The sequence below is a fragment of the Mycobacterium asiaticum genome (assembly GCF_001673315.1).
In the GTDB taxonomy this organism is placed as follows: Bacteria; Actinomycetota; Actinomycetes; order Mycobacteriales; family Mycobacteriaceae; genus Mycobacterium; species Mycobacterium asiaticum_B.
In genome coordinates, this window is record NZ_LZLQ01000015.1 from 288,358 (window position 1) to 346,028 (window position 57,671).

Annotated in this window: 45 protein-coding genes and 2 tRNA genes (2 of these 47 only partly in view); 13 read left to right on the top strand and 34 right to left on the bottom strand. The window is 64.5% G+C overall.

The genetic code is table 11. The annotated features are described in order from the left end of the window. Positions 1 to 1,393: the 5' portion of a type I polyketide synthase gene (locus A5636_RS02590; protein WP_065157110.1), read on the bottom strand. Its footprint begins 9,686 nt before the window's first position; only the first 1,393 of its 11,079 coding nucleotides appear in the window; its start codon is at positions 1,391 to 1,393; the stop codon falls past the left edge of the window. 386 nt (positions 1,394 to 1,779) lie between these two features. Here A5636_RS02590 and A5636_RS02595 point away from each other — a divergent pair, with 386 nt between their 5' ends. From A5636_RS02595 to A5636_RS27525, 7 genes are all read left to right on the top strand, one after another. Further along, positions 1,780 to 3,201: a condensation domain-containing protein gene (locus A5636_RS02595; RefSeq protein ID WP_065157111.1), complete on the top strand. Its 1,422-nt coding sequence runs from the start codon at positions 1,780 to 1,782 to the stop codon at positions 3,199 to 3,201. Positions 3,202 to 3,277: 76 nt separating this feature from the next. Beyond that, entirely contained in the window at positions 3,278 to 6,259 is a 2,982-nt protein-coding gene (locus A5636_RS02600) for an RND family transporter (RefSeq protein ID WP_301336668.1), read from the top strand. 31 nt (positions 6,260 to 6,290) lie between these two features. Then, the gene (gene pe, locus A5636_RS02605; protein WP_065157112.1) at positions 6,291 to 7,394 is read left to right on the top strand and encodes an acyltransferase PE; all 1,104 of its coding nucleotides are present in this window, start codon (positions 6,291 to 6,293) and stop codon (positions 7,392 to 7,394) included. 54 nt (positions 7,395 to 7,448) lie between these two features. Further along, positions 7,449 to 8,507, top strand: coding sequence for an NAD(P)H-dependent amine dehydrogenase family protein (locus A5636_RS02610; protein WP_065157113.1), 1,059 nt, complete (start codon positions 7,449 to 7,451; stop codon positions 8,505 to 8,507). 156 nt (positions 8,508 to 8,663) lie between these two features. Then, positions 8,664 to 9,119, top strand: coding sequence for an MmpS family transport accessory protein (locus tag A5636_RS02615; RefSeq protein ID WP_065157193.1), 456 nt, complete (start codon positions 8,664 to 8,666; stop codon positions 9,117 to 9,119). Then, on the top strand, positions 9,116 to 12,010 hold the full coding sequence (locus A5636_RS02620) for an RND family transporter (protein ID WP_065157114.1): 2,895 nt from the start codon (positions 9,116 to 9,118) through the stop codon (positions 12,008 to 12,010). The genes A5636_RS02615 and A5636_RS02620 overlap by 4 nt, the downstream gene beginning before the upstream one ends. Positions 12,011 to 12,210: 200 nt before the next feature. Then, a complete protein-coding gene (locus A5636_RS27525; protein ID WP_065157115.1) occupies positions 12,211 to 13,737 on the top strand; it encodes a PecA family PE domain-processing aspartic protease in 1,527 nt (508 codons plus the stop codon). 9 nt (positions 13,738 to 13,746) lie between these two features. Here the strand turns inward: A5636_RS27525 and A5636_RS02630 are convergent, their stop codons facing one another. Genes A5636_RS02630 through nadD form a run of 5 tightly spaced genes read right to left on the bottom strand, consistent with a single transcriptional unit; the run spans position 13,747 to position 17,041 of the window. Then, positions 13,747 to 14,577, bottom strand: coding sequence for a DegV family protein (locus A5636_RS02630; protein WP_065157116.1), 831 nt, complete (start codon positions 14,575 to 14,577; stop codon positions 13,747 to 13,749). Continuing rightward, positions 14,574 to 15,341, bottom strand: a complete 768-nt coding sequence (octT, locus tag A5636_RS02635) for a diglucosylglycerate octanoyltransferase (protein WP_065157117.1) — start codon at positions 15,339 to 15,341, stop codon at positions 14,574 to 14,576. The genes A5636_RS02630 and octT overlap by 4 nt, the downstream gene beginning before the upstream one ends. Continuing rightward, a complete protein-coding gene (gpgP, locus tag A5636_RS02640; RefSeq protein ID WP_065157118.1) occupies positions 15,331 to 16,002 on the bottom strand; it encodes a glucosyl-3-phosphoglycerate phosphatase in 672 nt (223 codons plus the stop codon). The genes octT and gpgP overlap by 11 nt, the downstream gene beginning before the upstream one ends. Beyond that, positions 15,999 to 16,382, bottom strand: a complete 384-nt coding sequence (rsfS, locus tag A5636_RS02645; RefSeq protein WP_065157119.1) for a ribosome silencing factor — start codon at positions 16,380 to 16,382, stop codon at positions 15,999 to 16,001. The genes gpgP and rsfS overlap by 4 nt, the downstream gene beginning before the upstream one ends. Beyond that, positions 16,379 to 17,041 (bottom strand): nicotinate-nucleotide adenylyltransferase, encoded by a 663-nt coding sequence (nadD, locus tag A5636_RS02650; RefSeq protein WP_081287548.1) that lies wholly within the window; start codon positions 17,039 to 17,041, stop codon positions 16,379 to 16,381. Before nadD ends, rsfS begins: the two co-directional genes overlap by 4 nt. A gap of 177 nt (positions 17,042 to 17,218) precedes the next feature. On the opposite strand from nadD, the gene A5636_RS02655 reads away from it, so the two are divergent. Then, positions 17,219 to 18,211 carry a class I SAM-dependent methyltransferase gene (locus A5636_RS02655; RefSeq protein ID WP_155763510.1) on the top strand — a complete coding sequence of 331 codons (993 nt, stop codon included), beginning with the start codon at positions 17,219 to 17,221 and terminating at the stop codon, positions 18,209 to 18,211. On the opposite strand, the gene A5636_RS02660 is transcribed toward A5636_RS02655, so the two are convergent. The 5 genes from A5636_RS02660 to A5636_RS02680 all read right to left on the bottom strand — a co-directional run bounded on the left by A5636_RS02660 (position 18,212) and on the right by A5636_RS02680 (position 25,485). After that, positions 18,212 to 19,654 (bottom strand): vWA domain-containing protein, encoded by a 1,443-nt coding sequence (locus A5636_RS02660; RefSeq protein WP_065157122.1) that lies wholly within the window; start codon positions 19,652 to 19,654, stop codon positions 18,212 to 18,214. Further along, positions 19,654 to 20,529: an AAA family ATPase gene (locus A5636_RS02665; RefSeq protein ID WP_065157123.1), complete on the bottom strand. Its 876-nt coding sequence runs from the start codon at positions 20,527 to 20,529 to the stop codon at positions 19,654 to 19,656. The genes A5636_RS02660 and A5636_RS02665 overlap by 1 nt, the downstream gene beginning before the upstream one ends. Positions 20,530 to 20,544: 15 nt before the next feature. Continuing rightward, positions 20,545 to 21,801 (bottom strand): glutamate-5-semialdehyde dehydrogenase, encoded by a 1,257-nt coding sequence (locus A5636_RS02670; protein WP_065157124.1) that lies wholly within the window; start codon positions 21,799 to 21,801, stop codon positions 20,545 to 20,547. An 88-nt stretch (positions 21,802 to 21,889) separates the two neighbouring features. After that, on the bottom strand, positions 21,890 to 23,305 hold the full coding sequence (locus A5636_RS02675) for a mechanosensitive ion channel domain-containing protein (RefSeq protein ID WP_065157125.1): 1,416 nt from the start codon (positions 23,303 to 23,305) through the stop codon (positions 21,890 to 21,892). Then, positions 23,305 to 25,485, bottom strand: a complete 2,181-nt coding sequence (locus A5636_RS02680) for an adenylate/guanylate cyclase domain-containing protein (protein WP_065157126.1) — start codon at positions 25,483 to 25,485, stop codon at positions 23,305 to 23,307. Before A5636_RS02680 ends, A5636_RS02675 begins: the two co-directional genes overlap by 1 nt. A gap of 163 nt (positions 25,486 to 25,648) precedes the next feature. Between A5636_RS02680 and A5636_RS02685 the strand changes: the two genes are divergently transcribed. Further along, on the top strand, positions 25,649 to 26,527 hold the full coding sequence (locus A5636_RS02685; protein WP_155763511.1) for a ribokinase: 879 nt from the start codon (positions 25,649 to 25,651) through the stop codon (positions 26,525 to 26,527). A gap of 203 nt (positions 26,528 to 26,730) precedes the next feature. Here the strand turns inward: A5636_RS02685 and A5636_RS02690 are convergent, their stop codons facing one another. Beyond that, on the bottom strand, positions 26,731 to 28,779 hold the full coding sequence (locus A5636_RS02690; protein ID WP_065157128.1) for an NAD(+) synthase: 2,049 nt from the start codon (positions 28,777 to 28,779) through the stop codon (positions 26,731 to 26,733). Positions 28,780 to 28,863: 84 nt separating this feature from the next. Here A5636_RS02690 and A5636_RS02695 point away from each other — a divergent pair, with 84 nt between their 5' ends. After that, entirely contained in the window at positions 28,864 to 29,703 is an 840-nt protein-coding gene (locus tag A5636_RS02695; RefSeq protein WP_065157129.1) for an SIR2 family NAD-dependent protein deacylase, read from the top strand. Between the two features lie 361 nt (positions 29,704 to 30,064). Here the strand turns inward: A5636_RS02695 and A5636_RS02705 are convergent, their stop codons facing one another. Then, a complete protein-coding gene (locus A5636_RS02705; RefSeq protein WP_065157131.1) occupies positions 30,065 to 31,324 on the bottom strand; it encodes a cytochrome P450 in 1,260 nt (419 codons plus the stop codon). A 122-nt stretch (positions 31,325 to 31,446) separates the two neighbouring features. Here A5636_RS02705 and A5636_RS02710 point away from each other — a divergent pair, with 122 nt between their 5' ends. After that, positions 31,447 to 32,091, top strand: a complete 645-nt coding sequence (locus tag A5636_RS02710; RefSeq protein ID WP_065157132.1) for a TetR/AcrR family transcriptional regulator — start codon at positions 31,447 to 31,449, stop codon at positions 32,089 to 32,091. Here A5636_RS02710 and proB read toward each other — a convergent pair. From proB to A5636_RS02815, 21 genes are all read right to left on the bottom strand, one after another. Continuing rightward, positions 32,075 to 33,193 carry a glutamate 5-kinase gene (gene proB / locus A5636_RS02715; protein ID WP_065157133.1) on the bottom strand — a complete coding sequence of 373 codons (1,119 nt, stop codon included), beginning with the start codon at positions 33,191 to 33,193 and terminating at the stop codon, positions 32,075 to 32,077. The genes A5636_RS02710 and proB overlap by 17 nt on opposite strands. Beyond that, positions 33,193 to 34,632, bottom strand: a complete 1,440-nt coding sequence (gene obgE / locus A5636_RS02720) for a GTPase ObgE (RefSeq protein ID WP_065157134.1) — start codon at positions 34,630 to 34,632, stop codon at positions 33,193 to 33,195. Before obgE ends, proB begins: the two co-directional genes overlap by 1 nt. Before the next feature lie 57 nt (positions 34,633 to 34,689). Continuing rightward, positions 34,690 to 34,956 (bottom strand): 50S ribosomal protein L27, encoded by a 267-nt coding sequence (gene rpmA, locus A5636_RS02725; RefSeq protein WP_065157135.1) that lies wholly within the window; start codon positions 34,954 to 34,956, stop codon positions 34,690 to 34,692. A gap of 14 nt (positions 34,957 to 34,970) precedes the next feature. Next, positions 34,971 to 35,282, bottom strand: a complete 312-nt coding sequence (gene rplU, locus A5636_RS02730; RefSeq protein WP_065157136.1) for a 50S ribosomal protein L21 — start codon at positions 35,280 to 35,282, stop codon at positions 34,971 to 34,973. Positions 35,283 to 35,500: 218 nt separating this feature from the next. Continuing rightward, positions 35,501 to 38,470 carry an Rne/Rng family ribonuclease gene (locus A5636_RS02735; protein ID WP_081287550.1) on the bottom strand — a complete coding sequence of 990 codons (2,970 nt, stop codon included), beginning with the start codon at positions 38,468 to 38,470 and terminating at the stop codon, positions 35,501 to 35,503. A 318-nt stretch (positions 38,471 to 38,788) separates the two neighbouring features. Beyond that, entirely contained in the window at positions 38,789 to 39,199 is a 411-nt protein-coding gene (gene ndk, locus A5636_RS02740; RefSeq protein ID WP_065157137.1) for a nucleoside-diphosphate kinase, read from the bottom strand. A 365-nt stretch (positions 39,200 to 39,564) separates the two neighbouring features. Further along, on the bottom strand, positions 39,565 to 39,927 hold the full coding sequence (locus A5636_RS02745; protein ID WP_065157138.1) for a DUF4233 domain-containing protein: 363 nt from the start codon (positions 39,925 to 39,927) through the stop codon (positions 39,565 to 39,567). Then, on the bottom strand, positions 39,924 to 41,366 hold the full coding sequence (folC, locus tag A5636_RS02750) for a bifunctional tetrahydrofolate synthase/dihydrofolate synthase (protein ID WP_065157139.1): 1,443 nt from the start codon (positions 41,364 to 41,366) through the stop codon (positions 39,924 to 39,926). Before folC ends, A5636_RS02745 begins: the two co-directional genes overlap by 4 nt. After that, positions 41,363 to 44,014 carry a valine--tRNA ligase gene (locus A5636_RS02755; RefSeq protein WP_065157140.1) on the bottom strand — a complete coding sequence of 884 codons (2,652 nt, stop codon included), beginning with the start codon at positions 44,012 to 44,014 and terminating at the stop codon, positions 41,363 to 41,365. Before A5636_RS02755 ends, folC begins: the two co-directional genes overlap by 4 nt. A 58-nt stretch (positions 44,015 to 44,072) precedes the next feature. Continuing rightward, the gene (locus A5636_RS02760; protein ID WP_065157141.1) at positions 44,073 to 44,726 is read right to left on the bottom strand and encodes a LysM peptidoglycan-binding domain-containing protein; all 654 of its coding nucleotides are present in this window, start codon (positions 44,724 to 44,726) and stop codon (positions 44,073 to 44,075) included. A gap of 109 nt (positions 44,727 to 44,835) precedes the next feature. After that, positions 44,836 to 45,426, bottom strand: coding sequence for a DUF937 domain-containing protein (locus A5636_RS02765; RefSeq protein ID WP_065157142.1), 591 nt, complete (start codon positions 45,424 to 45,426; stop codon positions 44,836 to 44,838). A gap of 106 nt (positions 45,427 to 45,532) precedes the next feature. Beyond that, a complete protein-coding gene (locus tag A5636_RS02770) occupies positions 45,533 to 46,789 on the bottom strand; it encodes a saccharopine dehydrogenase family protein (protein ID WP_065157143.1) in 1,257 nt (418 codons plus the stop codon). Positions 46,790 to 46,870: 81 nt separating this feature from the next. Beyond that, complete coding sequence (locus A5636_RS02775; RefSeq protein ID WP_065157144.1) at positions 46,871 to 47,422, bottom strand: transglycosylase family protein; 552 nt, start codon at positions 47,420 to 47,422, stop codon at positions 46,871 to 46,873. A gap of 729 nt (positions 47,423 to 48,151) precedes the next feature. Further along, positions 48,152 to 48,769, bottom strand: coding sequence for a molybdenum cofactor guanylyltransferase (gene mobA, locus A5636_RS02780; protein ID WP_172827136.1), 618 nt, complete (start codon positions 48,767 to 48,769; stop codon positions 48,152 to 48,154). 1 nt (position 48,770) lies between these two features. Next, positions 48,771 to 49,859, bottom strand: a complete 1,089-nt coding sequence (locus tag A5636_RS02785; RefSeq protein WP_065157145.1) for a 2-oxoacid:ferredoxin oxidoreductase subunit beta — start codon at positions 49,857 to 49,859, stop codon at positions 48,771 to 48,773. Between the two features lie 5 nt (positions 49,860 to 49,864). Next, a complete protein-coding gene (locus tag A5636_RS02790) occupies positions 49,865 to 51,805 on the bottom strand; it encodes a 2-oxoacid:acceptor oxidoreductase subunit alpha (protein ID WP_155763534.1) in 1,941 nt (646 codons plus the stop codon). A 292-nt stretch (positions 51,806 to 52,097) separates the two neighbouring features. Continuing rightward, positions 52,098 to 53,378: an ATP-dependent Clp protease ATP-binding subunit ClpX gene (clpX, locus tag A5636_RS02795; RefSeq protein ID WP_065157147.1), complete on the bottom strand. Its 1,281-nt coding sequence runs from the start codon at positions 53,376 to 53,378 to the stop codon at positions 52,098 to 52,100. 365 nt (positions 53,379 to 53,743) lie between these two features. Next, positions 53,744 to 54,388 (bottom strand): ATP-dependent CLP protease proteolytic subunit ClpP2, encoded by a 645-nt coding sequence (clpP2, locus tag A5636_RS02800; RefSeq protein ID WP_155763513.1) that lies wholly within the window; start codon positions 54,386 to 54,388, stop codon positions 53,744 to 53,746. Then, a complete protein-coding gene (locus tag A5636_RS02805; RefSeq protein WP_155763514.1) occupies positions 54,385 to 54,993 on the bottom strand; it encodes an ATP-dependent Clp protease proteolytic subunit in 609 nt (202 codons plus the stop codon). Before A5636_RS02805 ends, clpP2 begins: the two co-directional genes overlap by 4 nt. Before the next feature lie 96 nt (positions 54,994 to 55,089). Further along, on the bottom strand, positions 55,090 to 56,562 hold the full coding sequence (gene tig / locus A5636_RS02810; RefSeq protein ID WP_065157150.1) for a trigger factor: 1,473 nt from the start codon (positions 56,560 to 56,562) through the stop codon (positions 55,090 to 55,092). A gap of 54 nt (positions 56,563 to 56,616) precedes the next feature. Then, positions 56,617 to 56,693 (bottom strand) — tRNA-Pro (locus tag A5636_RS02815). A gap of 146 nt (positions 56,694 to 56,839) precedes the next feature. Between A5636_RS02815 and A5636_RS02820 the strand changes: the two genes are divergently transcribed. Beyond that, a tRNA-Gly gene (locus A5636_RS02820) sits at positions 56,840 to 56,910 on the top strand. Positions 56,911 to 56,943: 33 nt separating this feature from the next. Then, a protein-coding gene (locus A5636_RS02825; RefSeq protein WP_065157151.1) for a serine hydrolase domain-containing protein crosses the window boundary here: on the top strand, positions 56,944 to 57,671 show its 5' portion. It continues 472 nt past the right edge of the window; only the first 728 of its 1,200 coding nucleotides appear in the window; its start codon is at positions 56,944 to 56,946; its stop codon lies off the right edge, out of view.

Consider the following 57,671-nt stretch of genomic DNA (forward strand, 5'->3'; position numbering starts at 1 on the left):
CGGGGGTACGCGCAGACAGGGGAAGCACGCTGAACCCGTCCGCCGGCTGCTCGGTGGGTTCGGCGACCGCGAGGTTCGGCGCCTCCTCGAGAATGACGTGCGCGTTTGTTCCAGAGAATCCGAACGAACTGACGCCGGCGATGCGGGGCTGGCCGTTACGTTCCCAGGAAGTGGGTTCTTGCACGACCCGCAGCGCCAGCTTGTCCCAAGGAATGTGCGGCGACGGGTTCCGGAAGTTCAGGTGCTTCGGCAGCATCTCGTGTTCGAGCGACAGGATCACCTTGATCACACCGGCGATCCCGGCCGCCGCTTCCAGGTGACCGATGTTCGTCTTGACCGAACCGATCAGCAGCGGTTGGCCCGACTCACGACCGTCGCCGTACACCGCACCCGCGGCCTGGACTTCGATCGGATCGCCTAACGATGTACCGGTCCCGTGCGCCTCGAGGTATCCCACTTCGCGGGCGGCGACTCCGGCGCGTTCCAGCGCCTCAGTGAGGACCCGTTGCTGGGCGACACCGTTGGGCACCGTCAGCCCACCCGACGCTCCGTCCTGGTTGACGGCGCTGCCCCGGACGACGGCCCGAATCCGGTCCCCGTCGCGAATCGCGTCCTCGAGCCGCTTGACGACGACGACGCCACAGCCCTCACCGCGCACATACCCGTCCGCGGCGGCATCGAACGTCTTGCACCGACCGTCCGGTGCCAGCATGTGCGCGTGCGAGAAAGTGATCATGGTCGCCGGGCTGAGCAGGACGTTGGCACCGCCGGCCAACGCGAGGTCGCATTCGCCTAGCCGCAGCGCCTGGCAGGCTTGGTGGATTGCCACCAAAGACGAGCTGCACGCGGTGTCGACGGTAACCGCCGGACCTTGCAGGCCCAGTCGGTAGCTGATCCGGCCGGCGCCGGCCGCGGCCGCCGTGCCGATCGCCATGTAGGCCTCGATCTCGTCGTACGTCAGCTCGTCGGAGGCCATCCCCAGGTAGTCGTGCGTCGACAGACCGATGAAAACACCCGTGTTGGTGTTCGCCAAAGCCGTTGGCGCGGTTCCGGAGTGCTCAACCGCGCGCCACGCCGTCTCCAGTAGCAACCGATGCTGGGGGTCCATCAATCTGACTTCGCGCGCCGAGAGACCGAAGAACGGCGCGTCGAACCCGATCACGTCGTCGATGAAGCCCGCCCGGCGTGTTGCGACCTTTCCGGGCGCGTCGGGGTCCGGGTCGAAGAATTCTTCGACGTCCCACCGGTCCGGGGGCACCTCGGAGATTGCGTCGTGTCCCCGCAGTAGCACGTCCCAGAATTCGTCCGCGTCGGCCGCCCCCGGCATACGCAGTGCGTAGCCCACGATCGCAAAACCCGATGCCCGCTCCATCGAGTCTTCGACGGTTGCCATGCATTTGTCCTCTCTGCCTGCGATGCGCAGTTCGATTGTCGGTGCCTGGGCCGCGAGCGCTGGGCCCGTAGCAGCTCCGAACCAGGTCCTAAGCCGTTCACTGCTGTCCCTGCCAGCCTGGCTGGGCAGCAGATCACCGTTGACGGCAAGTATTGCAAGTATGAAGGCTCCACTGGGGCGGCGTCAGGAAAACATCGCTACCTCAAATCGCCGACCGCGTTCGTCGCTGCGTTCGCACCCCCCGGGACACCACCCTAACCGCACGCTCGCCGTCCCTCGGCTGGCGCGGGTGTGACCCCGCATGTCGCCGCCGGCGTTCCAGCAAGGGTTATCTTGATGTCGCTACCGGGGGCCATACGGCGGCGGCCCAGATCGAGGAGAAGTCATTGCAAATCGGCAAGATCACGATCGGTTCAATCAACGATTGGACGGTGCGCCCCGGCGTGGTCACCACTTGGCATCCGACCCCAGAGGCTCGGGAGAAGGCCCGTCGCGCCCCGGTCAGTTCCGTGCCGGTCAGCTACATGCAGAGCCAGCATCTACGCGGTTGTCACGAGCGGGCAAAAGCGGGACTCGGTTATTCGCGACAGATCATCGCGTCATGTGAAGCGCCCGGGCAGTGCGACCTCGAAGTCATGGATAAGGCGCTCAACTCATATTTGCGTCGTCATGACACATACCGCAGCTGGTTCGACTACACGCCGGACGGTGAAATCGTCCGGCACACGATCAGCGATGCAGAGGATATCGAATTCGCGCCGGTCGACCACGGCAAAATGAACGTCGAGGAAATCCACGATCATGTCGTGGATACGCCGGACGCTTTCGAGTGGGGTTGCTTTACGTTCGGGATCATCCAGAGCGAGGAGCACTTTACGTTCTACGCCTGCATCGACCACGTTCACGGCGACGCGACGCTGATCGGCATCACCATGTTCGAGTCGCACGGCATGTACACCGCCCTGACAGCCGGCGGCGAATCCTTCGCGCTGCCGGAAGCTGGCAGCTATGCCGACTTCTGCGTCCGAGAACGGGAATACACCTCGACGTTGACCCTCGATTCGCCGCAAATCCAAACTTGGGTTGACTTCGCCGAGAACAATGCCGGCAGTCTCCCGGATTTCCCGCTGCCGCTTGGTGATCCGATGGCTCCAGGCCGGAGTGCCATGATCACCGAGACTTTGATGGACCCGGACCAGACGCTGCGATTCGACTCGGCCTGCTCCGCTGCCGGCGCCCGCTTCGTCGGCGGCCTGTTTGCCTGCATCGCCCTAGTCGAGCACGAGTTCACCGGGGCTCCCACCTACTACGGACTCACCCCCCGGGATTCCCGAACCGGCGCGGACAACTTCATGACCCAGGGCTGGTTCACCGGCCTGGTGCCGGTCACCATCCCGATTGCCGCGACATCCTTCGCCGAAGCGGCATGGACGGCACAGGCGTCTTTCGATTCGGGCCTGGACATGGCCCGGGTGCCGTATTACCGCGCGCTGGAATTGGCGCCGTGGTTGAGCTGGCCTCGCCCCAACTTCCCCGTGACGAATTTCCTGCACGGCGATGCGGCTCCGCTCAATGCCGTGCTAGCCGCGGCGGACATGGGTTATGCAGACAATATCGGTATTCATTCCGACGGCAGATATTCCTACCAGCTGACGATTTACATTTTCCGGTACGGCGAGGGCACCGTGATGGCGGTCATGTATCCAGACAATCCAGTGGCCCGCAATTCGATTACCCGCTATATGGCCGCAATGAAATCAGTCTGCGGGGGCGTCGCCGACACCGGGCACTGGGGGCGCGTTGCGTAATGTGGAGTGATTCGACATCCGGCGCCTCGCCGCGACTTGCAATTCGCGGCGGGGCGCGACCGGGGGTGGGGGAAGTTTGCGACGGCTAGCCGATGCTGTGGTGCGGTGGCCATGGCTGGTGATCGGTCTGTGGGTGGCGATTGCGATCGCCATGCCGCTGACGTTCCCGTCGCTGAATCAGATGGCCCAGAAGCACCCGCTCGACATCCTGCCCAGCGATGCGCCCTCGGCCGTCACCGCCCGGCAAATGACCGATGCTTTTCACGAATCAGGGTCAGAAAACCTGCTGCTGGTGGTGCTGACCAACAACAGCGGACTCAAACCGGCCGACGAAACCGCCTACCGCAAGCTCGTCAGTGCGCTGCGCGAGGACAAGCGCGACGTGATGATGTTGCAGGACTTCGTCAGCACACCGCCCCTACGTACCGCATTGACCAGCAAGGACCGCACCACCTGGGTGCTCCCGGTCGGTCTTGCGGGTGAGCTGGGCACGCCGAAGTCCTACGACTCCTTCCTGCGGGTCACCGACATCGTCAAACACTCCGTGGCGGGGTCGCAGCTGACCGCACACCTCACCGGGCCCGCGGCCACCGTCGCCGACCTCACCGCCGCGGGAAACAAGGACCGACTACCTATCGAAATCGCCATCGCGGTTCTGGTACTGCTGGTCCTGCTGTTGGTCTATCGAAACCCTGTGACCATGCTGCTGCCGCTACTGGCGATCGGCATATCGATGGTCATCGCCCAGGCCGTGGTCGCGGCCGCTTCGGAAGTAGCCGGCCTGGGCGTCTCGAATCAGTCGATAGTGTTCCTTAGCGCCATCATCGCGGGCGCAGGGACGGACTACGCGGTCTTCCTGATCAGCCGCTATCACGACTATCTGCGGCAGGGTGACGATTTCGATCAAGCGGTACGGCGGGCCCTGATGTCGATCGGAAAGGTGATCACCGCGTCGGCGGCCACCGTGGGTATCACGTTCCTCGGGATCAGTTTCTCCCGAATGGGGGTGTTCTCATCGGTCGGTCTGTCGTCGGCAATCGGCGTCGGGGTCGCTTTCATTGCCGCGATGACGTTGTTACCGGCCATTCTGGTGGTCGCCGGACCCCGCGGCTGGGTCAAGCCACGGCGCGAACTCACCGCACGGTTCTGGCGGCGTTCGGGAATCCGGATCGTGCGCCGCCCCAAGACCCACCTCGTCGCGAGCCTGTTGGTGCTCGCCATCCTCGCCGGGTGCGCCGGCTTGGCGCGCTTCAACTACGACGACCGCAAAGCCGTGCCCGCGTCGGCTCCCAGCTCGATCGGTTACGCCGCACTGGAGCGCCATTTCCCGGTGAATCAATCGATTCCGGAATACATCTTCATCCAGTCGCCGCACGACCTGCGCACGCCGCGCGCCCTTGCCGACTTGGAACAGATGGCAGACCGCGTCAGTCAACTGCCGAACATCGCAGCCGTCACCGGGATAACCCGACCCACCGGCGTCGTGCCGGACGAGTTCAGAGCCACATATCAGGCCGGTGCCATCGGCGCTCGGCTGGGCGCCGGGGCCGCGCTGATCAACGAACACGACAACGATCTGAACCGGCTGGCCAGCGGGGCCACCACGCTGGCCGACAATCTCGGGGATGTGCGCGGACAGGTCACCCAGATCGTTTCCGCGATGCAGGGTCTGGTCAACGAGTTCACGTCAATGCGCGGCCAATACGGCGGTGACCGGTTGGTCAAAGAGGTCACCACCGCCGCGAAACTGGTGAACAGCATCAACGCGCTCGGCCACGAAATGGGTCTGAACTTCGCGGCGGTCCGGGACATGTTCGGTTGGGTTCCTCCTGTCTTACTGGCCCTGCAGGGCAACGTGATATGCGATGTCGACGCCTCATGCAGCGCGACCCGCCAACAGTTCGAGCGGTTGGTGAACGCCCGCAACAGTGGAAGCCTCGACCAGATCAACGACCTGGCGAGCCAATTGGAAGGGTTCGGCGACAAGCAGACGCTGGCCGCGTCGGCGGAACGGCTGCGGGGTGCACTCGCCAGCTTCATCAAGGCATTGCACGCCCTGGGACTCGACCAGCCCGGCGGACTGCAGGGTGGGCTGAATCGAGTGCAACAAGGGGCGGAGCGCGCCGCAGGGGGCAGCAGGCAGGTGGCCGACGGGGTGGAACAACTCGTCGACCAAATCAGGCAGATGGGCAGTGGCCTTGGTGAAGCGTCAGCCTTCCTGCTGGCGATGAAGGACGACGCGGCTGAACCCTCGATGGCGGGATTCAACATTCCGCCGCAGTTGCTGAAGATGGAGGAGTTCAGGAAGGCCGCCAGGTTGTTCATCTCCCCAGATGGCCACTCGGTGCGGTACTTGGTGCAGACGAAGCTCAACCCGTTCAGCGCCGAAGCCATGGACCAGGTCAACGCCATCACCGATACTGCCCGGGCCGCGCAGCCGAACACCTCACTCGCCGACGCCTCGATCTCGATGGCGGGATATCCGGTCACCCTGCGCGACACCCGTGACTATTACCAACATGACATCAGGTTCATCATCGCGGTCACGCTGGTCGTCGTGCTGCTGACGCTGATGGTGCTGCTGCGCGCGATCATCGCACCGCTGTATCTGGTGGGTTCGGTGGTGATCTCGTATTTGTCGGCGGTCGGCATCGGAGTCCTGGTGTTCCAGTACCTGCTCGGCCAGCAATTACATTGGAGCATCCCCCCGTTGGCCTTCGTGATCTTGGTTGCGGTCGGTGCGGACTACAACATGCTGCTCATCTCGCGAATGCGTGACGAATCGCCGAACAGCATGCGTTACGGCGTCATCCGCACTCTGAGTTCCACCGGTGGAGTGATCACGGCGGCAGGGTTGATTTTCGCAGCGTCGATGTGGGGTCTGTTGTTTGCCAGCATCAGTACCGTGGTGCAGGGCGGATTCGTGATCGGCGCCGGGATCCTGCTGGACACATTCCTGGTACGCACCATCACGGTGCCTGCCATCGCTACGCTGGTCGGCAAGGCGAGTTGGTGGCCGTCACGCGTGTCACCACGCCGGAGCAGCGCGGGCGCCTGAGCGAGCGCCGACTATGGGGAGAGAAGTAGGGATGAAGAAACTACTCGCAGGAATCACCGCGCTGGTAACCGTCGGTGCCACAAGCTTTTTGGGGGTCGGCCGCGCGACGGCCGATGAAACGCCAACCGACGAGACGCCGGCACCCGGCGGGACGGCATACGCCCTCGGCGGCGCCCACGTGCTGGGCATTCCCTACGACGAATACATTCGGCGCGAGGGTGCCGAGTGGTTCCCCGGCCTGCGCCGCCAGATCGTCGACTACCCGGCCGGTCAGGTTCAGGGCCACGTACTGGGACGCCTCTTCCCCGGGATCGGCAAGCTGGACGAGATGTTTCCCGGCTTGGGAGTAGACGGGCCCAGCGTGGGCGAATCGGTCGACGTGGGCACAGACAATCTGGACGCGGCGATCCGCCGCGGCGGGCCCGGCACCGCGATCGGCCTGTCCGAAGGTGCCCTGGTCCTCAACGCACTGCAGGCCCGGCTCGCTAACGATCCGACGGCTCCGCCGCCAGATCAGTTGACGTTCGCCACCTTTGGCGACCCCGTGGCGCGCCATGCATTCGGTGAGAGCTTCCTGACCGCCATGTTCCCGGTCGGCAGCGTCGTTCCCGCGCTCGACTACACGGTGCCGCCGCCCTTCGAGAGCCAGTACGACACCAAGATGTTCATCTCCGCTTACGACTCGATCGCCGACTTTCCGGACCGGCCAGACAACCTGATGGCACTGGCCAACACGCTCGTCGGACTCGCGACAGGCCACACCGCGGTGGCATTCACCAACGCGAGCATGGTGCCCCCGCAGAACATCCGGACGACCGTCAACTCGCGGGGCGCAACGACCACCACGTATCTGATTCCCGAGCGGCACCTGCCGCTGGTGCTGCCATTCCAGTACGCAGGCGTGCCGGAGGAGACGCTCAACGAACTCGACGCGGTGTTGTTGCCGATGGTCAACGAGGGATACTCGCGCAACGACGATCCGCTGACGGCCCCGATTCAGGTCGACCCGGTGAACGGATATGACCCAGCCGCCGTCACCGCTCCTGCCACGCAGGCCACCTTCGGCGGTGGCGCCGACCCTATTTCCCAAATCCTTTCCGGCGCGATGTCTGTGCTGAACCGGGGCAGTCACTAACACCAGGCGGCCACGGCGATAATGGCTCCCGTCCACTCGGCGAAGGAGCACACAATGAGCACTGCACAGACAGACCGCCCACTACGCGTCATCCAGTGGACTACCGGGAATATCGGGCGACGATCGTTGCACGCGATCATCGGCCGGCCCGACATGGAGTTAGTGGGCGTGTTCGCGCACGGACCGGAAAAGGTGGGTGTAGACGCTGCCGAACTCGCGGGCTGGCCGGAGCCGACCGGCGTGTGCGCCACCAACGACATCGATGCGCTGATCGCGCTGGGCGCCGACGCGTGTTGCTATAACCCGTTGTGGCCCAACATCGATGAACTTGTGCGCTTGCTGGAGTCGGGTGTCAACGTGTGTTCCAGCGCGGCGTGGATCACCGGCGGAAAACAGACCCCGCAGGACCGCGAGCGCATCGAGGCGGCTTGCCGCCGCGGCCGCTCGACGATATTCGGCAGCGGGGCGCATCCGGGTATGACGAACATGGTCGCCATGGTGCTCAGCGGTTCCTGCGAGCGGGTCGACGAGATCCGGATCACCGAGTCGGTGGATTGCTCGACATACGAGTCGGCGGGAACCCAACGTGCGATGGGGTTTTCCCAGGATCCCGAAACGCCCGGCCTGGCTGAGAGCGTGCGTCGCGAGAGTGAAGTCTTTGCCGAATCCGCCGCAATGATGGCGGACGCGATTGGTGCACGCCTGGACCGGATGACCTTTGACGTCACCTTCACTCCCGCCACCGGTGACACCGACCTGGGCTTCATGACGATCCCGGCCGGAACGGTCGGCGGCGTCTATGGCTACCACCGCGGGTGGGAAGGCGACCGCAATGTGGTCAGCGTCGGCTTCAACTGGACCATGGGCGACCACGTGACCCCGCCCAAGCCCCTCGAGCACGGGCACGTCATTCAGGTGTTCGGGCTGCCCAACATGCGCACCGTGCTGCACTGTCTGCCGCCGAAGGACTGGGCCGAGCCAGGTTTCATGGGGCTGGGCATGATCTACACCGCACTGCCGGTCACCAATGCGGTGCCCGCGGTGGTGGCCGCGCGACCGGGCATCGTGACACTCGCCGACCTTCCGCCGGTTACCGGACGCGTCGCACGCTAGGGTGTGTCGTCCGGCACCGGGCCGGGGTCCCCGAGGAACGCCTGCGTCCACTAAGGGTTAGGATGCCTAGCCGAGCAAATATTCCGTCGGGCACGAGGAAGCATGCTGCCCGATGCGGCGTTGCAGACCCAAGATCAGCTGCGGAAGGTGGTGTCGATGAAAACTGCTTCAGTTTCAGGATCCGTCACCCGCGGGCTGAAGAAGGTATGGATACCGCTGGTGCTGGTCGTTGTCCTTGCCGTCTCGGCGCTAGTCGTGTCGCGCCTGCACAAGATTTTCGGCTCGGAGGACCTCAATGCCAACGCCGGCGCAGGAATCGAGATCGTGCAGTTCAACCCGAAAGTTGTGCTCTATGAAATCTTCGGTTCGGCCGGTGCCACCGCCAACATCAACTACTGGGACGCCGATGCCAACACCCACCAGGTCGATGCTGCGGCGCTGCCTTGGTCCTTCACGATTTCCACGACGCTCCCCTCGGTGAGCGCCAACATCATGGCGCAAAGCGACGGCAGCCGCATCGGCTGCCGTATCACCGTCGACGGCGTGGTCCGGGAGGAGCAGAAGGCTGACGGGGTCAACCCACAGACCTTTTGCCTGGTGAAATCAGCATGAGCGATGTGGACAGCACGACGCACGTCGGCACCGACGACACCGCGCCCATCAAAGTTGGTGCCGACCCCAAAAGCGAACGGCCACACCGCCCGCCCATCCCACACATCATCCGGATCTTCGCAGTGCCCATCATCGTGGGTTGGGTATTGCTGACCGTCCTGGTCAACATCATTGTTCCGTCGCTGGAAAAGGTCAGCGAAGAACATTCGGCACCTATGACGCCGCCGGACGCGCCGTCCATGGTGGCAATGATGCGGTTGGGGCACAACTTCAAGGAGTTCGACTCCGACAGCACGGTGATGATCGTGCTGGAAGGCCAGCAGCCCCTCGGCGACAGCGCGCACCGGTTCTACGACAGCGTGATCCACGAATTGCAGCAGGACCACAAACATATCCAGCACATTCAGAATTTCTGGGGCGACCGATTGACCGCGGCCGGCGCCCAAAGCGCCGACGCCAAAGGCGCTTACGTGATGCTGAACCTTGCCGGCGCCCAGGGCACCACGCTGGCCAATGAATCGGTCGAGGCGGTCCGCAAGGTGTTGGACCACAAGACACCGCCGCCCGGGGTGAAGGCCTACGTCACGGGTCCGGCGGCGCTCAGCGACGACATGCACCTCATCGGCAATGCCAGCCTGGCCAAGATCACTCTGTTCACCCTGGTTGCCATCGCGATCATGCTGCTGCTGGTCTACCGGTCCATCATCACCACACTGGTGCAGCTGTTCATGACCTTCGTCGCGCTCGCGGCATCCCGCGGCATCGTCGCCGTTCTGGGCTACCACAATGTGTTTGGTCTCACCACTTTCGCCGCCAATATCCTCACCATGTTGGCGATCGCCGCAGGCACCGACTACGGGATCTTTCTCGTGGGCCGTTATCAGGAGGCACTGCGCGCCGGCGAGGATCGGGAAACCGCTTACTACACCACTTTCCGCGGTGTGGCCCCGGTGGTTCTGGGATCTGGCTTGACGATCGCCGGGGCAACCTACTGTCTGAGTTTCTCCCGTCTGCCGTGGTTCAACACGATGGGCGCCCCGGTGGCGATCGGGATGCTGGTCGTGGTTGTGGCCGGTTTGACGCTGGGTCCCGCGGTGGTTTTCGTGGGCAGCAAGATGCATCTGTTCGAATCTAAGCGCGCTGCTCGGCAGGGCAGACTGTGGCGGCGGGTCGGCACCGCGGTAGTGCGCTGGCCCGCACCGATTCTGGCGGTCAGCGGAGCGATCGTGTTGATCGGCATGGTTGCGCTGCCCGGCTATAAGACGAGCTATAACGACCGCTACTACCTGCCGACCTCGGCGCCGTCCAACATCGGCCAGGCCGCCGCTGACCGCCATTTCTCCCAGGCGCGAATGAACCCGGACATGTTGATGGTCGAGGCCGACCACGACATGCGGAATCCAGCCGACATGCTGGTGCTGGACCGGGTGGCCAAGAACGTGATGCGCACTGTGGGAATTGCGATGGTGCAGGACATCACCAGGCCGCTGGGCATTCCGATTCAGCACAGCTCCATACCTTTTCAGAACAGCATGCAGAGTCAGACGACGATGCAGAACCTGTCGTTCCTGCGGGACCGAATGAACGACATCACCAAGATGGCCGACCAGATGCAGTTCATGATCGAGACCATGCAGCAGATGTACAAGGTCACGACCGAGCTTTCGGACGCGGCCGACGACAGTGCCCGTACGACGGCCGAAACCGCCGATATCACCAATCGGTTGCGGGACCACATCGCCGATTTCGACGATTTCTGGCGCCCCATACGCAGTTACTTCTACTGGGAAAAGCACTGCTATGACATTCCCATCTGTTGGTCGCTGCGTTCGCTGTTCGACTCGCTGGATGGATTCGACCAGCTGGCCGGCCAATTCGATCTGCTGACCAAGGACATTCAGCGCACCGCGACAGCGACGCACCACATGTTGGTGTTGATCCCGCCGATGATCGAGACGATGAAAACCACCAAGGCGTTGACCCTGACGATGCAGGCAACGTTCTCGGCGATGCTCAATCAGATGGAGGCGATGAGCAATACGGCCGTCGTCATGGGACAGAGTTTCGACGCTTCCAAGAATGACGACTTCTTCTACCTGCCGCCGGAAGCGTTCGACAACCCCGATTTCCAAACGGGTCTGCGGATGTTCCTGTCGCCGGACGGCAAGTCGGCACGATTCTTCGTCACCCACCAGGGCGATCCGATGACGCCGGAAGGGATTTCGCGGGTCGACGCGGAGCGCTCGGCCGCGCAGGAGGGTTTGAAGCAATCATCTCTTTCGGATGCCAAGGTGTATCTCGGCGGTACGGCCGCGACGTTCAAGGACATGCACGACGGGGCCAAGTACGACCTGATGATCGCGGTGGTCTCGGCGTTGACGCTGATCTTCATGATCATGCTGCTACTGACCCGAAGCGTGGTTGCCGCACTGGTTATCGTTGGCACCGCGGGCAGTTCGATCGCGGCGTCCTTCGGGCTATCCGTGCTGATCTGGCAGGACTTGTTCGGCATCCGAATTCACTGGATCGTGATGGCGTTGTCGGTCATCATCCTGCTGGCGGTCGGATCGGACTACAACCTGTTGCTCGTCTCCCGCTTCAAAGAAGAGATCTATGCCGGGCTCAAGACCGGCATCATCCGGTCGATGGCGGGTACCGGCGGTGTGGTTACGGCGGCCGGTCTGGTGTTCGCGTTCACCATGGCGTCAATGCTCGGCAGTGATCTGCGGGTGCTGGGCCAGTTCGGGTCTACCGTCTGCATCGGTCTGCTTCTGGACACGCTGATCGTCCGCACCTTGCTGATGCCGTCCATCGCGACGTTGCTCGGACGCTGGTTCTGGTGGCCGCAGGTGGTACATCCGCGGGGCGACAATGCTCTGGTGAAAGTTTGACGGACGGTGAGTGCTCCGCTCGTGCGGTAGACCTCGATTGGCTCGGAACGCCTGCGAGCTGATGTTCACAAGGCCTTCCTAACCCGGACGACAATCCCCATCCGCCCTGCCCCCAGACCGACGAAGCTGCGCCATTCTCCGCCAAAGTGCGGCAGTCGCGCAGTACGCTCTGTCAGGGATCGACGAAGGAGGCCCGGGGCGTGTCGCTATTATTGGTGTCTCCTAACCAGTTCTTCTCGGCGACAACGGTTTTGGAAGGCATAGGCTCCTCGCTGTCCTCAGCCAACGCGGCGGCGGTCGTCCCCACCACTGGCCTGGCAGCCGCCAGCGCCGACGAGATCTCGGCCGAGCTGGCGACGTTCTTTGCCGAGCACGGCCGGCAATATCAGGCGGCGGCCGGACAGTTCGTTACGTCGTACGAGCAAGTTGTGCTCAGATTGCTGGAGTCCGCACAACTCTATGCCGACGCCGAAATCGCCGTCGCTCGCCAGCTGGCCGCAGGCGCATCCCGCGTCGTCAACGAACCCGTCCTGCAGCTCACCGGACGCCCGCTGTTCGGCGACGGCGCCAACGGATACACAAACGCTCAGGGCGTGGGAACCCCCGGTGGCGCCGGTGGCTGGTTGTTCGGCAACGGCGGCACCGGCGGTGTCAGCGTTCGCTACGGGGTAGCCGGCGGCGCCGGCGGTGCGGGCGGTGTGTTACTGGGTAACGGCGGCACGGGCGGTCGTAATCTCTACGGCGGCATGCCGGGTGGCGCCGGAGGGTCCGCGGGTCTGATCGGCATCGGCGGTACCGGGGGGGCCAGCGGGCCTGGTGGCGTCGGCGGTGCGGGCGGTCGCGGCGGCCTGTTGGGACTGCCCGGAACCGGGGGGATCAGCACGGCCCTGGGGCCGAACCAAACGTTGATCCATCCCGGCGACTACGGCAGCCCGATTCTGAATATCTCGGTCGGTGGTGGGCCGAGTGGGTCCGTCACCGTCGACTCCGGCGCCAGCGGCCTGGTTGTACCACCGCAGTACGTCAACATGGCGGCCCTCGGTGCGTCCACCGGGTCGGGAAGTGTGAGCTACGGCGGTGCCCTATTCGTCAACTATCAGACCTATGTCACGACAGTGGATTTCGGTAATGGAATCGTCACGGCACCGACCACTGTCGGGGTCGCCACCTCGGCATACTTGAACACCCCGGGCAACGTGGTCGACGTGTCGTCGCTGCCCGCCTACCTGGGCGTGGGACCTAACAACGATTTTCCGTTCAGCAGCCCAGTGACCGCCGCGCTGCCGGGCAACATGAACGAGGGAGTGTTGATCAACCTGCCCCGCGGAATGCTGGAGTTCGGACCCAATCCACTGCCTCCCCTTGTCGAGATGGACGGTGCCCCGAGAACCGTTGTGCAAGTGCAGATCAACTACGAATTGCCGCATACCGTAGGCGCATTCATCGATTCCGGTGGCGAGCTGGGAGCCATCCCACAATCATTGGTGCCGGGCCTGGCAATCGGTAATCACCTGCCGGCCGGAACGATCATCACCGTCTCCACGATCAACGGCGTGCCGCTCTACACCCAGACAGTCACCGCCGCCCACACCCCGTTCGTCGTCGCATCGGCGACGGCCAACAACTTCTACGTCTTCAACACCGGGTCCTACCCGTTCTCACAACTGCCCATCTACATCTGGAACAACGACGCGATAGGTACGACGATCTTCGACCGACAGATCTGAGCGTCTAAGTCATTCGGTCAGTTGCAGGCAGACCGCCAGCGCTCCGGAACCGACGTGCACCGCCAGCACGGGTCCCAACGGCGACACGATCGCGGGGGCACACTCCGGCAACCGTTCGGCCAGTTCCGTCGCCAACTCCAGCGCGCCGTCGGGGTTGCCGACGTGGTGGGCGGCCAGCGCGGCGGAGCGCTCCCCCACCACCTCACAGATCTGGTCGATCAGGGCTGCGACAGCTCCCTTGGCGGTTCTTACACGTTGCGCCAAAACGAGTTTGCCGTCTTCGATATGCAGCAGCGGTTTGAGTGCAAGCGCGGTACCCAGCCAGGCCTTGGCGCCGCCGATCCGTCCGCTGCGCCGCAAATTATCCAACCGGTGCACGATCATGTAGGCGTGCGTCCGGTCGACAGCGTCCGTCGCGGCTTTGCAGACGGCGTCGAGGTCGGCTCCGCTCGCGGCTGCCTCGGCGGCGGTCACCGCCGCGAAACCCGTGCCCATCGCCGTGGACTTGGAATCGACGACCCGCACCGCGCTACCGAGATCCTGGGCGACACGTTCGGCCAGGCGGTAGGTTCCGGACAGACCCGACGAAATATGCACTGCCACAACGCCGTCGCCGTCACTATCGGCCAAGGCCTGCTGGTAAACGGCGCTCAAGTCGGCCGGCGTGGCGGCTGCCGTGGTCGCATGGCGCTTGTGGATGTCCTCGGGGATCTCGTCGACGCCGTCGCGTAGGTCGGCATCGTCGAGCAGGATGTGCAGGGGCACCTCGCGAATGCCCCACCGGTCCCGCAGTTCGGCGGGCAGCCGCGAGGAGCTATCGGAGACGACCTGGACAGTCATCGGCTGTCGCGGGTTTTCTCGTTCGGCGCAGCCCCGGCCTGAAAGGCTTCGGCCAGCGCTTTGAGCATCAGCTCCGCGACCGCCTGATGCGCTTCGAAGTTCCAGTGAATGCCATCCGGGTTGCCACGTCCGCTCATCACCTCATCGCCGACCGCGGCTTTGAGGTCGACGAGCGGAACATGGTGGCCCGCTGCCCATTCGGTGATCGCCGCGACGGTGCCCGCGCGTCCCTGGTGAGCTTTGCCGTAGGTCTCGGCGATATGGACCGAGGGCAGTGAGGCCACAATCGGAATCCCGGGCCGGTTGAAATCAATTGCGCCACGGGTCATTTCGAGGTATTCGGCAGACAGACGCGGCGGGAGGGCCGCCCGGGCGACCGGAGAGAACCGCGGCTGTATCCAACCGTAACCGTCCCGCACCCAGCGCCGCAGCCACGGCGGCCGCACGTAGCGGATGAGCTCGCGCAGCGCCGTCGGCAACACCGAGGGCAGCGAGTCCATCCCGCTGGTAGCGAAGATGACCGCGCCGGCCCTGGGCAGGGCCGCCCAAGACCTCGGGTCCTGGGTCGCCGCCCACCACACATCGCGACACGTCCAGCCGATCCGCCCGATCAGCTCCACATCCCAGTCAAGTTGATCCGCAACGATATTCGGCCATATCCGGGGATCGTCTGCGGGCAGGCCCCCGGTGGGCCCGTAGTAGGACAGCGAATCCGCGAAGATCAGCAGTACGGGACGTGGCGCGCGACCGGCCTCAGAGGACATCGTTGGACACCTGCGCCGAAGCGTTCCACACGTCCAGGCGCCACCGGATCGCGTCGAATTCCGTGTCCGGCTGCGAGTGCCCGGACAGCTGCACCCAACTGGCGTTACCGAGGCCACCCAGGATCGGCCAGTTCTGGGTCGGCAATCTCAGCAGCGCAGCGGACAATGCCGCGATCAGTCCGCCGTGCGCGACCAGCACGACTGGCCGCTCCGGTGCGCCCGCTCCGCCCCATTCCGGGGCCGCCGACACCAACTCTGTCACCAGCGGAACACTCCGGGCGGCAACGTCGACACGGCTTTCACCGCCGTGCGGCGCCCACGTGGCATCCTCGCGCCACGCCAGCCGGGCACCCGGAACCTCGGCATCGATCTGGTGGTGGGTCATGCCCTGCCAGTCGCCCAGATGCGTCTCCCGTAACCGGGCGTCCACCCGCACCGGCATACCGGTGCACTCCCCCAACTTGACCGCCGTGTCGTAGGCCCGGCGCAGATCCGACGACACGATCAGCAGCGGCTGCAGTTTTCCGAGCACCTCCGCCGCCGCGACCGCCTGGGCCCGCCCGAGTTCACTCAGGTCAGTGTCGAGTTGACCCTGCATCCGGCTACCGAGGTTGTAATCGGTTTGCCCGTGACGCAGCATCACCAACCGACGAACCGTCATTGCGTGTCCGCTGCGGGTTGGTCGCCCAGGTCGACCGGCACTATGGGGCAGTCGCTCCACAGCCGGTCCAGGGCATAGAAATTGCGGTCGTCCTGGTGCTGGATGTGCACCACGATGTCGCGGTAGTCCAGCAAGGTCCACCGACCTTCGCGGGCGCCCTCGCGTCGGGCCGGCTTGTAGCCCGCCTGGCGCATCTTTTCCTCGACTTCGTCGACGATCGCGTTGACTTGCCGCTCGTTGGACGCCGACGCGATGACGAAGCAGTCGGTGATGACCAACTGTCCGGAGACGTCGATGACAAGGACATCGTCGGCCAATTTCGAGGCCGCGGCGGTGGCGGCCACTGTCGCCATGTCGATCGCTTCCTGATTTGCGCTCATGTGCTGTTCCCGGCGGCCAAGCTGGGAGCGGCCGGGTTTTCGCTCCTCTCGGGGGTTCGGTAAAGACGTCGCTTGGAGACGTACTGCACGACGCCGTCGGGCATGAGGTACCACAGCGGGCGATGCTCGTTGGCACGCTGTCGGCAGTCGGTCGACGAGATAGCCAGCGCGGGGATCTCATGCAGCGTCAAGGTGCCCTCGGCGAGCTCACCGATGGCTTCAATGATGTGGTCGTCACGCAGTTCGTAGCCGGGACGGCTGACACCGATAAAGCGCGCGAGGGCGAAGAGTTCTTCCCAGCCCTGCCAGGACAGGATTGAAGCGAGCGCGTCGGCACCGGTGATGAAGAACAGCTCGGAATCCGGATTGAGAGTGTGCAGGTCCCGCAGCGTGTCCCTGGTATAGGTCGGGCCGGCGCGGTCGATGTCGACCCGACTCACCGAAAAGCGGGGATTGGAGGCGGTCGCGATGACCGTCATCAGGTAGCGGTCCTCGGCGGCCGACACCTGGCGGTCTTTCTGCCATGGCTGGCCGCTGGGCACGAATACCACTTCGTCGAGTTCGAATTTGTCGGCCACCTCGCTGGCAGCAACCAGGTGGCCGTAATGGATGGGATCGAACGTCCCACCCATAACTCCCAGCCTGCGCTGCTTTTGCATGGTTTGCCAGCTTACTGGAGCCTGCGATCAGGCCTTACTTCCCGCGGATCGCGCGCAACTGGCGCCTGGACAGGAAACATCAATGCTCGGCGACGACGTGGGTGATCGTGTAAAAGAAGATCTGTGGAAAATGCGCCGTTGGGCTCGCTAGATCAAACGCAAGAGTGGAAAGACGCCATGACCCGGCGACTTTACAGCCGCTCGGTAGTGACCGGCGAAATCTCGCTGCCGGCCGTGCCCAGCATGCTCGACGAGTACGTCCAAATGTGCAGCAACATCTTCGCGAGCGTGGGCAGGAAATTCAACGACGAGGAAATCGCCCATCTGCGTACCGTGCTGCAGAACCAGTTGACCGAGGCCTACTCGATCTCCCAGCGGTCCAACATCGTCGTCACCTACAACGCCCCCGTCGGCCCCACCCTGCATTACCAGGTCAACACCCGCTGGTTCACCGTGGCCGAGGCGTATGACAACTGGGTCAGCACCCGCGAACCACCACTGTTCGGTACCGAGCCCGACGCCCGGGTGTGGGCACTGGCCAGCGAAGCCGCCGATCCCAGCACCCACCCCGTGCTTGATATCGGTGCCGGCACCGGACGAAACGCCCTTCCGTTAGCACGGCGCGGACACCCTGTCGACGTGGTGGAGCTGACTCCGAAGTTCGCCGAGATCATCCGCTCCGAGGCTCAGCGGGAATCGCTGAACGTACGGGTGATCGTGCGCAATGTCTTCGAGACCACCACCGATCTACGCCAGGACTATCAGCTGATCCTGCTCTCCGAAGTGGTGCCCGATTTCCGCACCACCGAGCAGTTGCGCGACCTGTTCGAACTCGCCGCGCGCTGCCTGGCACCGGGCGCGCAATTGGTGTTCAACACCTTCCTCGCCCGCCACGATTACGAGATCGACAGCGCCGCACGTGAATTCGGACAGCAGGCCTACACCGGCATGTTCTCCCGTCAGGAGATGTCGGCCGCGGTCGCCGGGCTGCCGCTGGAACTGGTGGCTGACGACTCGGTGTACGAGTACGAAAAGACCCACCTGCCGCCCGGCGGGTGGCCCCCCACCAGTTGGTATGCCGACTGGGTCAGCGGGCTGGACGTCTTCCCGGTGGAGCGCGACAACAGCCCGATCGAGCTGCGCTGGTTGGTGTTTCGCAAGACCCGCTGATTACACCGGCAACAGCTGGTCGATCACCGCGGCCAGTTGTTTGGCCGAGCGGCATTCGTGCATGGTGATGACTTCTTCGTAGCGCGGGACCGCCGAATCCCCACTGCCCCACAGGTGTCTGGGTTCGGGGTTGAGCCAGTGCGCATGCCTTGCGGCGGTCACCATGTCGGCCAGCACGTCGACGGCAGGGTTGCGGTAGTTGGTACGCCCGTCGCCGAGCACCAGCAAGGAACTGCGTGGGGACAGCACATTCGGGTTGGCCTGCACGAACGAGACGAACGCGTTGCCGTAATCGGAGTGCCCGTCACGCGCATACACGCCGGCCTCCCGGGTGATCCGCTGGATCGCTACGGCGAGATCCGCCTCCGGCCCGAACATGTGCGTCACCTCGTCGGTGGTGTCGATGAAGGCGAACACCCGTACCCGCGAGAATTGTTGGCGCAGAGCATGCACCAGCAACAGTGTGAAGTGACTGAATCCGGCGACCGAACCCGACACATCGCACAGCACCACCAATTCCGGACGCGCCGGACGCGGCTTCTTCAGCACCACGTCGATCGGCACACCCCCGGTAGACATCGACTTACGCAACGTCTTGCGCAGGTCGATCGACCCCGCACGGGCCCGCCGGCGCCGGGCCGCCAGCCGGGTGGCCAGGGTACGTGCCAGCGGCGCCACCACATGGCGCATCTGCCGTAATTGATCGCCGGAGGCACGCAGGAATTCGACGTTCTCAGAGAGCTGGGGAATGCCGTACATCTGGACGTGGTCGCGACCCAACTGTTCGGCGGTACGCCGCTTGGTTTCCGCGTCGACCATCTTGCGCAACTGTGAAATTTTGCGCGCTGCAAGGGCTTTGGCGATCTGCTCCTGGCTGGGTGACGGCTCGTCACCGTAGGGGGCGAGCAAGCCTGCCAGCAGCTTGCCCTCCAGCTCGTCCAGCGCCATGGCCTTGAGCGCCTGGTACGACGAAAACGACGGGCCGCGGCTGGAGTTGTACTTGCCGTAAGCCTCCACGATTCGCGCGATCATCCTGACCAGTCGCTCGTCCATGTCGGCCAGGTCGGGGTTCTCGTTCAACAGATCCAACAGCATCTGCCGCATCGCCTCGACGTCGTCCGGCGGCAACGCATCAGGGTCGCCGGCCGCATCGTCGTCGGCCACCACAGCTCGCGTACCCAGCGCCGCGGGGAACCACAGGTCGAACATCGCGTCGTAGGTGTCCCGGTGATCCGGTCGACGCAGGACCGCACACGCGATGCCTTCGCGCAGCACTTCTCGATCACCCAAACCCAGCGTGGCCATCACCCGGCCGGCGTCCACCGTCTCGGACGGTCCTACTGAGATTCCGCTGCCGCGAAGAGCTTCCACGAACCCGACCAGATGACCGGGCAGCCCGTGTGGGGCGAGCGGCCGGGACGGACGGATGCGTCGGGTAGCCATCAGTTCAGCCTTAATTCTCCGGCCGCGCGTTGCTGGTCGGATTGATGTTTGAGCACCACGCCCAGAGTGGCGGCGACGACGGCGTCGTCGATGGTGTCCAGGCCCAGCGCGAGCAACGTGCGGCCCCAGTCGATGGTTTCGGCGACGGACGGCAACTTCTTGAGTTGCATTCCGCGTAGCACCCCGATGATGCGCACCAGCTCCTCGGCGAGATGCTGCGGCAGTTCGGGAACACGCGACAGCAGGATGCGCCGTTCCAGTTCGGGGGTCGGAAAGTCGATGTGCAGGAACAGGCAGCGGCGCTTGAGGGCCTCGGACAGCTCACGGGTGGCGTTGGAAGTCAGCACTACCAACGGCGTGCGAGTTGCGGTGATGGTGCCCAGTTCGGGGACGGTCACGGCGAAGTCGGATAGGACCTCCAGCAACAGACCTTCGATTTCGATGTCGGCCTTGTCGGTCTCGTCGATCAACAGCACTGTCGGTTCGGTACGGCGGATCGCGGTCAGCAGGGGCCGCTGCAGCAGGAATTCCTCACTGAACACGTCGTCCTTGGTCGCCTCCCAGTCCCCCGATCCGCTCTGGATGCGCAGGATCTGCTTCGCGTGATTCCACTCGTACAGCGCGCGGGCCTCGTCGACGCCCTCGTAGCACTGCAGCCGCACCAGGCCGGATCCGGTGGCCTGGGCGATAGCCCGGGCCAGCTCGGTCTTGCCGACACCGGCCGGACCTTCCACCAGCAGCGGTTTACCGAGCCGGTCAGCCAGGAAAACCGCGGTGGCGGTGGCAGTGTCGGGCAGGTAGCCAGTCTCGGCGAGTCGTCGCGACACGTCGGCGATATCGGCGAACAGGGGCATGGGTCGCGCGGGCACGCTCATTGGAGTCTCCTAGGTTCAGGCCGGACGGGTGTGGCCCGTGACCGGTGAGCCCCACACGATCCACTTGGTCGAGGTCAATTCCGGCAATCCCATCGGGCCCCGGGCGTGCAGCTTCTGCGTCGAAATACCGATTTCGGCACCGAAACCGAACTGCTCACCGTCGGTGAAGGCGGTGGATGCGTTGACCATTACCGCGGCCGCATCGACCTGTTCGGTAAACCTTTGCGCCGCAGCCAGATCAGTCGTGACGATGGCTTCGGTATGTCCGGTGCCGTATTCGTTGATATGGGCGATGGCGCCGTCCACTCCGTCGACCACCGCGACGGCGATGTCCATGGCCAGGTACTCCCGGCGCAGGTCGTCGTCACCCGGATCGGTGTGCACCGCCACGCCGGCGCCCTGCAGCGCGTTGAGCAGCCTCGGCATCGCCTCGTCGGCGATTGCGGCATCGACCAGCAGGGTCTCGGCGGCATTGCAGACGCTCGGCCGACGCGTCTTGGAATTGAGCAGGATCCGCTCAGCGACCTCGAGGTCGGCGGCTTCGTGCACGTAGACGTGACAGTTGCCGACACCGGTCTCAATAGTCGGTATCTGGGCGTCTCGCACCACCGCCTCGATCAGGCCCGCGCCGCCGCGCGGAATGGCGACGTCGACCAGCCCGCGGGCCTGGATCAGATGAGTCACGGTGGCGCGGTCGGCGGACGGTAGCAGCTGGACCGCGTCGGCCGGCAGACCCTGCTCGTCGAGCGCAGCGCGCAACACCGTGACCAGCGCCTCATTGGACCTCGCCGCCGACGAGCTGCCCCGTAACAGAGCGGCATTACCGGATTTCAGCGTCAACCCGAACGCGTCCACAGTGACGTTGGGGCGACCCTCGTAGATCATTCCGACAACACCGAGCGGAACGCGCAGCTGCCGCAGTTGCAGACCATTGGGCAGCGTGGATCCGCGCAACACCTCACCGACCGGGTCGGGCAAACCCGCGACCTGGCGAAGCCCGGCGGCGATGCCGTCGATCCGCTGCGGGTTCAGCGCCAGCCGGTCAAGCATCGCGGTGGCGATCTTCGCGTCGCGGGCGGCGTTCAGATCTTCGGCGTTGGCCGCCAGGATCTGGTCGGCGTTCGCCAAGATCGCGTCGGCGGCAGCGTGCAGCGCGCGGTCTTTGACCGCGGTGGGTACCGAGGCCAGGACTCGGGCGGCAACCCGGGCGCGCCGGGCGGCATCATGCACCTCTTTGCGCAGATCGGGAAGCGCCGGTGCGGGCAGACTCATTGATCCAGGGTATCGGCACCGGAGCCGGTTTCGTCAGTGTGGTCAGCCCGACTGCGACTCCCAGCACTGGTAGCGGCTCATGCCCAGCTTATGCCGACGCCTCGGCCACCCGCTCGCGACGGGTGATGCGTTTCGCCTTGCGCTGCCGCTCTTCGATCAGCCGGCCCAGGTCCTGCAGCAACAACGGTTTGTCCATCACGATTTTCTCGATGTGTTCGCGGTCGATCTCCAGCGCGGTGACCTCTTCCAGGGCGTGAGCGGCGGCGACGTTGCGTTGCCGCGTCAGCGCGGTGATCCCGATGAATGAACCCTGGTCGAGGGTCGTGACGGGTACGACGACACCGTCCTCGTTGGTCACGGTCAGACGCACGCTGCCGGCGATGAGGAACGTCATCGCCGTGGGGACCGCTCCGGCGTTCTCCACCTTCTCGTCGGCGCCGTACCGGACGATACGTGCGTAGGGCGCGAGGAATTGCTGGTCGGCAAGGGAGAGGCGGAGTTCGGTCGCCACCACCGTGCGCAAAGCCTTCCTGACGCGTTCCGGCGTGGAGAAGTCGTCGCTGGCGCCGTCCAAGTGCAGTTCTTCGCGGCGCGCGGCGTACCAAATCCAGCGCAGGAACGTCGCTTCGGTGGCTCCCGCGTCCGACGGTGAGCCGACCCTGATTGTGGTGCGGTATTCGCCACCGCCCAGCGCGACCGATGTCGGCACCGTGCCGGCCTCGATCAGCGGCAGCGCGCTGGCCACGAGAGACAGCATTGCGCAGACCTTGTCGGGCGGATCCGCCGTCGCGAACGTGGTGGTGATGGAGACCTTGTGAGGGCCGGCCGGCCGGCTGAGATTGGTGAAGGCCGTGGTGGCCAGCATCGAGTTCGGCATAATCCGCATGCCGCCGGCTGTCTGGATATGAACGGCCCGCCAATTCACCTCGACGACTCGTCCCCGCGCCGTCGTCGTGTCCAGCCAGTCGTTGATTCGGAATGGTTGCTCGAACAGCATGAACAAGCCCGACACGATCTGGCCCACGGAATTCTGCAGCATCAGGCCGATAACCACCGACGTAATGCCCAGCGCAGTGAAAACACCACCGACCCGCACGCCCCAGATGTAGGACAAGATCACAGCCAGCCCCACCCCGATCAGGGCGAAGCGCCCGACGTCGAGGAAAATCGCGGGGACGCGCTTGCGCCAGCTTTCTTCGGGAGCTCCTTCGAACACCGTGGCATTGAGCCCGGACAGCAGCAGCACCAGGATCAGAAAGCCGAACACCGTTGTCAGGAGCCGTACCGGTACGTCGCCGGCCGATATCTGGGACGCCTTGACCAGCAGTAACAGCAGGGCCCCGAGCGGGAGCAACCAGTTGCGCACCATGCCGACCTGCCGGGCCAGCCGGCTGTGTCGTCTGACGAGCGTGTGGTGCAGCTCGGTCAGCAGGATCAGTGCAACGGGGAAGCCGATTGCTACTGCGATCGCCCAGTAAAACCACGATGAATGCAAGGGGTTCATCAGCGCTCCGACAACCGGTACATAGTCTGCTCGGTGCCGCCCACCGAAATCGTTCCAGCGGGCGTGAATTGGCGTGAGTCGCGCATTGCTTCGTACACCTGCGACGCGACGTAGATACCGGGTTGCGGAGCGCCGCTGTGCATCTGATACGCCAGGCTTACGGCGGTCCCCCACATGTCGTACACCAGTCCGGACTGGCCCACCAGACCGCTGACCACGTTTCCGGTGTTGATGCCGACCCGCAGACCGAGATCGTGACGACTTCGGCTGTTGAAGCGTTCGATGATGCGCCGCATCTCCAGGGCGAACTCGATGCTTCGGTGGATACTGTCGAGACGCGGTGTGATGACGCCGCAGCTGGCCAGATAGCCGTTGTGGAATGTGCGGATCCGTTCGACGCCAAGGGCTTCGGCTGCCGAGTCGAACTGGCCGAATAGGTCGTCGACGATTCCGACCAATTCGTCTTCGGGAACATCATCGGATATCTCGTCGACTCCGACGATGTCGGCGAAGATGATGGCGACATCCTGGTGCATCTGGGCGATGGTGCTGTCACCCTGGCGATACCGCCGGACGACCGATTCCGGCATCAGCGCCAGCAGCAACCGGTCGTTTTCGCGTCGCTGCTCGTTGAGGAGTTCTTCCTTGATCGCGAGGTTGCGACTCATCTCGTTGAAAGCGTTGGTGAGGTCGCCGATTTCGTCTCGTGACGTGACCGGAATATTTACTTCGTAGTCACCGGAACTGATCCGTTGGGTCCCTTCCTCCAGACGTCGTACCGGACGTACCGCAGCCTGCGCGATCAGCATCGAGGCCACGCTGATCGCGAAGATCATGCCCGCCACCGTCACCGCGAGTGATTTGCTGAAGCGGCCCAGGCGGGCGAAGGCATCCGAGTCATCCCGGGTCGCCAGAATCGCCCAATGCAGATCAGAGTTGGGAATGTCCAGCGGCGCGTAGGCCTCGAGTTCTTTGTTGCCCGTGTAATCGGTGTCGACCACTACCCCGGTATCACCGCGCAGGGCTGCCTTCAGGCCAGCGCTATGAATCGGTTGCACCAGCGTCGTGCCGCCCAACCGGATAGCGCGGTCGGCAATCTCCGACGAGGTACCCGCGGCGATCACCTCACTCCGGTACTCCTTGGGGTCCTGCAGGAAAAGCCTTGAGTCCGAACGCATCAGGTTATCGCCACCGGCCAGGTAGGTCTCGGTCGCAGCGCCCATACCGGCGGCGTCCCAGTTCTTGTTGGCCGTCATGATGCGGTTGATCTTGGCGATCGGCACCGGCAGGGCCATCACGCCGTCAGTTTTGCCGTTGATGCCGACCGGTGATACCACCCACGCCGTCGGAGCACCGAGTGCCGGTTGGTAGGGCTGGAAGTCGGTTATCCAGACGAATTCAACATCGTTGGCGCGCAGTGCCTTTTGGTACGCTTCGCGCAGATTCGATTGCCGATAAGGTCCGGTGAGAATGTTGGTGCCGAGGTCCGGCCCCTTTCGCACCGAGTACACCACGTTGCCGTCCATGTCCAACAACAACGCATCCCGGTAATCGAAACGCGTCACTATATCCCGCATATAGAAGTCGTAGCGGGCATTGGCCGCCGACCATGGACTGCCGTCTCCGGCGTCCAGCACGGGAGTCGAGTCCGGGGCGGATACTGCCGTGTAATTGGCTTGAAGGTACCTCTGCGCGTTGCTGTTTGGTAGCACGGCGTTCAAATCGATCTTCTCACCGGTCAGCCGCTGCATCGGCTTGATCATGTGGTTTTCGTAGTAGCTGACGATGGATTGCTGCTGGGGTCCGGTGATGTTGGCGTTGGCCAGCTGATTGAATCCCGCGCTGAGCGCAATGATGGCTTGGTCCACGCTGAAGCCGCTGCTGTAGACGTCCAGCGAATTCGTCACTTCCTGGAACAGCGCTTCGATCTGACGCTTCTGAGATTCCCGCAACTCGATCAGCCGCTCGGACTCGACTTCTCGCAGCGCACTGCGGCCGGAGATGCCGGCCAATACCCCGATCACCGCCACCGACAGGATGCTCGACAGCAGCAGGGCAACCAGAATCTTGGACTGAATGCTGATCCGAAAACGTATGCCCGGCAACCGGAAGCGAGCACGCCTTTTCGCCGGATCGCTGGCGCTCTCCGACGTCGGCTCTGTTGGCTCACCCGATGTCAATCGGCTTCCTTCTGTCACCGGTCTGCTACGGGTCCCGGTCACGGTGCAGACTAGCTTGCGTGCTGGCGGGATTTTGTCCTTCGACGAAAAGTGACGCCGGCCCGTGTCCTGGCTTTCACCGAAGAGTGATGCTTTTGCGTTCTGGGCCTCTATTCTCGACGGCATGTCAACGCGGGTTGCCGTTGTGGGCAGCGTGAACCTGGACCTGACGTTTACGTTGGACGTCGCGAAGTTGCCGCGGCCGGGCGAGACGGTGCTGGCATCCTCGCTGAGGTATACGCCCGGCGGTAAGGGTGGCAACCAGGCGGTGGCAGCGGCTCGCGCGGGTGCACGGGTGCAATTCGTGGGTGCGGTCGGAGATGACGCGGCCGCTGACCAGTTGTTGGCTCACCTACGCTCAGCCGGAGTCGGACTGGACGGAATCATTCGTTGCGCCGGGCCTAGCGGAACGGCGGTTATCGTCGTGGAAGCCGGCGCCGAAAACACCATCGTGGTGGCAGCGGGCGCGAATTCCCAACTGACGGTGAAACCCAACGCCCTTGCGGACTGCGATGTGTTGTTGACCCAATTGGAGATTCCGGTGACAACGGCGACGGCGGCGGCTACTCAGGCGCGTCTGGCCGGAGCCGTCGTGATGGTCAATGCTTCACCACCCGGGCAGGACAGTGATCTGCTGGCCGAGTTGGCCGCGGTTGCCGACGTGGTGATCACCAATGAGCACGAGGCGCACGAGTGGCCCTGGCAGCCCGAACATTTCGTGACCACGTTGGGCGCGCGGGGTGCTCGGTACGTCGGGATTGACGGTGAGTTCGAGGTTTCCGCACCAGGCGTGACGGCGGTGGACACCACGGGTGCTGGCGATGTGTTCGCCGGTGTGCTGGCGGCACACTGGCCTGGAAGTCCTGGCTCGGCGGCGCAGCGACTGTCCGCGTTGCGACGCGCCTGCGCGGCTGGTGCGCTGGCCACCTTGGTGCGCGGCGCCGGTAACTGCGCGCCGGATGCCGTCGCGATCGACGCGGCAGTCGACCGTTTGTCGTCGTAACGAAACTACCCCCAGCCCACCTCGACTACGGCCAACCCCGACTCACACGTTCCATCATCCGGAAAAACTCTTCACCCACGAAGACGACGCTAAAGACGCTAACGACGACAAACACGACGAAGACGACGAACCGTAGCGGTCAGCAAGCCAAGACGTGGCGACCGGTTTGGAGCCGACCGCCACATCACTTTTCGGTGCAGGTGTTAGTCCTCGGGAATCTCGCGTTCGATCTCGTCGAGCCAGATCTTGGCGGACATGTCCGATGGCGCGCGCCAATCCCCGCGCGGCGACAACGAGCCGCCATGAGACACCTTGGGGCCGTTAGGCAATGCGGAGCGCTTGAACTGGCTGAACGAATAGAAACGCTGGACGAACACCTGCAACCAGTGCCGAATATCGCTCAACGAATACGTCGGCCGATTGTCCTCCGGGAAGCCGGGTGGCCAACTGCCGCGCTCGGCATCGCTCCACGCGTGCCAGGCCAGGAAGGCGATCTTCGATGGCGGAAAGCCAAAGCGCAGCACCTGGAACAACGAAAAGTCCTGCAGCGCATACGGCCCGACCTTTGCTTCGCTACTTTGCAGTTCCTCTTCCTCCCCGGCGGGAACCAGTTCCGGGGTGATCTCGGTGTCGACCACAGATTGCAGCACGTCGGTTACTTCTTTCTCGAACTGGTCCGACGAGATGACCCAGCGAATCAGGTGCTGGATCAGGGTTTTGGGCACACCACCGTTGACGTTGTAATGCGACATCTGGTCACCCACCCCGTAGGTCGACCAACCCAACGCAAGCTCCGAAAGGTCCCCCGTGCCAAGCACGATGCCGCCGCGCTGGTTAGCCAGCCGGAACAGGTAATCAGTGCGCAACCCTGCCTGCACGTTTTCGAAGGTGACGTCGTAGACCTTTTCGCCGCGCGCGAAAGGATGCCCGATTTCTTCGAACATCCGCTTGGCGGTCTCTCGGATGTCGATCTCCTCGAAGGTGATGCCCAGCGCTTTACCCAAGTTGACCGCGTTGTTCTTGGTGTGGTCGCCGGTAGCGAAGCCCGGCAGCGTGAATCCCAGGATGTCACTCCGCGGGCGTCCCTCCCGGTCCATTGCCTTGGCCGCGACAATCAACGCGTGTGTGGAATCCAGCCCGCCGGAGACGCCGATGATCACCTTCGGGTAGTCGAGCGCCCGTAGCCGCTGCTCGAGCCCTGCCACCTGGATGTTGTATGCCTCGTAGCAATCCTGTTCCAGCCGTTCCTGATTCGCCGGGACGAACGGGAACCGCTCGATGTTGCGCAGCAGGCCGATGTCACCGTCCGGCGGGTCAACGCGAAACTCGATGCGCCGGAACGAGTCCGCGGTCGCCCGATGGTGGCGGCGGTTGTCGTCGAAGGTGCCCATCCGTAACCGTTCAGAGCGCAGCAGCCCGGTGTCGACGTCGGCTACCGAGCGCTGCTCTTCCTTCGGAAAGCGTTCGGAGCACGCTAACTGGTTGCCGTTCTCCCAGATCATCGTTTGGCCGTCCCATGCCAGGTCGGTCGTGGACTCCCCCGGGCCCGCGGCCGCATAGACGTACGCGGCCAGGCAGCGGGCCGAAGCCGAGCGGGCGAGCAGGCAGCGGTCCTCGGCCCGACCAATAGTGATCGGGCTGCCCGACAGGTTGGCCAGTACGGTCGCACCCGCCAGGGCCGCCTCCGCGCTGGGCGGCACCGGAACGAACATGTCCTCACAGATCTCGACGTGCAGCACGAAGTCCGGCAGGTCGGACGCGGTGAACAGCAGGTCCGGGCCAAACGGAGCTTCCACGTCGAGACGAGCAATCCGAATCGAGCCGCGCTCGCCATTCCCGGGTGCGATCTGGCGCTGCTCGTAGAACTCGCGGTAGGTCGGCGGATACGACTTCGGGACGACACCCAGCACCTGGCCACGGTGGATGACCACCGCGGTGTTGTAGATGCGATGCATATGCCGCAGCGGAGCGCCCACTACGAGTACCGGCAGCAGGTCGGCGGACGCGGCGACGATCTCGCTCAGCGCTTCTTCGACCGAATCCAGAAGAGAATCCTGCAGCAGGATGTCCTCGATCGAGTACCCACACAGCGTCAGTTCTGGAAAAACCGCCAGCGCGACGCCGTCGTCGTGACACTCGCGCGCCAACCCCAGAACGGACGCGGCGTTGGCCGGGGGGTCGGCGATCGAGGTGTGGTGGGTGCACGCGGCGACGCGCACGAACCCGTGCTGGTATGCCGAATAGAAGCTCATTGCCCTCCAATTCTCGCGTTACTGTCAGATCTCCGGGATTGACGTCGGGTGACGGGGTGTCGATGAATGCTTAGGCTCGGTTGAGTGGAATCTCCCGAACTCGTCGCGCTGCTGTCCGGGCGCCGGGTCGCGGCGCTGACCGGAGCAGGACTTTCCACGGATTCGGGCATACCCGATTACCGCGGACCTGACTCGCCGCCCAGCAATCCTATGACCATTCGCCAGTTCACCGCTGACCCCGCGTTCCGTCAACGATACTGGGCACGCAACCATGTCGGCTGGCGTCATATGGATGACACCCAGCCCAACGCCGGGCACCGGGCGCTGGCCACCTTGGAGAGGGCTGGCGTGGTCACCGGCGTCATCACACAGAACGTCGATCTGCTGCACACCAAAGCTGGCAGCCGCAACGTCGTCAATCTGCACGGCACCTATGCGCAGGTCGCATGTCTCAACTGCGGCCACACCATGACTCGGGCCGCGCTGGCCGAGCAACTGGAGGCCCTCAATCCCGGATTCATCGAGCGGGCCGAAGCGGTCGGCGGCCTGGCGGTGGCGCCCGATGCGGACGCCGTCGTCGCAGACACCGCCGCATTCCGCTACCTCGACTGTCCGCGGTGCGCCGGCATGCTCAAACCCGATATCGTCTACTTCGGCGAGAGTGTCCCCAAAGACCGTGTAGCGCAAGCCTATTCACTGGTGAATGAAGCCGAGGCGCTGCTGGTGGCCGGCTCGTCGCTCACGGTGTTCTCCGGCTACCGGTTCGTGCGGCACGCCGCGGCGGCCGGCATTCCCGTCGCGATTCTCAACCGCGGCCCAACCCGCGGTGACCACCTCGCAGCGGTCAAGGTCGACGGCGGCTGTTCGGAGCTGCTGACCTTGCTGGCCAATGAACTCCCCGGATTGATCAGCGCGTCTTTCTGACCTCGGCGACAAACTGTTGCCCTCGGTTATCGACCACCTGCCACGAGTACGGGCCGATGACCCTGGAACTACCGAGCAGTTGTACTGCGAGCCGCGCGTCCTGCTCGCTGGAAATTCCGTCGACCCGACGGCCGTGCGATGTTGTCAATGCCCACATGATGACTCCCATGTTTCGCTTCGTTGCGACCGGCATGGCGGCCGTCTCTTGATGCGAAAAAGCATGTCGGAGGCGGCTGTACAAAAACTCTAAGAATTCTTGGAACACAACAGCGACACCAGTGACGACACAATTCGGTCACCGCTCAGAGCCAAAGCACAGCACCACGAACCTGCGCGACCGTACTCGCGTGGCGCTGGTTCATCAAATAGTGCAGGGCATGGCCCGGATGGCGTGCACGAAATTGCCCGCCAGATATGCCGGTTCGCCCGCCTGGATGCCCGGCACCTGACGAAGCAACTCGCCGAACATGGCCCGCAACTGGGCACGGGCCACGTGAGCGCCGAGACAGAAGTGCAGTCCGCCACCTCCGAAACCGACGTGCGGGTTGGGGCTGCGGCTCAGGTCGAAACGCTCCGGGTGGTCGAAGGCCTCGGTGTCCCAGTTGCCCGCGGCGTAGAACATGACGACCTTCTCCCCCGCCCGGATGGTCTGTCCGCCGAGCTCGAAATCCGTTGCGGCGGTGCGGCGAAACGTCATCACCGGGGTGGCCCACCTGATGAACTCCTCGACCGCGGTGCCGATGCGGTCATCGAACGACTCCAGTAACCAAGCGCGCTGCTCGGGAAAGTCGGTCAGCGCCTTCAGTGCGTGGCTGATGGTCTGTCGGGTGGTGTCATTGCCGGCCACGGCGAGCAGCACGAAGAAGGCCGCCACCTCGGCGTCGGTAAGCCGGTCGCCATCGACTTCGGCGGTCACCAGGCTGCTGAACAGGTCGTCACCGGGATTTTCGCGCCGCTCGGCGGCCAGTTCACCCGCCACTTGGTGCAGGTACACCTGGTTCTCGAACAGCACCTCCAAGCGGTGACGCCCGTTGAGAAAGACCGGGTCGGCCCACGACACCAATGCATCGGCGGCATGAGCGACCCGCTGCCGCTTGGATTCGGGTATTCCCATCATGTCCGAGAGCGTGCGGATCGGGAGTTCCTTGGCGCAGTGTTCGACGAAATCCGCGCCGCTACCGGCGGCCCGCAACTCCGCCACAATGGCCCTGGCATTCGCATTGATCGATTCCTCGATGCGACGAACCTGCCGGGGGGTGAAGGCGGCGTGGGCGAGTTTGCGCAGCTTGGTGTGCCGCGGCGGGTCCATCGCCAGGAAGGACTGGGACGCTTCGAGCAGTTCCTCGGGGATCGTCGCGAACATCACCCCTTTTCCGGACAGGAAGACCTCGCTGTTGCGACTGACAGCCACGATGTCGGCGCGCCGAGTGACCGCCCAATAACCGGGGTCGTTGGGATCCTCCATCAGATCGTCCTCGACCGGCCGCTGCCAGCTCACCGGGCGCTCGGCGCGCAGCACGGCGAAGGAGCGCTCCCGCTCGGCTGCCGTGGTGGACCAGAACGCGCGCGAGGATAAATCGACGGCGTCATATCGCCTGGCATTGGCAAGCGTCGCTGTCATATCGCGATCCCTCCCTCGGACCGACTATGACGCCGGTCACGCGTGTCCCGACCATATGTCTAGACAGTGTGTCTAGTCAAGGCGTCCATAGGTCCGTTATGCTGCAGCAAATAGGAGGTCCTATGCCGTCCGTCACCCGCAGCCCACAAGCCAATCGGGAGCAGCGCCGCCAGGAGATGGAGCGACGGTTACTCGACGCCACCGAACGGTTGATGCGTGACGGAGCCCGCTTCACCGAACTCAGCGTGGATCGGCTGGCCACCTCGGCGGGCATCTCGCGGGCCAGTTTCTACATCTACTTCGAGGACAAAGGCCACCTGCTGCGCTGCCTCGCCGTGCAGGTATTCACCGACCTGGCCGAGGACGCTGAGCGCTGGTGGGGCGTGTCCGGGCGCCACGACCCCGCGGACGTACAAGCGGCGATGGCCGGCATCGTCAAGAGCTACCGCCGTCACGAACCCGTACTGGTTGCACTCAACGAGGTGGCGGCGTATGACGCGCCGACGGCGGCGACATACCGCGAAATATTGACCGCCATCTCCCGGCGGCTTACCCGGGTGATCGTGGATGGCCAGGCCGACGGCTTGATCCGGCGGGAGCTGCCCGCAGATATCACCGCCAGCGCGTTGACCTGGATGGTGGAGCGGGCCTGCCAACAGAATCTTCCGACCCACCCGGCCGAGGCGGACCCCGAGTACGACGCCCTGCTGACCACTACGCTGACCGAAATTGTCTGGGGCGCACTATATCTCAAACCGGCGCAGTAACCGCGACCAAGTCGTCGGCGTGCACGGCCGGCCGGCGCAACTCGCCCGGCAGATCCGAGGTGGATCGACCCACCATCGTCGTCAGCTCGGTCGCGTCGTAGGCGACGACCCCCCTGGCCACCACGGCTGCGTCGGGCCCACAGATTTCCACGACGTCACCGCCGAAGAACCTGCCCGACACCGCGGTGATGCCTGCGGGCAGCAGCGAGCGGCGTTGCCCGATTACCGCGCGTACCGCTCCCTCGTCCAGGGTGAGGGAACCGGTGGATTCGGCGGCGTAGCGAACCCAGAACCGCCGCGCCGACATGCGCTCGGCCCGGGGAGCGAAGACCGTGCCCACCGAGGCGTCGGTCAGCGCAGCGGCGGCGACGGTCGCGGGCGCCAGCAAGACGGGAACCCCGGCGTCGGCGGCCAGCAGAGCCGACGACATCTTCGAGGCCATGCCCCCGGTTCCGAGATGACTGCTCTGGCCGGCCACCACACCGGCCAAATCGGCCGGGCCGGTTACTTCCGGAATGAACCTAGCGCTTGGGTTTTTTCGTGGATCCGAGTCGTAGAGACCGTCGATGTCGGACAGCAGCACCAGGGCGTCCGCGCCAACCAGGTGTGCCACCAACGCCGACAGGCGATCGTTGTCACCGAACCGGATCTCGTTGGTGGCCACCGTGTCGTTCTCGTTGACTATCGCCACCGCATGCAGCGCGCGCAACCGGGCCAGGGTCCGCTGGGCGTTGTTGTGCTGCACCCGCATCGAGATGTCATGTGCGGTCAACAGCACCTGCCCCACCGTGCGGCCGTACCGGGCGAATGCGGCGCTCCACGAGTTGACCAACGCGACCTGCCCCACGCTGGCGGCGGCCTGCTTGGTCGCCAAATCCTTTGGACGGCGCGGCAATCCGAGTGGCTCCAGGCCGGCCGCGATAGCACCCGAGGAGACGATGACGACGTCGGAGCCCGCCTGCGTGCGCGTCTCGATGGCATCGGCGAGTTCGGCCAGTCGGCCGGCGTCGAACATGCCCGCCTCGGTGGTCAAGGCGGTGGTACCGACCTTGACGACGACGCTGCGCGCGGTCCGAATGGCCTCCCGGTGCGGGCTGACCATCAGCCGTCACCGTGTTCGCGACGCTGCCGTCGCGCGGCCTTCCGCTCTGCCGCGCCGACCCGATCGTTGCGTTCCAGCCGCGCATCGGTTCCCCGGCCGGTCAGCGGAACCTGCCCTCCCGCAGGCGTTTGCGGCTCCCAGTCGAAAGTCATCTCGCCGATGGTCACCGCACAGCCGGGGCGAGCACCGAGCCGCAGCAGTTCGTCCTCCACGCCCAGGCGTGCCAGACGATCGGCGAGATAGCCGACTGCTTCGTCGTTGTCGAAGTCGGTCTGGCCGATCCAGCGCTCGGGGCGCGCGCCGCTCACCACGAACCCGCCGTCACCGTCGGGTTGCACGGTGAAGCCACTGTCGTCGACGGGCACCGGACGGATCACCGGACGTCGTGGCACCACGATCGGACGGGCAGCATTGTATTCCGAGATTATCTGCCAGAGCCCGAAGATCAACGGCTGCAAACCTTCTCGGGTCGCGGTAGACACCATGAACACCGGCCAACCACGCTCGGCGATCTCGTCGCGGACGAACTCAGCCAGCTCACGCGCTTCGGGCACGTCAATCTTGTTGAGTACCACCGCCCGTGGCCGATCGGCGAGGTCCTCGAGCGCCACGTCGCCCTGCAGGGTAGGGGTGTAGGCCGCGAGTTCGGCTTCCAGCGCGTCGATGTCGGAGATCGGGTCTCGGCCTGGTTCTGCGGTGGCGCAGTCGACCACGTGGACCAGCACCGCACACCGCTCGATGTGGCGCAAGAAGTCCAGTCCCAGCCCGCGGCCTTCGGATGCGCCCGGAATCAACCCGGGCACGTCGGCGACGGTGAATGCATGCTCCCCCGCTGACACCACGCCCAGATTCGGCACCAGTGTGGTGAAGGGGTAGTCGGCGATCTTGGGTTTGGCCGCCGAGATGACCGAGACCAGCGACGACTTGCCCGCCGAGGGGAACCCGACCAGGCCCACATCGGCGACGGTCTTGAGTTCGAGGGTCAGGTCGCGGGCCTGGCCGGGCTCACCGAGCAGGGCAAAGCCAGGGGCCTTGCGGGCGCGGGAGGCCAGCGCGGCGTTGCCCAGACCACCACGGCCGCCAGCGGCCGCCTCGAAGCGGGTGCCGACGCCGACCAGGTCGGCCAGCAGACGGCCGTTCTCGTCGAGCACGACGGTGCCGTCCGGAACCTTGACTTCCAGGTCCGCGCCGGCGGCACCGTCGCGGTTGTTGCCCATGCCCTGTTTTCCCGAAGGCGCGGTGACATGGGGGCGGAAGTGAAAGTCGAGCAGGGTGTGCACCTGCGGGTCGACGACAAAGATGATGCTGCCGCCCCGCCCGCCGTTCCCGCCGTCGGGTCCGCCCAACGGCTTGAATTTCTCGCGGTGTACGGAGGCGCAGCCGTTCCCGCCGGAACCGGCGCGTGCGTGGATTACGACCCGATCGACGAATCGAGGCATCGGGCTTCCCCTCAATCAGCCAACGGACGCGTGGTCAGCCACACGCCCGCGCTGCGCTCAGTCGGCGCTCTGCCCGGCTGTGACGATGTTGACGGTCTTACGGCCGTGCTTCACACCGAACTGGACCGCGCCGGACTCCTTGGCGAACAACGTGTCGTCCCCACCGCGGCCCACATTGACGCCTGGGTGGAACTTGGTGCCGCGCTGACGGACCAGGATCTCCCCGGCCTTGACGACCTGGCCGCCGAATCGCTTGACCCCTAGCCGCTGAGCGGCTGAGTCACGACCGTTGCGTGAGCTGGAAGCGCCTTTTTTGTGTGCCATGTCTGCCGCCTCTACTACTTGATCCCGGTGACCTTGAGGACCGTCAGCTGCTGACGGTGTCCCTGCCGCTTGTGGTAGCCGGTCTTGTTCTTGAACTTGTGGATGCGGATCTTGGGGCCCTTGGTGTGCTCGAGCACCTCACCAGTAACCGCGACCTTGGCCAGCGCGTCGGCGTCGGTCGTGACGTCGGCGCCGTCGACGACCAGGGCGACCGGCAGCGACACACTCGCGCCGGGCTCGGACTCGAGCTTCTCGACCTTGACGACGTCGCCCACGGCGACTTTGTACTGCTTGCCGCCGGTCTTGACGATTGCGTAGGTCGCCATCGGTGCTCCTGCCTCTTCTGTCTTCTACCTGCGTCGCGCGCGTGTCAGCGACGGTGCGCGTGGTGGTCTGGGGTGCGGGCCCTCGGCAAGCCTTCAAGTCCCGCTGTCGTCGAACACATCCATCCGCCGAGCGGAGGCCTGACGACAACTGTCCAAGGGTACGTGACCAGCGGCTACAGGGTCAAACCGGCTAGTGTCCGCGCTGCACCCCAGGTGAATCAATCGACGTGCATCGGTGGACCGGCTGGCCTGCCCGCCGCGCGCCGCCTGCGGGGCCGAGCCGATACCTCGGCGACGCCTGCGTCCTCGTTGTCGTCGGTGTCGTCATCCGAGTCCTCGTCGTCCTCCGAGTCCTCCGAGTCCTCATCGTCATCCTCGTCGTCATCGTCGCTGTGGTCGTCGCTGTCGTCGTCGTCGCTGTCGTCGTCGTCGCTGTCGTCGATGAGGTCTTCGTCGTCGAGTTCGTCGACGTCCTCGTCGTCGTCATCGTCCTCGTCGTCCTCGTCATCATCGTCATCGGCGTCGTCATCGTCATCGGCGTCGTCATCGTCGTCATCGGCGAGGTCGTCCTCGTCCTCGTCCTCGTCGAGTTCGTCCTCGTCGGTGTCCTCGAAGTCTTCGGCGTTCTCGGCGGTATTGGTGTGGTCGGCGTCATCCGAAGCGGCGGCGCCGGCCTTTGTGGTCTGCTCGTCGACCTCAGCGGACGATTCGTCACCGGTGTCATCGGTGTCGTCGTCGTCGCGTGCGGATGCGCCCGCGGCCATCGCCTTGAACATTGGGTGCTCGCCCGGCGCGTGCGACGGGACCTTCGCGACCACGCTCTTGTCGCCGGTGTCCTCGGTCCGGGCCTTCTTCGACCGCCGGCTACGCCGTCCACCACCGGACTCGGATTTGCGGCCGGCGGCGGGTGCCGAGTCCACCGGGTCGGCGTGCAGCATGATGCCGCGACCGGCGCAGTGCGGACACGACGTCGAGAACGCCTCGATCAGTCCGGTTCCCAGCCGTTTGCGAGTCAACTGCACCAGACCCAGCGAAGTGACCTCGGAGACCTGGTGACGGGTGCGGTCGCGGGCGAGCGCTTCGGTCAGGCGGCGCAGCACCAGGTCACGGTTCGACTCAAGCACCATGTCGATGAAGTCGATGACCACGATGCCGCCGATATCGCGCAGCCGTAACTGGCGGACGATCTCCTCGGCCGCCTCGAGGTTGTTCTTGGTGACCGTCTGTTCCAAGTTGCCACCGGACCCGGTGAACTTGCCGGTGTTGACGTCGACGACCGTCATTGCTTCGGTCCGGTCGATCACCAGCGTGCCGCCGGACGGCAGCCACACCTTGCGGTCCATAGCCTTGGCCAGTTGTTCGTCGATGCGGTGGACCGCGAAAACATCCGGTCCGGACTGGCCTTCCGGCCCGGCCGGGGCCTCGTACTTGGTCAGTTTCGAAACGAGATCGGGCGCAACGGAACTCACGTATTCATTGATCGTCGACCAGGCCTCGTCTCCGGAGACGATCAGCCCGGAGAAGTCCTCGTTGAACAGGTCGCGGATGACCTTGACCAGGACGTCCGGCTCTTCGTAGAGCGCTACCGCCGCCCCGGCGGCCTTCTTCTTGGTCTCGGCGGCCTTGGCGTCGATCTGGTTCCAACGTTCCTGCAATCGGGTGACGTCGCCACGGATGTCTTCCTCTTTGACCCCCTCCGACGCGGTGCGGATGATGACGCCGGCGTCGGCGGGCACCACCTCGCGCAGGATCTCCTTGAGTCGTTGCCGTTCGGTGTCGGGGAGCTTGCGGCTGATGCCGGTGGATGACGCACCGGGCACATAGACCAGATAGCGTCCCGCCAGCGATACCTGCGTGGTGAGCCGTGCGCCCTTGTGTCCGACCGGGTCCTTGCTGACCTGCACCACGATGTAGTCGCCGGGCTTGAGGGCCTGCTCGATCTTGCGGTCTGTCCCGCCCAGACCGGCTGCCTCCCAATTGACTTCGCCCGCGTAGAGCACGCCGTTGCGACCGCGGCCGATGTCGACGAAGGCCGCCTCCATCGACGGCAGCACGTTCTGCACGATGCCGAGGTAGATGTTGCCCACCAAAGAAGCCGAAGCCGCGGACGTCACAAAATGCTCCACCACGATGCCGTCTTCGAGCACCGCGATCTGGGTGTAGCGGGCGCCGGGATGCGGTGGCTCGGTGCGAACACGGTCGCGCACCACCATCACCCGCTCGACTGCTTCCCGCCGAGCCAGGAATTCGGCTTCGGTCAGGACCGGCGGACGGCGTCGTCCCGCGTCGCGGCCGTCCCGACGGCGCTGGCGCTTGGCCTCCAGTCGGGTCGAGCCATCGATTCCCTTGATCTCCCCGGAACCGGAGTCGGACCCATTGCCCGAACCTTGCTTGCCGCCAGTGCGCGGCGCGCGCTCGTGCACCACTGTGTTCGGCGGGTCGTCGGGTGCCGGACCGTCGTCGCCGTCGTCTGCGGCGCCTGACTTGCGTCGTCTGCGGCGCCGGCGCCGACGGGTGGCACCTTCGGTCGAGTCGTTCTCGTCGTCACCGTTCTCGCTGTCGTCGCCGTCGTCGGAGTCCTTGTCGTCCGACTCGCTGTCCTCCCCGGCGCGCGTTTCGGTGTCGGTGCCGGCATTCGGGCCCTCACCGTCCGCACCGTTCTGTTCACCGCGCCCGCGCCCGCGTCCGCGTCGGCCCCGCCGACGCCGCTTGTTGGCCGGCCGGTCCGCCTGATCGTCGTCCTGCTCATCGTCGGATTCGTCCGCCCCGGCGACGTCCACGTCATCGGAATAGTCATCGGAGTCGTCGTCGTCGACGCGACCCTGAGCGGGCTCACGCACAGGCTGCGGCGCAACGAACAGCGGCATGTAATGCGGTCGCTCGGCGGCCGGCTCAAGCATCAGCCGCGACTCCGGTTCGGCGGCCTCCTCGGACGCTTCGGGTGCCGGCGATTCTGTGGGAGCGTCCGGCTGGGCGGCCAGCAGGTCCCGCACGCGTACCGCGTCGACGTGATCGACACTCGAGTGCGCGCTGCGGATCCGCCCGTCAAGGGCAGCCAACGCATCCAGCACCCGCCTGCTGGTGGTCCCCAGCGTTCGGGCGAGCGAATGGACTCTCAAGCGTTCGGGCAGGTCCGCACGCTGTGCCGGTTCGTTTGCTGGGTCGGAAGATGGGGCACCGTCTACCACGTATTCTCCTCAAGCCCCCGGGCGCGTCGTCCTATCGACGCGGCCACGCGAGGGCTGCGCTATGAGTCCGGGTGGTTCTCCCGGACTTGTAATGGTCTCGCCCCGAGCGGCTCACGGTGAGCCCACTCGGCGCCGTGCTGAATGACGGCTCAACATGCTGCGCCGAACCGCGGACTGGCGGTAGTCGCGCTTGTCAAAGTCTTCATTCGGGTCTCTGACGCCGGTTCGACGACATTCACCCGCAGCCAGTATCCCACATCACTCAAAAAGCTCACGAACCCCTGAGGTGCGAGCTTTCAGGAAGCCCGAAGAAGGTCCCTAAATGCCGGGAAACCAGAGCTCGATTTCGCGTTGCGCCGATTCGGGCGAATCCGAGCCGTGGACCAGGTTGAACTGCGTTTCCAGGCCGAAATCCCCGCGGATCGTGCCGGGGGTGGCCTTCTCCACCGGGTCGGTGCCGCCGGCGAGCTGGCGGAATGCAGAGATCGCGCGCGTCCCCGACACCACAGCCGCCACCACCGGTCCGGACGTGATGAACTCCAGCAACGACCCGAAGAACGGCTTGCCGTCGTGTTCGGCGTAGTGATTGCGGGCCAGGTCGTCGTCGACGGTCCGCAGCTCCAGAGCCGCGATGGTGAGGCCTTTGCGCTCGATGCGGCTGAGTATCTCGCCAATCAACTGACGTTGCACGCCGTCGGGCTTGATCAATACGAGGGTCCGTTCAGTCACGCTGCACACAGTAAAGGGCCGCGCAGCGATCCCCAAGCCGGGTCGGCGTCGCGAGCCTGGGCTGAGGGCATTCATCCTGCGCTCACTGCCATGGACACGCCGGTACGGACGCGCTGAGCGCAGGGTCGACACGGTGAACGCAGGGTCGACACGCTGAGCGCAGGGTCGACACCGTGAACGCAGGGTCGACACCATGAACGCAGGGTCGACACGGTGAGCGCAGGGCCGACACCATGAGCGCAGGGTCGACACGGTGAACGCAGTGTCGACGCGGTGAACGCAGTACCGACGCGGTGAACGCAGCGCCGACACGCTGAACGCAGTACCGACACGGTGAACGCAGCGCCGACGCGCTGCGCGCAGGCTCAGGATGACGGCGGCTGCTGCCGACGCCGCACCTCGGCGCGCAGGTAGACGATGAGCGCCCACACGCCGGCGAACAGCACACCGATAAATCCAACCGCGGGGTCCACCAGGTAACCACCGACCAAAACGAGCTGAACACCAAGATTCACCCAGATCGCCCACGGTCTGCGCTGCAGTCCGGCCAACACCACCAACAACACGGCCATCCCGATCAGGAACCCTAACGACACGGGGGTCAATCCGCGCCCGACGGCGCCCACCACCGGGATCGCCAGCAGCACCGTGATCGCCTCCAGGATGAGCGTCCCGGCCATCACCCCCGCGAAGCTCTTCCACGGGTCCGCCGGCGGCTGATCGGTCATTCGGGATCACGACCGAACAGGCTTCGGGCGACACCGGCGGTGACGACCGATCCGGTGATGACGATCCCCGCGCCGGATAGTGTCCCGTCGACTCCGTCTGCCATACCCGCCGCGTCCACCAACTCGGTCGCGGCGTCGATGGCATCGCGCATGTTCTCGGCGGTCACCACCCGATCCGGTCCGAATTTCTGGTGCGCCGCCAATGCCAGCGATTCGACGTCGAGCGCGCGAGGCGACCCGTTATGCGTCACGACCACGTGATCGAACACCGGCTCCAGCGCGGCCAGAATGCCATCCACGTCCTTGTCCGAAAGCACGCTGATCACCCCGACCAGCGTCCGGAAGTCGAACTCGTCAGCCAGGGTCTGCGCAAGGGCTGCGGCCCCGGCCGGATTGTGCGCAGCATCGATGAAGACCGTGGGGCCATTGCGCATCCGCTCGAGTCGGCCCGGGCTGATCACAGCTGCAAAACCGGCTCTGACCAGGTCTACGTCGAGTTGGCGTTGCGCACCCGCACCAAAAAAGGCTTCGACTGCGGCCAACGCCACCACCGCGTTGTGCGCCTGGTGCTCCCCGTGCAACGGCAGGTAGATGTCGGAGTACACCCCACCCAGGCCCTGTAACTCGAGCACCTGCCCCCCGATGGCGACCTGCCGGCCCACCACGGCGAACTCCGAATCCTCCCGGGCTACGGCGGCGTCGGCCCGGACCGTTTCGGCCAGTAGCACTTCCATTGCAGCAGGGACCTGTCGTCCGATGATCGCGACGGTGTCGGGCGCACCCTCGGGGGCGCGGGTGATGATGCCCGCTTTCTCCCCTGCGATGCCGGCGATGTCGGCGCCGAGGTAGTCGACGTGGTCGACGCTGATCGGGGTGACCACAGCTACGGGCGCATTGAGCACGTTCGTAGCGTCCCAACGGCCGCCCATACCCACTTCGACCACGGCGACGTCGACCGGAGCGTCCGCGAATGCCGCGAACGCCATTGCGGTCAGGACCTCGAACTTGCTCATCGCCGGACCACCGGCCGCCTGCGATTGCTGGTCGACCAGGTGAACGTACGGTTCGATCTCCCGATAGGTCTCCACGTACCGAGCCGGTGAGATTGCCTTGCCATCGATCGAAATGCGTTCCACCGCCGACTGCAGGTGCGGGCTGGTGGTGCGACCGGTGCGCTGCTGGAAGGCAGTGATCAACGCGTCGACCATGCGGGCCACCGACGTCTTGCCGTTGGTGCCCGCGATGTGGATCGAGGGATAACTCAATTGCGGGGATCCGAGCAGGTCCATCAGCGCGCTGATGCGGGTCAGACTGGGCTCGATGCGGGTCTCGGGCCAGCGCTGATCCAGCAGATGCTCCACCTGCAACAGGGACGCAATCTCGTCCGGGGTGGGCGCGAGCGAAGCGCCCGAATCCCATTCGGGTGTATCAGAAGTCATTGCAGCGCAGCCAACCTGGCTGTGATCCGGTCGGATTCTTCCTGCGCCAGTTCCTGACGCGCGCGAATCTTTCCGACGACGGCCTCCGGCGCCTTGGCCAGGAAGTCCGCATTGCCCAGTTTGGCCGCGGTGGCCGTCAACTCCTTTTGCGCTGCGGCCAAGTCCTTTTCCAGACGGCGGCGTTCGGCGGCCACGTCGATGGTCCCCGACGTGTCGAGTTCGACGACTACCGTGGCCGCGCTCAGGCGCACCTCGAGCGATGCCGAGGCGCGAAAATCGTTGTCCGGCATCGTCAGCCAGGCCAGCGACATCACCGCGGGTACCTGGTTACCCAGATCGGACTCCTCGACCCCGACCAACCGGGCCGGCACCTTCTGCCGATCAGCCAGGCCTTGATCGCTGCGGAACCGCCGCACCTCGGTCACCAACTTCTGCATATCGGTGATCCGTTGAGCCGCAACCGGATCAAGGGCAAACCCGGAGGGATCCGGCCATTCGGCGATGACCAACGATTCCTGATGCGTCAAAGCCTGCCACAGCGCCTCGGTGATGAACGGAATGACCGGATGCAGCAGCCGCAGTAATGTGTCCAGACCCGCGGCCAACACGGCCGTGGTGTGGGTGCTGCCTTGGCTTAGTTGGGTTTTGGCCAATTCGAGGTACCAGTCGCAGAACTCATCCCAGGCGAAGTGGTAGAGCGCTTCACAGGCCCGGCCGAACTCGTAGCTGTCGAAGGCCGAATCCACTTCCGCGCGAACCTCTTCCAGCCGGCCCAGGATCCAGCGGTCCGCGTCGGTGAGTTCGTCAGGCGGGGGAAGCGGCGCGAGCGCCGCGCCGTTCATCAGGGCGTAGCGCGTCGCGTTGAACAGCTTGGTGCCGAAGTTGCGGGACGCCCGGACGGCATCCTCGCCGATGGCGAGGTCACCACCGGGGCTGGCGCCGCGGGCCAGGGTGAAGCGCAATGCGTCGGCGCCGAACTTGTCCATCCAGTCCAGCGGATCGATCACGTTGCCCTTGGATTTGCTCATCTTGCGGCCGAATTCGTCACGGATGAGACCGTGCAGAAAGACGTCGGTGAACGGCACCTGTGGGCCCCGTTGACCCTCGAGCGTGATGGCTTCGTCGCCCCCGACGAAGGTCCCGAACATCATCATCCGGGCCACCCAGAAAAACAGGATGTCGTATCCGGTGACCAGCACACTGGTCGGATAGAACTTCTCCAGCTCGGTGGTCTGGGCCGGCCAACCGAGCGTGGAGAACGGCCACAGCGCCGAGGAGAACCAGGTGTCCAGTACATCCGGGTCCTGCTCCCACCCTTCCGGCGGCGTGTCGTCGGGACCGACACATACCATTTCGCCGTCGGGTCCGTACCAGATCGGGATGCGGTGACCCCACCACAACTGGCGCGAGATGCACCAGTCGTGCATATCGTCCACCCAGGAGAACCACCGAGGTTCCAGGCTGGCGGGGTGAATCACGGTGTCGCCGTTGCGAACCGCGTCTCCGGCGGCTTTGGCCATCGATTCCACCCGGACCCACCATTGCAACGACAAGCGTGGTTCGATCGGTTCGCCGCTACGCTCGGAGTGCCCGACGCTGTGCAGGTAGGGCCGCTTCTCCTCGACGACCCGGCCCTGCGCGGCCAGCGCCTCGCGCACCGCTATCCTTGCCTCAAAGCGGTCCATGCCGTCGAATTGCGTTCCGGTGTTGGCGATTCGGCCCTTGGTGTCCATGATCGAAGGCATCGGCAACTGGTGGCGCATCCCGATCTCGAAGTCATTCGGGTCGTGTGCCGGCGTGACTTTGACTGCGCCGGTGCCGAATTTAGGGTCCACGTGCTCGTCGGCGACGACAACCATCTCCCGCTCCACAAACGGGTGCGCCAGGGTGGTGCCCACCAGGTGGCGGTACCGGTCGTCCTCGGGATGGACCGCGATGGCAGTGTCGCCGAGCATGGTCTCGACGCGGGTGGTGGCCACGACGATGTGGGGTTGCGAGTCGTCCAGCGAGCCGTAGCGGAACGAGACCAGCTCACCTTCGACGTCCTGATAGTTGACTTCCAGGTCGGAGATAGCCGTCTCCAGCACCGGTGACCAGTTGACCAGCCGCTCGGCCTGGTAGATCAGCCCGCCATCGTAGAGCCGCTTGAAAATGGTGCGCACCGCCCGCGACAATCCTTCGTCCATGGTGAACCGGTCCCGGCTCCAGTCCACGCCGTCGCCGAGCCGGCGCATCTGAGCGCCGATCGCGCCGCCGGACTCCCGCTTCCAGTCCCACACCTTCTCGACGAACAGTTCGCGCCCGAAGTCTTCTTTGGTCTTCCCGTCGGCAGCCAGCTGCTTTTCCACCACGCTCTGGGTGGCGATGCCGGCGTGATCCATGCCGGGTTGCCAGAGCACTTCGTACCCCTGCATGCGCTTACGCCTGGTCAGCGCGTCCATCATGGTGTGCTCGAGCGCATGGCCCATGTGCAGGCTGCCGGTGACGTTCGGCGGCGGCAGCACGATCGAGTATCCGGGTTTGGTGCTGTGCGGGTCCGCGGCGAAGTAGCCGGCATCCAGCCACTTCTGATAGATCGCGTCCTCCATCGCGGCCGGATCCCACGACTTGGGCAACTGGTCGTCGGCGGGTTCGCGGTTGGGGGTCACCGGTCAATTCTAGGAACCGCCCGCCGCGCCCGTGTATCGGCCCGAATCCGCAGGACGATCAGGGGATGGTGAGCACCTGGCCCGGGTAGATCAGGTCGGGGTTCGGAATCCCACTCGCGTCCGCGATCGCGTGGTATCTGCTGCCGTCGCCGTAGAACCGCTCGGCGATCGCCCACAACGTGTCGCCGGACTCGACGGTGTAAGTCCGCGCGGCGGGCTCGGGCGCGGGTTCGGGCGGGGTTTCCGGAGCTGCTTCTCCGACCGGCTCGGCGACCGCCTGGTCACCGGGCGCCGGCCCATCCTGAGAGATGCCCTTGTCATCGAGGTCGTCCAGGTTGTTTGGGGCAGGCTCGGCGACCGGTTCGGGTGGCGGCGGCGCGTCGGTCTCGGTCTTGGTCGACCAGGCCGGCCCGTCCGCTGCGTAGAGCACCAGATTGCGATCGTCCTGCAAGACGAGCCTTACCTGCTTCTTGCCCTTGGTGTCGGTGTGCCAAATCGGCTTGTCCGCCGTGTAGACAACGAAGTTGCCGTCGCGCTGCACTTCGGCGCGGACCACTTCCTGACCGTTGGTCGACGTGGACCACAGTGGCTTGCCGCGGGAGGCGAGCACCAGGTTGCCGTCGTCTTGCAGGGTGAGCGTGTAGGCGCCGTTGTTGGAGACCAGCGATTCTCCGCGTACCAGTTTCTGTCCTTCGTGCAGCGTGTCTGCCATGAGTTCCTCTCGTTGCATTCGTCGACGTTCCTGATACCCCGGAACGCAATCCTGTTAATCCTTCGAACGCCACATCCGCTGTGCTGAACGAAATTCGTTGCGGCGCCTACTATTTCTTTCCACCGAACAAACCGCCGAGGATATTGCCGAGCCCGCCGCCCTTACCGCCCAGCACACTGCCGAGGATGCCGCCGAGGGGCTTGTCGTTTCCGCCGCCCAGGATGCTGCCGAGAATGTCACTCAGGCCGCCCGAGCCCTTCTGCTGCGTGCTGGACTCCTGCCCTGCGCCGGAGTCAAGCTGTTTTCCGATGTAGGCCAACACGATCGGCAGCACCACTGGTAGCAATTGCTTGAAGAGTTCGCTGTTGCCCGTCCCGCCGCTGGCCAGTGCGGACGCGACTTCGCCGGTGTCCTTGCCGCCGAACAGTGTGGAGACCGTTTGGTGCCCGTCATTTTCGTCCACTTGATCCAGGGTCGGGCCGCCGCCGCCGGCATCGAGCAGACCGCGGGCGGCGTGACCGCTGGCCGCGGACTCGATCTTGCCGGCGTGTTCGGGATCCTCCGAATGTTGTTGCAGCCCACTGAGCAGGACCGGCACCAGCGTATGCACCGCCTTGTCGATCTCTGCCTGATCAGTGCCTAGCCTGGTCGCGAGTTCGGCTGTAGGAATCCGCTGATAAAGATCGTCAAGGTCGGCCATCGCTCTCCGCCTTCGTCGCTGGTTCGTCGGGGCGAGTCATCTACGACAGTAGACTCACCCGATCTGGATCGACACCCTCTGGCGCTGAACGATTTCAACTCGCATGTCAAGCCAACTTCTCGGTCTGCAGTGAGACACCCGCTGCCGGGAACCGGTCCAGCAGAGCGTCACCCATTGCCGCCGCCGGAGTGAGGACGCCATGCAGGTCGGGGAGCTTATCGCGGTCTTTGGCCAGTGCCAGACCGCACTCACCCAGCAGCACCGACGTCGCCTTATAACCCGGGTCGCCCCGTTGCTCCATCCGCGCTACGTAGCGCGCGCCCGAGGTGGTCGTGGTGTACGTCTCCACCTTGTAGAAACCGCGTTCCCGCGTCGACTCGCTGGGACCACTGCCGGGTTTGGGGACGACGCGTTCCACCAGGCCCCGCGGCAGCCGGTGGAAGACGCGGCTGCCGACGGCGAACATCGCGTTGCCGAAGCCGGTCATGGCGGCCGACGCGACCGGCGCCAGCGGCGACGAACCCACGCTCATGGTTTCGGTGTAGCGGAACTCGCGACCGTAAGCCCAGTCCAGTAAAGCGTTGCTGCGTCGCACAATTCGGGTGTTATACGGCGCCATCAAGAAGCCTGCCGTCCATATTCCGCTCAGTTCGGGCGCGAGTTGACTCCCACGACGCAGCGGGAGGTCGGGTTGCTTCCCCAACTCCGGTTCTGCCCCGCGGTCACTGCTCAAGGTGTACGGGTCGGCCATCTGACGGCGTGCGTCGGGGTCGCTGGAGGCGGTACGCAACACCTCCAGCACCGAGGCGATGGTGCCCCCGGATGCGCCGCCCCGCAATGAGCGGACAACGAAGTTGGTGTCAGCCAGGTCCCCGGCGCCGTCTTCGCGCGCGGCGCGGTACAGCGCGTAGACACTCAGATCCGAGGGAACCGAGTCGAACCCGCAGGCGTGCACGATCCGGGCACCGGTGTCGGCAGCCTGCTTGTGGTAGAGGTCAATGCTTTCGCGGACAAACATTGCCTCACCGGTCAGGTCCGCGTAGTCGGTGCCGGCCGCGGCACATGCGGCCACCACCGGCAGTCCGTAATGGGTGTAGGGGCCGACAGTGGTGATGACGACCCGGGTGCGAGCGGCCATCTCATTGAGCGATTCCGGGGACGAGGCGTCGGCGGTAACTAATTGCCAGGACTGCGCGGACGACCCGAGACTCTTGCGGACCGCCTCCAAGCGCTCGGTCGATCTGCCCGCCAGCGCAATGCGTGCGTCTCCCCCTGCCCGGGCAAGGTAGTCGGCGGTCAGCTTCCCGACGAAGCCGGTCGCTCCGTACACAATGATGTCGAATTCGCGTGGCGTATCGGTCACCTGCTTGACGCTACTCCGGGCCGAAACGACGAAATGCCGGGCTGGTTAGCCCGGCATTTGTCGCTATTCGTTAATCGGTGGTCAGCCGCGGCGGCCGCAGACCGGCCAGGCGCCGATGCCCTGCGAGTGCAGCACGTTCTCGGCCACCCGAATCTGCTCCTCACGGCTGGCGCCGGCTGCAGAGCCGGAGCCACCGTTGGCATGCCAGGTGCTGGAGGTGAACTGCAGGCCACCGGAGAAGCCGTTACCGGTGCTGATCCCCCAGTTGCCGCCGGACTCGCACTGCGCGATCGCGTCCCAGTTGACGCTGTAGGCCTTGGGTGCGGGCGCGGGCACCTGCTCGACCGGTGGTGCGTCCGGAGCCGGCATGTTCGGGTCGAAGCCGGCAGGCTCCGGGGCCGGCGGCGCGTCGACGGGCGGCGCGTCCGGGGCCGGCAGGTTCGGGTCGAACGCGGCCAACTCCGGCGGCAGGTCGACCGGCGGTGCGTCTTGTGCCGGGAGGTTGGGGTCGAAGCCAGGCGCCACGTTCGGGTCTACGCCCTCGGCATCTGCGTGAGCGATGCCGGCGCCCGGCATGGTCACGAGGGTTCCGGTGATCGCGGCCAGGATGAGCGTCTTGCGGACGTTCTTCAAGCTGTTCCCTTTCGTTGCGCGCGCGCTGAAGCCAGCCCACAGCTGTGGGTTGGTTGTTGCTTGCTGCGTCAAGAGACGCGGAGATATCAGCTTCAAGGCGTGCCGTCTCGTTTCGGCACGACAGCGGAGGGCTTACTTGCCCGGCGCGGCTGCTAACCGTCACCTGTGGCGCGGCTCCGGTATCCGGCTGCCGTCCCCAGCTCCGCTCACACGCGGGTCCGTGGATTCAATTTTGCGTTTATTGCGACCCGTTTTCGGGCTAACAGGACCGTACGATAACGATTTGGATTCGTCATCTCGGCTGCGCGGAGGTCTCGCTGCGGTCACGACTCGGTTAAGCCGCGGATCCCGAATGGTTCTCGCAGGTCAATCCTGCATTTCGAGACAGCGTCGAGTCGATGAACAAGCCACGGTTTCGTGAGCCGAATCACGCACAAATTGTGAGCTGGGACACCGGATTTCGGGTTTGCACGGCCGCGGTGCGTTTGCACCGGTCCGGCGCGACGTACGTGACGTGTCCCACACACTGGTAACGACAGACGAGCTGGTCACACATCTGCATACCCATTCTTGGAGCCGGGCGGCTCGGAAGTTTGTGCGTGGAACACCTTTTCGGCAATCCGTTGCTGGTTCGGAAAGGCAATGCCCTGCGCTGCAGGGCAATTGGGGGCCAAATCTTTAACGTCGGCTATTCACAGCGGGTTTCGCGCCGGGTACGCGATCCGTACGTCAGCGCCCAGTGCGCGCAGGTGTTCTCAGGTCAGCCTCGGTATTAACGTTGGTCAAGGCCGCCGTCTCCGGCATCACGATCTGCTGCGAATCCGACGCGTCGATCAAGGCACTCATGCGGCGCGCTCCCCGGGCAACCAGCGCATCGATCCGATCGGCTAGATCCGTGCGGTACACCGCAGCCAGATAATGGCTGCGACCATCCCACGGCATCACCACTTCGGCTTTGGTCTCGACAGCCAGACGCACTAATTCGTCGATCAAATCGGTTGTGAGCGAAGGCATATCGACCGCTGAGACGAACGCAAGCTGCGCCCCCGCCGCCGCGGCGGCACGCAGGCCCCGCCCCGTGGCCGGCAGCGGTCCCAGACCACGCATCTCGTCACGCAGGACGGGAACCGGCAGTGCGGGCAACGGCTGCCCCGGAGCCGCCATCACATACACCGGCTCACACCGCTGCGTCAGGACATTGACTACATGCTCGACCAGCGTGGTGCTTCCATCCGGCAATGGCAGTGTTGCCTTGTCCCGGCCCATCCGCCGCGACTCACCCCCGGCAAGTACCACGCCGGCCAGTGCGCCGGGCTGGGAAACGTCGTCAGACACCTGTGCTGCCACCTCAGTCCACGGTCCAAGTGTCGCGGCCACGCAGCAGGGACTGCAACGCGGCATCGTCAGAAGCTGTTGAACTCCGGGCCGCTACCACCTGGGAGCGGGCCGCGTCGTCGTAAGTGGGCCGACTGATATCCCGGAAGATACCCATCACCATGTGGTCCAGGTTCTGGTCCGACAGGCGCGATAGGGCGAAGGCGTACGCAGAATCATCGGAATGCGCGTCGTGCACCACGATTTCGTCCACGGACACATCAGCGGTCTTGGCCACATCGAGGCTGAAGCCCGACCTCACCACACAGAACTCGCCATTGGCACCGAAGACGATCGGCTCGCCGTGGCGGACTCTGATCACCCGCTCCTCGGCGCCTTCCTTGCGCAGCACGTCGAACGAGCCGTCATTGAAAATCGGGCAGTCCTGCATGATTTCGACCAGGGCAGCCCCACGGTGCTGCGCGGCAGCCCGTAGTACTTCGGACAATCCGGCACGGTCAGAGTCCAAGGCCCGACCTACGAACGTCGCCTCGGCGCCCAACGCCAGGGACACGGGGTTGAACGGGTGGTCCAGCGAGCCCATGGGTGTCGACTTCGTGATCTTGCCGACCTCTGACGTCGGCGAATACTGCCCTTTGGTCAGGCCGTAGATCCGGTTGTTGAACAACAGCACCGTGATGTTGATGTTGCGGCGCAGGGCGTGGATGAGGTGGTTACCCCCGATGGACAGCGCGTCACCGTCGCCTGTCACCACCCAGACCGAGAGGTCCTCCCGCGCCAACGCCAGACCGGTGGCGATGGCCGGCGCCCGCCCGTGGATCGAATGAAACCCGTAGGTCTCCAAGTAGTACGGAAACCTGCTGGAGCAGCCGATGCCGCTGATGAACACGATGTTCTCGCGACGCAGCCCGAGTTCCGGCAAGAAGTTGCGGATCGTGTTGAGGATGACGTAGTCACCGCAGCCGGGGCACCAACGCACCTCCTGGTCGCTGGTGAAGTCCTTGCCCTTCTGGGGCCGGTCCTCCGGAGAAAGAGTGGGCACCCCGTCGTTCTTGGTCAACTTCGGGGTGACACCCAGGTCCGTGCCGATCAGGTCAGTCATCTGCGTCAGCTCCCCGCTCCAACCGTGGCCGCCGACAACCGGGCGACCATCGTTTTGTCTTGCTCAATGTCAGCCAATGTCCCGCCCAGCGCGGCGCGAATAACGCGACCCACTTCGTCGGCCAGGAATGCCAGGCCGTGCACCTTGCTGACTGACTGCACATTCACCAAATACTTGGCGCGCAACAACATCGCCAGCTGACCGAGGTTCATCTCCGGGCACACGACTTGCGGGTAGCGGCGCAGCACGTCACCCAGGTTTGCCGGGAAGGGGTTGAGGTGACGCAAGTGGGCATGGGCGACCTTGATGCCTTTGCGCCGCGCCCGTCGGCAAGCCTCGCCGATGGGCCCGTAGGAGCTGCCCCACCCGATCAGCAGCAACTCGGCGTCACCGGTCGGGTCGTCCACCTCGAGATTGGGAACGCTGATGCCGTCGATCTTGGCCTGTCGAATCCGGACCATCAGGTCGTGGTTGACCGGCTCGTAGGAAATGTCGCCGGACCCGTTGGCCGCTTCCAGACCGCCGATCCGATGTTCCAGGCCGGGAGTGCCGGGAACGGCGAACTGCCGAGCGAGGGTCTCCGGGTTGCGGGCGTACGGCTGGAAGGGCTCGTCCGGATTCGCGAAAACATGCTTGATCGGCTGCAGCGAACTGAAATCCGGGACACGCCACGGTTCGGACCCGTTCGCGATGGCACCGTCAGACAGCACGATCACCGGGGTGTGATAGGACACCGCGATCCGGACCGCCTCGATAGCCGTTTCGAAACAATCGGAGGGCGACCGCGGCGCCACCACAGCGACGGGCGACTCGCCGTTACGGCCGAACAGGGCCTGCAGCAGGTCCGCCTGTTCGGTTTTGGTGGGCAGACCGGTGGACGGACCGCCGCGCTGGACGTCGATGACGATCAGCGGCAACTCGGTCATCACACCCAGGCCAAGTGCTTCCGATTTGAGCGAGATGCCGGGCCCCGACGTGCTGGTGACGCCCAGTGCGCCACCGTAGGAGGCGCCGATGGCCGCACAAATACCGCTGATCTCGTCTTCGGCCTGGAACGTGATGACATTGAAGTTCTTGTGCTTGGACAACTCATGCAGGATGTCCGACGCCGGCGTGATCGGGTAACTGCCCAGCACCACCTGCTTGTCGGCAAGTTGACCGGCCGCGACGATCCCGTACGCCAAAGCGGTGTTGCCTGAGATCTGCCGGTATTCCCCGGGCGGCAACGACGCCTTGGACACCTCGTAGGTGGTGCCGAACGCTTCGGTGGTTTCGCCGTAGTTCCAGCCGGCCTTGAGCGCCAGCACGTTAGCCTCGGCGACGTCGGGCTTGCGGATGAACTTTTCCCGGATGAAGTTCTCGCTGGTCTGGATCGGCCGTCCGTACATCCACGACAACAGCCCCAGGGCGAACATGTTTTTTGCGCGCTGACCGTCTTTTTTGGTGGCACCGATCGCTTCGACCGCACCGAGGGTCAGGGTGGTCATCGGGACCGCGTGCACGACATACTCTTCGAGCTGGTCGGTTTCCAACGGATTCGTGACGTACCCGACCTTGGTCAGGTTGCGCTTGGTGAACTCGTCGGAGTTGGCGATCACCATTCCGCCGCGCGGCAAATCACCGATATTCGCTTTCAGCGCTGCGGGATTCATCGCGACGAGCACATCGGGGCGGTCCCCGGCGGTGAGGATGTCGTAGTCGGCGATCTGGATCTGGAAAGAGGAGACGCCGGGCAGAGTCCCTGCGGGAGCGCGGATTTCGGCGGGGTAATTGGGTTGAGTGGCCAGATCGTTCCCGAAAAGCGCCGCGTCAGAGGTGAATCGATCGCCGGTCAACTGCATGCCGTCGCCAGAGTCGCCGGCGAACCGGATAACGACATTCTCCAGGCGCTGCCGACCGGATCCGTTATGAGACTCTGCGCCGGCGCCATTGCCGTTCAGATCCACGTCTCCGCCTTCCACTGGTGTCCGGACAGGCACTCCGTCGAGTTTCAGATTACGCGCGTCGACGTGCCGGGCCCGCTCTGACGTTTTATGTCACTGGCGGTACCAATTATGACACTTTTCTTAGGGTGTATAGCCGCGTCCAATGCCGTGTTACCAGTGAGTACGCAGGTAAAAGCCACCTAAAAGCCGAAGTCAGCGCGTGGCCGCCGACGGCGAAACACCCAACTGTGGTGTTCGTCACTACGACGCGGCGATCCCGCCGGTCTTGGACTCGGCGAAAGGCGGCGAAAGGTCAGGCGCTCTTGTCGCGGCGCTCGGAGCGCGACGGCTTGCGCGGCACGATCGTGGGCAGAACGTTGTCCTGGACGGTCTCCTTGGTGACAACCACCTTGGCGACATCGTCGCGGCTCGGGATGTCGTACATCACCGGCAGCAGGACTTCCTCCATGATCGCGCGCAGACCACGGGCGCCGGTGCCGCGGTGGATTGCCTGGTCGGCGATCGCGTCGAGCGCCTCCTCGGTGAACTCGAGCTCAACACCGTCCATCTCGAACAACCGGGTGTACTGCTTCACCAGTGCGTTCTTGGGCTCGGACAGGATCTTGACCAACGAGTCCTTGTCCAGGTTGGTGACCGACGCGACCACCGGCAAACGGCCGATGAACTCAGGAATCAAGCCGAACTTGATCAAGTCCTCGGGCATCACTTCGGCGAAGTGGTCGGTGGTGTCGATCTCGGCCTTGGAACGCACCTCGGCGCCGAAGCCCAGACCCCGCTTCCCGACACGTTCGTAGATGATCTTCTCCAGACCCGCGAACGCACCCGCCACGATGAACAGCACATTGGTGGTGTCGATCTGGATGAACTCCTGGTGCGGGTGCTTGCGGCCGCCCTGGGGAGGAACCGACGCCTGAGTGCCTTCCAGGATTTTCAGCAGAGCCTGCTGGACACCTTCGCCGGAGACATCCCGGGTGATGGACGGGTTCTCGCTCTTGCGAGCGATCTTGTCCACCTCGTCGATGTAGATGATGCCGGTCTCAGCGCGCTTGACGTCGTAATCCGCGGCCTGGATGAGCTTGAGCAGGATGTTCTCGACGTCTTCACCGACGTAACCGGCCTCGGTCAGAGCGGTGGCATCCGCGATGGCGAACGGCACGTTGAGCATCTTGGCCAGCGTCTGGGCCAGGTAGGTCTTGCCACAGCCGGTCGGGCCGAGCATGAGGATGTTGGACTTGGTCAGCTCAACCGGCTCGTAACGGGAGTCCCGACCCTTTTCGCCGGCCTGGATGCGCTTGTAGTGGTTGTAGACCGCAACCGCCAGCGTGCGCTTGGCGGTGTCCTGCCCGATCACGTAGCCCTCAAGGAAGTCACGGATCTCGATGGGCTTGGGCAGTTCGTCGAGCTTCACATCGTCAGCGTCGGCGAGTTCCTCTTCGATGATCTCGTTGCAGAGGTCGATGCACTCGTCACAGATGTATACGCCGGGACCAGCGATCAGTTTCTTGACTTGCTTCTGGCTCTTGCCGCAGAACGAGCACTTCAGCAGGTCACCGCCGTCTCCGATGCGTGCCATGATGCCTCAGGGCCTACTTCCTGTGTCGCCGATTGGTGTTGCTTGCCGCTGGTATCCCACGACGCTACCCGTTAGTTCCGGCCTGCCGCGACCGTTAACGTCGAATAGCTCGCTTGGTATTCACTCCGATATTTGCGCTAGTCGTGCATGAAACATATAGCCCAAGGGCGTCCGGCACTCGTCGAGACGCGCATTCCGTGTCTCTGGCGTGTCGCGGTTGTGACGCCACCGACGCGGTGGCTCCGCCGCATGGCGAACCCTCAGGCACAACCCTACCGCGACCCCCATGCGCAAGTAGGCGCAAAAAGCACCCGGTTTAGGAATTCCACGGGTGCTTTCGGCGTGCTCGTCGAGGTTAGTCGAGGTTAGGAGTTTTGCGCGGAGAGCTTGCGGTACTCGAGAACGGTGTCGATGATCCCGTAGTCCTTGGCATCTTCGGCGGTCAGGATCTTGTCGCGGTCGGTGTCCTTGCGGATGACCTCGGCGTCCTTCCCGGTGTGCCGGGCCAGGGTGGTTTCCATCAAGGTGCGCATCCGCTCGATCTCGGCGGCCTGGATTTCCAGGTCGGAGAACTGCCCCTGAATGACGCCGGACAGCGACGGCTGGTGGATCAGCACCCGCGCGTTGGGCAGCGCCATCCGCTTCCCCGGCGTCCCGGCCGCCAACAGCACCGCAGCGGCAGACGCGGCCTGACCGAGGCACACCGTCTGAATGTCCGCGCGCACGTACTGCATGGTGTCGTAGATCGCCATCAGAGAGGTGAAGCCACCGCCCGGTGAGTTGATGTACATGGTGATGTCGCGGTCCGGGTCCAGCGACTCAAGCACCAGCAGCTGAGCCATGATGTCGTTCGCCGAGGCGTCGTCGACCTGCACGCCGAGGAAGATGATGCGCTCCTCGAACAGCTTGTTGTACGGGTTGGATTCCTTGACGCCGAAGCTGGAGTGCTCGATGAACGACGGCAGGATGTAGCGCGCCTGGGGTTGGGTCTGAGGGTTCACAGGATTCACTGAGGCTCTCCGTTGGTGATGTGGGCGGCGCGGGTGATGATGTGGTCGACGAAGCCGTATTCCAGTGCTTCTTGTGCGGTGAACCAGCGGTCGCGGTCCGAATCGGCCTCGATCCGCTCGATCGGCTGTCCGGTGAATTCGGCGTTGAGCCGGAACATTTCTTTCTTGATGACGGCGAACTGCTCGGCCTGGATGGCGATGTCGGCGGCGCTACCGGTCACCCCGCCCAGCGGCTGGTGCATCAGGATCCGGGCGTGGGGCAGTGCGTAGCGCTTGCCCTTGGTGCCCGCCGCCAGCAGGAACTCACCCATTGATGCGGCCATGCCCATCGCGTACGTGGCGATGTCACAGGGCGCCAACACCATGGTGTCGTAGATGGCCATGCCGGCGCTGATCGATCCGCCCGGGGAGTTGATGTAGAGGTTGATGTCCTTGTCCGCGTCCTCGGCGGCAAGCAGCAGAATCTGCGCGCACAGCCGGTTGGCGACTTCGTCGTTCACCTCCGAACCCAGGAAGATGATGCGCTCGGACAGCAAGCGCTCATAGACGGAGTCGGTGAGGTTGAGACCCAACGAGTTCGCACGCATGTCAGTCACCCTTGCCACAGTGGGGACACCTACTTTCTGAATTGCTTGTTGCACCGACACTAACCAACCAGACCCGCCGTTTGATCACCCGAGACGGCACGTTCGCTCAGAGCGTCACGAGGTGGGTTCGTCGGCTTCGTTTGTTTGGCTGTCGTCCTGGTCGGATTCGGCAGCCTCGTCGTCGTCTTCGTCCTCATGGTCGTGCTCATGATCATGGTCATGCTCGTGGTCGTGCTCATGATCATGGTCATGGTCATGGTCCGGACGCCGCTTGCCGAAGAACTCACTGGTGTCGATGGGGTTGCCGTCGTTGTCGGTGACGGTCGCCTTTTCGATCACTGCCGCGACCGCCAAACCGCGCCGCACGTCGGCGAACATGGCGGCCAGCTGATTGTTCTCCTGCAGATAAGCGAACAGCTGTTGCGGCTCGATGCCGTACTGGCGGGACGTCAGCACCAACCGCTCAGTCAGGTCTTCCTGGGCTACCTCGATTTCGAGCTCATCCGCGATGGCATCCAGCAGCAGCTGCCGCTTGACGTTCCTCTCGGCGGAGGTCCGCGCTTCGGCCTCGAACTCCTCGCGCGAGGAGCCCTGCTGTTCGAGCACCTCGGCGAATTTGGCCGGATCCTGATCCAGGCCGCTCATCGCCGCTTGCAAGGTCTCGTCCATCTGCGAGCGCACGATCGCATCTGGTACCGGTACGTCGACCTGCTCGAGCAGCGCGTCCAGGGCGGCGTTGCGAATCTGGTCGGCCTGTTGGGCACGCTTGGTGTTGCGAACCTGTTCGGCGAGGCTGGTCCGAAGCTCGTCGATCGTGTCGAACTCACTGGCTAGCTGAGCGAACTCGTCGTCGGGTTCGGGCAGCTCACGCTCCTTGATCGACTTGACCGTGACCGTCACCTCGGCGTCCTGTCCAGCATGCTCGCCCGTGGCCAACTTGGCGGTGAACACCCGGGACTCGTCGGCGGACAGCCCCACCAGCGCGTCGTCGAGGCCCGCGATCAACCGGCCAGAACCCACCTCGTGTGACAGGCCCTCGGCGGTGGCGTTGGGTACTTCCTCGCCGTCGACAGTCGCGGACAGGTCGATCGAGACGAAGTCGCCGGTCTGCACCGGACGGTCCGCGCCAATCAGGGTGCCGAACCGGGCGCGCAGCGACTGCAACTCCGCGTCGACTTCCTCGTCGGCGACCTCGATTGCGTCAACCGAGACTGTCAGTGCGTCCAGGTCGGGCATCTCCAGCTTGGGACGGACGTCGACCTCGGCGAAGAACTGCAACTCTTCGCCGTACTCCTTCTTGGTCACCTGGATGTTCGGTCGTCCGATCGGTTGCACGTCCGATTCGGTGAGTGCCTGGCCGTAGCGGCTCGGCACGGCTTCCTCGATGACCTGGTCGAGCAGTGCCTCGCGGCCGAACCGCGCCTCCAGCAGGCGCGCCGGCGCCTTGCCGGGCCGGAAGCCGGGCAGCCGGACCTGCTTGGCGAGCTCCTTGTAGGCGCGCTGGAAATCAGGTTCGAGCTCGGTGAACGGCACCTCCACGTTGATGCGAACCCGGGTCGGGCTCAACTGCTTGACAGTGCTCTTCACGGCGTGCTCCTCGGTATGTGTCGTTCCTGCATGCGGCCATGCGGCTGGGCGAGCTGGTCGGGGTGACAGGATTTGAACCTGCGGCCTTCCGCTCCCAAAGCGGATGCGCTACCAAGCTGCGCTACACCCCGCGCTGACCACGCGATCCTACGGCCCGCAAGCCGGAGCGCTGCACGGACCTCCGGGCACTCAGGCATAACTTCACGGAGCGGTCACGCGCCTGCGTCGATTAGATTTGATCTACGCCACCACGTACAGTCTGGCTCGACTAACACTTGCGGGCGTAGCTCAATGGTAGAGCCCTAGTCTTCCAAACTAGCTACGCGGGTTCGATTCCCGTCGCCCGCTCTGAGCTAAGATTTTGCACGATAGAAAGGCGCGATGAGCGACCTCGAAAGTGTCAGTATTCAAGGCTCATGCGCGTCGAACTTCGTCGGAGTGCGCGACGCGTTCGAGCGCAATTTCGCGCTGCGCGGCGAGGTCGGGGCCGCGGTAGCGGTATGGGTCGATGGTCATCTGGTGGTCAATCTTTGGGGTGGCTCGGCCGACGCCGCGGGTAGGCGGCCGTGGCAGGAAGACACCTTGACCACGGTGCTGTCCGGCACCAAGGGTCTGACCTCCACCTGCGTTCACCAGCTGGCGGACCGCGGTGAGCTGGACCTACATGCTCCGATCACCCGCTATTGGCCCGAGTTCGGGCAGGCCGGCAAGGACGCAATCACGTTGGCCATGGTGATGAGTCACCGTTCTGGCGTCATCGGCCCGCGCACGCGGCTGACCACCGAGCAGCTTTGCGACTGGGACTACGTCTGTGGCCAGCTCGCCATTGCCGAGCCGTGGTGGAAGCCGGGCACTGCACAGGGCTACCACATGACCACATTCGGATTCATTCTCGGCGAAGTGTTCCGCCGCGTCACGGGCCGCACCATCGGCCAGTACCTGCGCACGGAGATCGCCCAACCGATCGGCGCCGAGCTCCACATCGGCTTGACGCCGGCCGAACAGGCGCGCTGCGCAGAGCGGGTGAACAAGCCGACCGGCCGGCAACTGCTTGCCGAGCTGCAAGCGCCGAGCGATCCCACCAGCCTGGACGACCACCCCAAGGCGGG

Excerpts from the sequence above, each read along its gene's own strand:
- A5636_RS02615 (WP_065157193.1), top strand. The coding sequence starts at position 8,664 with ATGAAAACTGCTTCAGTTTCAGGATCCGTCACCCGCGGGCTGAAGAAG.
- obgE (WP_065157134.1), bottom strand. The coding sequence starts at position 34,632 with ATGCCTCGATTCGTCGATCGGGTCGTAATCCACGCACGCGCCGGTTCC.
- gpgP (WP_065157118.1), bottom strand. The coding sequence starts at position 16,002 with ATGACGGTTCGTCGGTTGGTGATGCTGCGTCACGGGCAAACCGATTAC.
- A5636_RS02660 (WP_065157122.1), bottom strand. The coding sequence starts at position 19,654 with ATGGCTACCCGACGCATCCGTCCGTCCCGGCCGCTCGCCCCACACGGG.
- A5636_RS02785 (WP_065157145.1), bottom strand. The coding sequence starts at position 49,859 with ATGACTGACCTGATCGGCACGGACCTGGGTGTCACCCCGAAGTTGACC.
- A5636_RS02690 (WP_065157128.1), bottom strand. The coding sequence starts at position 28,779 with ATGAGCTTCTATTCGGCATACCAGCACGGGTTCGTGCGCGTCGCCGCG.
- A5636_RS02655 (WP_155763510.1), top strand. The coding sequence starts at position 17,219 with ATGACCCGGCGACTTTACAGCCGCTCGGTAGTGACCGGCGAAATCTCG.
- A5636_RS02630 (WP_065157116.1), bottom strand. The coding sequence starts at position 14,577 with ATGACTGTCCAGGTCGTCTCCGATAGCTCCTCGCGGCTGCCCGCCGAA.
- nadD (WP_081287548.1), bottom strand. The coding sequence starts at position 17,041 with ATGCAAAAGCAGCGCAGGCTGGGAGTTATGGGTGGGACGTTCGATCCC.
- A5636_RS02610 (WP_065157113.1), top strand. The coding sequence starts at position 7,449 with ATGAGCACTGCACAGACAGACCGCCCACTACGCGTCATCCAGTGGACT.
- A5636_RS02760 (WP_065157141.1), bottom strand. The coding sequence starts at position 44,726 with ATGGCAGACACGCTGCACGAAGGACAGAAACTGGTACGCGGAGAATCG.
- clpX (WP_065157147.1), bottom strand. The coding sequence starts at position 53,378 with ATGGCACGCATCGGAGACGGCGGTGACCTGCTGAAGTGCTCGTTCTGC.
- rsfS (WP_065157119.1), bottom strand. The coding sequence starts at position 16,382 with ATGAGCGCAAATCAGGAAGCGATCGACATGGCGACAGTGGCCGCCACC.
- rpmA (WP_065157135.1), bottom strand. The coding sequence starts at position 34,956 with ATGGCACACAAAAAAGGCGCTTCCAGCTCACGCAACGGTCGTGACTCA.
- A5636_RS02705 (WP_065157131.1), bottom strand. The coding sequence starts at position 31,324 with ATGACAGCGACGCTTGCCAATGCCAGGCGATATGACGCCGTCGATTTA.
- A5636_RS02710 (WP_065157132.1), top strand. The coding sequence starts at position 31,447 with ATGCCGTCCGTCACCCGCAGCCCACAAGCCAATCGGGAGCAGCGCCGC.
- A5636_RS02685 (WP_155763511.1), top strand. The coding sequence starts at position 25,649 with ATGTCAACGCGGGTTGCCGTTGTGGGCAGCGTGAACCTGGACCTGACG.
- octT (WP_065157117.1), bottom strand. The coding sequence starts at position 15,341 with ATGTCCTCTGAGGCCGGTCGCGCGCCACGTCCCGTACTGCTGATCTTC.
- A5636_RS02670 (WP_065157124.1), bottom strand. The coding sequence starts at position 21,801 with ATGAGTCTGCCCGCACCGGCGCTTCCCGATCTGCGCAAAGAGGTGCAT.
- proB (WP_065157133.1), bottom strand. The coding sequence starts at position 33,193 with ATGGTCAGCCCGCACCGGGAGGCCATTCGGACCGCGCGCAGCGTCGTC.
- A5636_RS02620 (WP_065157114.1), top strand. The coding sequence starts at position 9,116 with ATGAGCGATGTGGACAGCACGACGCACGTCGGCACCGACGACACCGCG.
- rplU (WP_065157136.1), bottom strand. The coding sequence starts at position 35,282 with ATGGCGACCTACGCAATCGTCAAGACCGGCGGCAAGCAGTACAAAGTC.
- A5636_RS02745 (WP_065157138.1), bottom strand. The coding sequence starts at position 39,927 with ATGACCGATCAGCCGCCGGCGGACCCGTGGAAGAGCTTCGCGGGGGTG.
- A5636_RS02765 (WP_065157142.1), bottom strand. The coding sequence starts at position 45,426 with ATGGCCGACCTTGACGATCTTTATCAGCGGATTCCTACAGCCGAACTC.
- A5636_RS02675 (WP_065157125.1), bottom strand. The coding sequence starts at position 23,305 with ATGAACCCCTTGCATTCATCGTGGTTTTACTGGGCGATCGCAGTAGCA.
- folC (WP_065157139.1), bottom strand. The coding sequence starts at position 41,366 with ATGACTTCTGATACACCCGAATGGGATTCGGGCGCTTCGCTCGCGCCC.
- pe (WP_065157112.1), top strand. The coding sequence starts at position 6,291 with ATGAAGAAACTACTCGCAGGAATCACCGCGCTGGTAACCGTCGGTGCC.
- A5636_RS02665 (WP_065157123.1), bottom strand. The coding sequence starts at position 20,529 with ATGAGCGTGCCCGCGCGACCCATGCCCCTGTTCGCCGATATCGCCGAC.